We start from the raw sequence: 57,671 nt of genomic DNA, 5'->3' as shown, positions 1-57,671 counted from the left end.
CAGCGATTGGGCGTCAAGTTCAACTTCAACACCGCCGTGACCCAAGTCACCCCCGGGCCGGGTGTTCGGATTGGATTGGCCGGCGATCCTGTGCAGCATCAATTTGACGCTGCAGTTATTTGTGCGGGGCTTGACTCGGCTCGTTTGCTCGCCCCCTTAAACCTCAATATCCCCATGATGGCCGTGAGCGGTTACTCGGTAAGTGCCAGTATTCTCGAATCACTCAATGCGCCTCAAAGCGCGGTGATGGACGAACACTATAAGGTCGCCATTTCTCGCTTGGGCAACCGGGTCCGAGTGGCTGGAAACGCTGAAATCGGGGGTCCACTCGGGAAAAAGCACCCTGGCTCCCTGCAAACACTATACAAAGTACTGCACGACTGGTTTCCGGGCGCCGCAAATTTATCCAGCGGCGTGCAGGAGTGGAAAGGTGCCCGCCCCATGCTGCCCGATGGCCCGCCCGTGCTCGGTCCCAGTGGCCAAACGGGACTTTGGTTAAATCTTGGTCACGGCGCCAGTGGGTGGACGCTGAGTTGTGGATCGGCCAGAGCCGTGGCTGACATAATTGGCGGGCAACCACCAGACATTGATATCAGCGGCTTTAGCTTCGTTCGACTCAATGAGTGATCTATCCCGCCATGCACGCCCTTGGTTGACACAATCAAGGGTTGACAGACAATTCACGCCATGAGCCCTGAACTCGCCCAAAAACTAGCCACTGCAGTGGATGGCATGCCTGCGTTTCCGAAAAGCGTGCAAAGAATTCTGGAACTCACCCGCGACGTTAACTGCGCCGCAAAAGACCTCGTGCAGGTGGTTGATAAAGACCCAGTTGTTACCGTCAAAATTTTGCGGGTAGTCAACTCGGCCTACTACAGCTTGCCCAAGCAAATCACGTCGATCAACCATGCGGTCGTTTACCTGGGCTTTAACACCATCAAAAACCTGGCCTTGAGCATTGCCGCAATTGGCATGCTGCCCAAGGACAACGCGGCCGGATTTGACGGCCAGCAGTACTTGCTTCACTCGCTGGCAACTGCGAGTATTGCCAAGCAACTGGCGATGCGTGTCGATGACGCAGACCCCATGGATTGCTTCATTGCCGGCCTGCTGCATGATTTTGGGAAAGTGGTTTTTGCCCAGTTCATGCCAACCGAGTTTCTGCTGGCCCTGGATATAAGCCGGGACACCAAAACTTCGTTGCACATGGCACTGCGCCGCCTGATTGGCGTGGACCACGCGCTGGTCGGCGCGATGTTGGTCGAGAAATGGCGCTTTGCACCCAACTTGATTGAAACCATTCGCCACCAGCGCCCAGACGATCTGAAAGACACTGACATGATTGCCTGTGTTTTCGCTGCCAACCAAATCAGCAAGAAACTTGAATTTGGTTTTGGAGGCAACCCGTGGGTCGACGAGTTACCGGCAACGATTCAGGCCCGACTAGGGGGCAACTTGGACGAGGTGATCGAGTCGCTTGGCGACCTCAAGCCATTGCTTGAAGAAGCCAAGGTGTTTTCAAAAATTTGAGGATTGCGAATGAAAGTCAGATTCTGGGGCGTACGCGGCTCCATCGCCTCGCCAGGACCCAAAACCGTCCGATATGGCGGAAACACGACCTGCATTGAAATTCGTACAGACAACAACGAACTGATCATTATTGACGCGGGCACGGGCATCTTCCCTTTGTCACAGACCTTGTTGGCCGAATTGCCTGTCACGGCCAATGTGCTGATTTCCCACTCTCACTGGGACCATATTCAGGGTCTTCCCTTCTTTATTCCCAACTTCATTCCCGGCAACACCCTGCGACTGCACGGCGCCTTCGATCCAGTCTCAGGCAAAGGCATTGAGCAGGTCATGGCCGTTCAACTTCAGTACAGCTACTTTCCCGTTAGAGAAGCAGAAATGAAGGCCAACATCGAATACGTCACGCTCGCCCCCGAGCAAAGCATTCAAATTGGCTCTGCCACCGTCACCCCTTACCTGATGAATCACCCGGTAATTGACTTCGGTTACCGTATCGAAGCCAATGGCAAATCAGTATTTTTTACCGGCGACCACGAACCCCCACAGAACATCTATGAACCCGGTGACGACGACTTCGCCCAATACCAGAGTTTTGTGCAAGAGAAAGCAGAAGGCATACGAAGAGCCATGCTGGGCGTCGACGTTTTGATCGCAGACTGCTCCTACACCGAGAATGAATACCTTGCCAAAAAAGGTTGGGGGCACGGCACGTTTCATACCAGCATTCAATATGCCAAAGAGGCGGGGGCCAAGGTTCTTTTCTGCACCCACCATGAGCCCACCCGAAGTGATGACGCGCTGGACGAGGTCTTCCGGGAGGTACTACTTGACAACCCTCGACAGCCCGGCGACCCAGAATATCGACTGGCGATAGAAGGTGAAACCTACGAGTTCTAATACTCGCCCACTAATTAGGAGACGCCATGCTTCGCATCACGGCCAGCGCCGAGCATGCCCTCTACGACACCGCGGCAACCCGCCGGATGGAGCAGGCGCTGCAGGCAAATCTGCCTTCCCACACATTGATGCAGCGAGCCGGACTGGCAGTGGCCCGACTAGCGATGGCCGTTGCGCCCCACAGTCAACGCATCTGGCTGGCCTGCGGCCCAGGCAACAATGGTGGCGACGGCCTGGAGGCCGCCGTTCACTTACAACAATGGGGGAAAAAACCAATCGTTACCTGGCTGGGTAATGCCGACACAGCGTCCAGCGATGCCGCCAAGTCATACCACCGCGCCCGCCAAGCCGGCGTTGAGTTCAGCGAGAAAATGCCCCAGCACTTTGAACTGAGTGTCGACGGCATGTTGGGCCTCGGCGGGAATCTCCGCCCATTGGCCGGTCAAATGTTGAACTGGGCGACCGCCATGAACGTCAACACGTCGCCAGTATTGGCTATTGATATCCCCACAGGCCTGTGTGCTGACACCGGCGTGGTCACCCCAAATCATGTTCATGCCACGCACACGTTGAGCTTGTTGACACTTAAACCAGGCCTATTCACCGCACACGGTCGTGATGCGTCGGGCACTCATTGGCTTGATGATTTGAGTACTTTTTTGGACGAGCAGGACGTCTCGAGAATCGGGCCCACAGCGCGGCTTATTGGTGCGCCACCTCAACGTCCGCGCCGTCATGCGTCACACAAAGGAAGCTACGGTGATGTCGCCGTCATCGGTGGCGCCAGAGGTATGACTGGAGCTGCCCTGCTGGCCGGTTCGGCCGCTTTGAGCGCAGGCGCCGGAAGAGTTTTTGTGGGCCTTCTTGACGAACAGGCCATCACTGCAGATACCAACCATCCGGAATTGATGATCCGACCGGTTGATCAACTGGCACTTGAATCAATGACCATCGTCTGTGGCTGTGGTGGCGGAGACGCAATTGAGGACTGGCTAAAAGACATGTTGAGGACTTCGTCGCCTGTTGTTGTTGACGCAGACGCTCTCAACTCAATCGCAAAAAATCGTCAGCTTCAGTCGCACCTAATGTCACGGATGAACTCTGCCTTAACCACCGTCCTGACACCGCACCCGCTGGAGGCGGCACGACTACTGGGGGGGACAGCGGCCGAAGTGCAATCCCATCGCCTAAAGGCGGCCACAACATTGGCGGAGCAATTTGGTTGCATCGTCGTTCTCAAAGGCTCCGGAACCGTCGTGGCTGCACCCGGCCAGACTCCACTGATCAACCCGACTGGCAACGCGAGGTTGGCGGCGCCGGGCACCGGTGACGTACTCGCAGGGATGATCGGGGCAGGCCTCGCCATGGGTTTGACAGGCATTGAAGCCGCTGCCAGCGCGGTCTTTCAGCACGGCCGACTGGCAGACCAATGGCCCGCCGATTTGCCATTGACCGCAGGCGCCCTCGCCACCGGCCGGATGCACTCGAACGATGCATTGAAAACGCTCGACCGCCACTGAGATAACGCGAATACCACGGCGAATCGCCCACTCAAATCAAGGGGTACCCATCCAATCAGGATTCGCACGCGAAAGTCGCAATTCATCGTCTCAAAACGGATTTCTATCCTCTATTGCTGGCGCATAACTTGCACTGTTGCGCTGGCAAGGCGGCCAAGAAGTCGCTCAATGATGTACAAGGCACCCCGCGTGGGGCATCATGTCTCAGTTGGTCAATGATCCATGTGTTGAATTGACGACTTATTCAGAATGCCGCAGCGGCCCAAGTTGAACTTGATATAGGGTTACATCATGCGATATCCCACAGGTAAACCCTGCTCTGCGCTCACGCAAAATGAAAGCGACGCCCAACTCAAAGTCGCCGACGTCATCTTTAAGCAAAGCAGGGAAGGCGTATTGGTGGCCGACGCGGAACACAATATTGTTCGAGTCAACAAGCCATTCACCGACATAAGCGGCTATGACGAAGCAGAAGTTCTTGGCAAGAATCCCCGTTTTTTGTCGTCTGGGCGGCACTCCCTCGCGTTCTACCAAGCCATATGGCGCACTATCGAAAGCGAAGGTAATTGGTCTGGAGAAATCTGGAGGCGCCACAAAAATGGCGATGACTACCCTGAGTGGACAACCATCGCGGCGCTTCGAGACCAGGATGGCCGCATCACCCATTATGTTGGCAGCTTTAGTGACCTGACCGATGCCAAAGCCGCTGAAAACAAAATTGAAAGACTTTTAAATTTCGATGCCCTAACCGGCCTCGCCAACGGAACACAGTTAAGAGCCCGGACCGACCAAAGCATTGCCATCATGCAACGTGCTGGAGAGCCGCTTTCAATGTTGTTGATTGGCATCGATCACTTCAAATCGATCAACGACACTTTCGGCCATCAAATCGGCGACGAAATGCTGATCGAAGTGGCCCATCGACTGAATGCATCGATCAGAGAACAAGATATCGTCGCAAGAATTGGCGGCAAAGAGTTTTTTTTAGTACTGCTTAACACACCGGCCAATGGAGCCGAACACATGGCGAGAAAAATTCTTTCAACACTGGCTGAGACGTGCAGACTGTCCAGCCATGATCTCTCGCCAACAGCCACCATTGGCGTAGCTTGTTTTCCTGCCAATGGGCGGGACTTCGAAACGCTGTTCAAATCGGCGGAAATCGCCTTGCATAGTGCGCAGATCAATGGACGTGGCTCGTTTCAGTTTTACTCCGACGACATTTACCAGGAGATGCTCAAGCAAGAGCAACTTGTCAATGCCTTGCGACGCGCGGCGACTCTGAACCAACTCAACTTGGTCTACCAACCCTTGGTCGACTTGCGAACGGGACAAGTCAGCGGGATGGAGGCGTTGCTGCGTTAGACTCATGCTGAACTTGGCGCCATTCCTCCTTCTGAATTCATTCCCTTGGCTGAGGCATCAGGCCTGATCAAAGGGATTGGCGAATGGGTCATTCGGCAGGCCTGCAGAGACATTCAGAACTGGCAATCAAAGGGGTTGCAGATTCCCCACGTGGCGGTCAACATCTCCGCCCTTCAATTCGATGGCAATGAGCTGGTGCAACAGGTCAAAGCTGCCCTTTCAGATTTTGATGTAGCCCCAGACATGCTCTACTTGGAGGTGACTGAAAGCGCACTCATGGGTGATGTTCAACGCAGCGAGTCACTCCTCAGAGAATTGAAAGGCATTGGCGTCAGCCTGTCTCTGGACGACTTTGGTACAGGGTACTCTTCGTTAAGTCACCTCAAACGTTTTCCGTTTGACAAAGTCAAGATCGACCAGTCCTTTTTGAAGGAAATCACCATCAGCCACAGCGACCATGTGATCGTCAAGGTGATTATTGGGATGGCCCAGGGTCTCGGGCTCAAGGTGATTGCTGAAGGGGTTGAAAGCGAAGCGCAATGCGAAATCATGCGCGCCAATGCATGTGACGAGATTCAAGGCTATTTTTTCTCAAAGCCCATCTCCGCTGCAGAGATCGAAGAACTCTTCGCGCAAGGCCGGCAACTACCATCCCATTTACTGACTTTGCATAGGCCACAGCGAACCATTTTGGTGGTCGATGATGAGCCCAATATTGTTTCCTCGCTCAAGCGCTTATTTCGCAAAGATGGGCATCAAATTCTGACGGCCGGTAGTGGACCAGAAGGTCTGGATGTCCTCTCTAAACATAAAGTGGACATCATCATCTCCGATCAACGAATGCCAGGTATGACGGGTGTTGAATTTCTCCGAGCTGCGAAAGTCAATTACCCCGACACCATACGCATAGTGCTCTCCGGGTATACCGAACTTTAATCTGTCACGGACGCTATCAACGAAGGGGCTGTGTACCGGTTTCTTACCAAGCCCTGGGACGATCAACAGCTTCGGGACCAAGTTCAAAAGGCTATTGAATTGACGGGGCTGCAAGAGGAGAACCGAAAGCTGGACATCAAAATTCGTGCGGTCAACCAGGAGCTGGTTGCCGCCAACCGCCAACTCAATGACCTCCTCAACTCGGCCCGCGCTCAGGCCGAGCGCGAAAAGACAAGTCTGGAGATTGTCAGAGAAGTGCTGGAGCATATTCTATCCCCTGTGATTGGCGTTGACGACGAGGGCCTCATCGCCTTGGTCAACGCCGCGGCACAACGTTTGTTTAGCAATGAAGGCCCGCTGCTGGGCAGCGAACTCAGTTATGCACTGCCATCAATCGACGCCGCCATTGACCGAGTAGACGAGGGCCACGCAAGTGACATCTGCATTGACGGGGCTTCACTCACCGTGACCTGGGCTTGCATGGGTTCAAGTTCCCAATCGCGCGGCAAACTCATTACCTTTGACCAGAAAGCACCAACACCATGACGAGCCCTGAGCGCCTGTTGAATTTGGATCAGGTAGAAGCCGGCATGCGCCTCGCCAGGCCGGTCAACACCCAGCATGGTCAGCTGATTCTCCCCGAAGGCGCGCCACTCGATATGGCAGGGATTTACGTGCTGAATCAAAGAGGTGTCACTTCAATTTGGGTTGAGGAAATAGAGCCAACTCCGTCAAATTCGCCCATCGAAATCAGCGCTTCAAATCAATCCATCCAGGACCGTCTAACTCAGCTCTTTCGTCAGTCTTCAAACTCTGGGGATGGAAGAGAGCTGCTGGAACTCGTGCAACGCTACCGAAGGAGGGAGTTCACGTGAACCCGATTACTGTCGACGAAATACACCGGACAGACCACAAGCTTCCTTCACTTCCTGCTGTGGTGATTGAACTGCTGGCCACAATGGAAAAAGAGGATGTTGATATCAGTGACCTGTGCAGCAAGATTGCCAAGGACCAAACCTTGACTGCAAAAACACTGAGGCTGGCAAATTCGTCTTTTTATGGCATGACGCAGCAGATCAGCACGATTCACGATGCCATAACATTGCTTGGCTTTAGAACCGTACGCAATCTCGCGACCACAGCCGCGCTGATTGGTGTTTTCAGTTCAAGTAGCGACAACGGGTTCAGCGTTGCCCCCTTTTGGCGACATGCGTTGGCATGTGCCATTTGTGCCAAGGAATTGGCACCGCATTGCAAAGTCAATCCAGAACAGGCTTACACGGGCGGGCTTCTGCATGACATTGGCAGATTGGTTCTGGCGACGCAGTTTCAAACCCACTATGAGTCGGCCATGGCGTATCGGGTGTCCCATGACTGCAGCTTGTTAGAGGCCGAACAAACAGTGCTTGGGATGACCCATGCAAAGGTTGGGGAACTAATTGCTAGCCAATGGCGGCTCCCTCTCGTCATTCAATCGGCCATTGCTGGCCACCATAGCGCAACACTTGCAGACATGTCGCCAACGTCGTTCGTCATCATGGCGGCGGATGCCATTGCCCACGCACTTGATTTTTCAAACGACCCGTGTGACCTGGTTCCAAGCATTCCGTCCGGCTTCATGGAAAGACTAGGCGTCGATGAAGCAACCTTGTTTCAAGTGTTTAAAAACGCAGAGCGGCAATTTGTTCCAGCAAGCCTTGTACTCAATCCATGAGGGCATCCACATGACAGAAATGAACCCATTTGATGCCACTAGAACAAATGGGCGTGGCTCAGACCATCAAGCGATTTTTTTTGAAAGCAGTCCGGTCCCCACATTTGTCATCAATGTGGATCATGTCGTCACCCATTTGAACCGGGCCTGTTCTCCGACCTTGTGCGTGCGTGCTGAGGAAGTGATTGGGTCAAATGCCATTGGGCGCCATTTCTATGGGGAGGTACGACTCACTTTGGCTGACCGGATTGTTGACGGCTCCATCGTCGACATTGTGGAAGATTTTTTTCAAGACCAGTACCGCAGTTCATTGGTCATTCCCGATGCATATGAGGCAGAAGAATTGTTCCCCCATTTGGGCACATCGGGTAGATGGCTGTTTTTGACTGCAACCCCACTACGTGATTCGAAAAACCACATCGTCGGCGCTATTGGCACACTGCAGGACATCACTGAGCGGAAAATTACCGAATCGGCCTTCATGAAGTCACAGGTTGAGGTCGAGGAGCTGGTTGAACAACGAACGGCTGAATTGGCAGACATCAATAAAGCGCTGCAGGATGACGTAGCCAGGCGTGAGCAAGCCGAGCGTGAACTGTTGGACAAGAACGCGGAGTTAAATGGGCTAAACGCCGAGTTATCGGCCGCCCATGAACATTTGGTTCAGTCGGAGAAGCTGGCGTCAATTGGGCAGTTGGCGGCCGGCGTAGCGCATGAGATCAATAATCTGATTGGGTATATTTTTTCGAGGGTGTAAGAAGTTTTGTGTAAACGGTTATTTGGCAGGAAACTGCTGTCTTGCATGGAGCCGAGATGACCGTAGAGATGAAACCCTTACCCGCCGAGCTGATTGACGCCCTGTTGGCCGACTACAAAAAGCCCGAAGACCTGATTGGCCAGAATGGCCTCTTGACGCAGCTCACCAAAGCCTTGGTCGAGCGAGCTTTGCAAGCCGAATTGACCGGCCACCTGGGTCACGGCAAGAACCAGTTGGTTGCCAATGAAGCGGGCAACACCCGCAACGGGTGCAGCAAGAAAACGCTCAAAGGCGATTTTGGCCAGCTACCCATAGAAATCCCCCGTGACCGCGCCGGCACCTTCGAGCCCCAACTGATTGGCAAACACCAGACCCGCTGGAGCGGCTTTGACGACAAGATACTGTCGCTGTATGCCCGAGGCATGACGGTACGCGAGATTCAAGGCCATCTGCAGGAGATGTACGGCGCCGAAGTGTCTCCTACCCTGATTTCATCCGTGACCGACGCCGTCATGGACGAGGTCAAAGCCTGGCAGTCGCGCCCCTTGGAGGCGCTGTACCCCATCGTCTACATGGACTGCATTCACGTCAAGGTGCGCGACAACGGTACTGTGCGGGTCAAGGCCCTGTACTTGGCCATTGGCGTCAACCTGGACGGCCTCAAAGAGGTACTGGGCCTGTGGATGGCCCAAACCGAAGGGGCCAAGTTCTGGCTGCAGGTGGTGACTGAACTGAAGAATCGGGGCGTGGCTGACATCTTTATCGCCTGCGTAGATGGGCTCAAAGGTTTCCCTGACGCCATTGAGGCAGTCTTCCCCAAGGCGACGGTGCAGCTTTGCATTGTTCACATGGTGCGTCACAGCCTGAACTTCGTGGGGTGGAAACAGCGCAAGGAAGTCGCCGCGGATTTGCGGCTGATTTACGCTGCGCCCACTGAATCCGAAGCTGAGCGACAACTCACGGCATTCGAGGTCAAATGGGACGATTCCTTCGCTCCGATTGGGCGCTCCTGGCGGCGCAACTGGACACGCTTGATACCGTTCTTTGAATACCCGCCAGACATCCGAAAAGTGATTTACACGACCAACGCCATTGAGTCCGTGAACATGAGCCTGCGCAAAATAACCAAGACCCGCGGCTCGTTCCCAACTGAGGACGCAGTGTTCAAGCTGTTCTATCTGGCACTGAACAACATCAGCCAGAAATGGACGATGCCGATTCGGGATTGGAAGGCTGCTCTGAACCGCTTTACCATTCAGTTTGACGAGCGCATGCCGCGCGTCTAACTTAACCGCCGTTTACACAAAATTCGGGACACCCTCTGCCCGTTGGAACCATGAAGCCACCGCAACTAGACACCTATCGACGCCATGCCGTTCAAGCGGAACACCTGCTACTGCCATTGCAAGAACTTCGGGGAGCCTCCGAAATCATTAGCGCTCAGTTTGAACGGTTTGATGGGACTGGCACGCCCGGCAACCTTTCGGGTAATGGCATCCCGATTGGAGCCAGAATTTTGACCCTTGCCAGTGACTATGACAATATGCAAATTGGTGCGTTGACAGCCAGGCAATTGACGGCAGGGGGTGCGCAGATATTTATCGTGCACGGACGCGGGAATCGCTACGATCCCGAGGTCGTGGACGCGTTTACCGAAGTAACCTCTGGGCCTGCTCAATCGGATGCCAGTAAGAATTCAGTCCGTGAAGTGGCGATACCCGTTCGTGACCTGCAAGCAGGGATGATTCTCTCCCGAGACTTATTGGCGCCCAGTGGCATGCTGATGCTATCTGCTGACCATGTCCTTGATGCCCGGATCATCGGCCGCATTCTGAGTTTTGAGCGATCAGCTGGTGCGGAGCTAATGGCCTATGTTCGTCAGGCAGCGTAACAATATGTAGCGTTAACTAGGAACAGCCAAGCTCATCTGTGAGCTTGGCTGTTCCACTTGAAGTGCACGACAAAGTACATCCCAAACCACTTCAGGTTCGGCGTCTCGGCTTTCGACCCTTTTCTTTGCTTTTGACACCTTCAGGTTTAGCCACCGTATTCCCGGCATGTCGCTTGCCGGCAGGCGGCATACTCGCCAATGGTTCGGACACTTTTCTGGAACGGCGGGGCGAAGATGAATCCTTTTCTGGAGCAAGACGCTCCGTCGGAACGCCTCCAATGCGCGCCATTGCCCCGTCCTTCCCGCCGCGACGCGTCAACCCGTCGTCCTCGTGCAGGAGCCGAAAATCAATGCGACGCCCATCCAAGTCAACTCGACTGACTTGCACTTGAACCTTTGATCCAATTGCATAACGCATCCCAGAGCGCTCACCGCGAAGTTCTTGGCGTGCCTCGTCGAACCTGTAGTACTCGCCACCTAGTTCCGTGATGTGTACCAACCCCTCCACATACATCGCATCCAAGGTCACAAAAACCCCGAAACTGGTCACAGAGCTCACCACACCACTGAATTCCTCACCAAGATGCTCGTGCATGTACTTGCACTTCAACCATGCCTCGACGTCGCGACTGGCTTCATCGGCTCGGCGCTCATTGGCACTACAGTGCAAGCCCGCCGCTTGCCACGCCTGAGTTTCTGGACTGAGTTTCTTCGGCTTTTCACCGTCCTTTTCTTTCGCGACAGCCCCTTTTTCTAGTCGACGTGACAACTTGGCATGGGCCTCACCGGGAGTCGGCAGACCTGGCAGTTTGTACTTGGTTTTACCCAAAATAGATTTGATGACCCGGTGAACCAACAAGTCAGGGTAGCGCCGAATCGGGCTGGTGAAGTGGGTATAGGCATCAAACGCTAATCCAAAATGTCCCCCGTTCACCGGGGTATAAATCGCCTGCTGCATTGAGCGCAAAAGCATCGAATGAATTTGCGCCGAATCAGGTCGATCCTTGGTCGCATTCGCAATGGCCTGAAATTCACCTGGCGATGGATCGTCAGAAATGGTCATCCCCACCCCGGTGACCTTGAGGTAGTTCCGAAGTATCTCTTTCTTCTCAGGTGTGGGGCCTTCATGGACGCGGAATAAGCCAGCATGTTTGCTTTGGGCAATGAAGTCGGCACTGCAGACGTTGGCCGCGAGCATGGCCTCTTCAATTAGCTTGTGTGCATCGTTGCGAGTGCGAGGAACAATCCGCTCAATATGTCCAACCTCATCACACACAATTTGAGTTTCAACTGTCTCAAAATCAACTGCGCCGCGACGTGCCCGTGACTTTAATAGGGCGTTGTACACGTCGTGCAGGTTGATTAAATCAACCACCCGCTCTTTTCGCTTGAGCGCTTCTGGACCTCTCGTATTCGCCAAAATCGCCGCGACCTCGGTATAGGTAAAGCGAGCATGACTCCACATCACGGCCGGATAGAACTGATAGGCAGAAACCTCACCATCCTCAGTGACCACCATGTCACAGACCATGCACAAACGTTCGACCTCAGGATTGAGGGAGCAAAGCCCATTGGAGAGTTTTTCCGGCAACATGGGAATGACCCGTCGCGGAAAGTAAACGCTCGTGGCCCTGTCATAGGCATCAACATCAATCGCTGAGCCGGTTTGCACATAGTGGCTGACATCAGCGATGGCCACGAGGAGCCGCCAACCCTTCAGGGCTGATTTTCCGCGCCCAACCCTTGTCGGTTCGCAATAAACAGCATCATCGAAATCTCGTGCATCCTCACCATCGATAGTGACGAGTGGGATGTCATTAAGGTCAACACGATGCCGCTTGTCTTGTGGTTGTACTTTATCGGGAAGCGTCCTCGCCAATGCGATGCAAGCCTCTGAAAATTGATGTGGAACACTGTATTTGCGAACGGCAATTTCGATTTCCATGCCGGGGTCGTCAATTTCGCCAAGGACTTCCTTCACCCGACCCACGGGTTGACCAAACAACGATGGAGGCTCTGTCAACTCAACTACGACAACCTGGCCAGGCTTTGCTGGACCAGTTGCGGACTTGGGAATCATCACGTCCTGCCCGTACCGTTTGTCTTCCGGCGCAACAATCCAAATACCACTCTCAAACAGCAACCGGCCAATAATGGGTTGATTGGATCGCTCCGTGATCTCCAACACCCGCCCCTCGGGGCGCCCTTTGCGGTCACTTCTAACGATCCGAACCTTGACTCGATCTTTGTGCAGGACCGCCCGCATTTCGTTCGGCGGCAAATAGACATCTGACTCGCCGTCGTCACGGGCAACAAATCCATGTCCATCCCGGTGCCCCTGAACAACTCCAGAAATTTCGTCCAGAGCTTGATTGGTTTGGCTGCTATGTTTGATAAATCACCCTCTTTCCTGCATAGTTGAGCGGCGATGAGAGCACAAGCTCAATTTTCGCCATGGGAAATCAACGTTAATAAAAATTCAATTGAAATCAATGGCTTATGCCACAAACAGGCATCGCCCATCCTAAAGCATAAAGCTTTGCGACAAACCTTTTCGACAGTGAATTCACGGCGATTTTGCCTCATACGCCATGCTATAATTCTTGCATGCCCGGATGGCGGAATTGGTAGACGCGCACGGTTCAGGTCCGTGTGCCGCAAGGTGTGGAGGTTCGAGTCCTCTTCCGGGCACCAGAAAATTGAGAGCCCCTTGTGAAAACAAGGGGCTTTTTCTTTGCCCTCAATTCATGGATCAACAGCTATTATCCTGGCAGGCGATGTGTCATGACAATAAGTCCGGTAGCAATATCAACGTCCAAGCTGCCTTTTCGACGAATCGTTCAGACTTTGAACAGCCGGGGTCATGACAGCCTCCCAACTCAACCTACATCTCAATAATTGAGCAATGAAAATAAACCGCCGAGATGTCGACGGTTTATTTGTCGAACTGCCAACGCGGACTAGAACGGCTGAGCAACCAGATCGTGTCCTTGCGCTCCAACGATACGGGCTTTTGTGAACTCTCCCACCTTCAAGGTCTTGCTGATCTTTTCTGGCGGCAACAATCGAACGACGCCGTCAATCTCGGGCGCATCGGCATAAGACCTGCCAACGCCGCCTTTTTTACCCATCCCCGGCGCGGAATCAACCAATATTTGCATCGTCGCACCAATGCGCTGGTGCAATTTGGCCGCGGACACGGCTTCAGCCACTGCCATAAAACGCGCTCGTCGTTCTTCCCTAACCTCGATTGGCAGCATGCCGGGAAGGTCGTTGGCCGTGGCGCCATCAACGGGGCTATATGCGAAACAGCCAGCTCTGTCAATTTTGGCCTCTTTCATGAAATCAAGCAGATGTGAAAACTCTTCCTCAGTCTCGCCCGGGAATCCAGCAATGAACGTGCTTCGGACCACAATTTCCGGACATACCTCTCTCCATTTTTGAATTCTCTCCAGGTTTCTTTCGCCACTTGCCGGGCGCTTCATGCGCTTCAATACATCTGGATGGCTATGCTGGAGCGGCACATCCAAATAGGGCAACACTTTGCCCGTCGCCATCAAGGGAATCACCTCATCCACACTGGGATAAGGATAAACATAGTGCAAGCGAACCCAAGCACCGTAGCCCTCAGCAATCTCGCCAAGTGCTTTCACCAAGTCCAGCATACGCGTCTTGATCGGCTTGCCTTCCCAGAAACCAGTTCTGTACTTGATGTCAACGCCATAGGCGGATGTATCTTGACTAATGACCAGCAACTCCTTGACGCCGCCCTCAAACAAGGCCTTCGCCTCTTGAAGCACATCGCCAATCGGCCGGGAGACCAAATCACCTCGCATCGAAGGGATGATGCAAAAAGTGCAACGATGATTGCACCCTTCGCTAATTTTGACGTAAGCGTAATGCCTTGGCGTCAATTTGATGCCCGCCACACCGAAGGTATTCGGTACCAGATCAATGAACGGGTCATGTGGCTTCGGCAAATTGGCATGGACGGCGTCCATCACCTCCTGCGTCGCCTGCGGGCCTGTTACGGCCAACACGCTCGGGTGCATTTTGCGAACCAAGTTGCCACCGCCTTCCGCTGACTTGGCGCCCAAGCATCCGGTCACGATCACCTTGCCGTTTTCTGCAAGGGCTTCCCCAATTGTGTCCAAGCTTTCCTTGACTGCATCGTCAATGAATCCGCATGTGTTCACAATCACAAGGTCAGCGCCCTGGAAGGTTTTGGAGGTTTGATAGCCTTCCGCATTGAGCTGGGTCAGAATTAACTCGGAGTCCGTTAGCGCTTTGGCGCAGCCCAAACTGACGAAACCCACTTTGGGCGAATTTTTGACGCTTGTATTGATATTTGTACTCATTGCTTCACTCACATGCCCACGGATTTGACGGTCAATCCAACTACCGCTTGATACCAAATGCGTCCAGCATTTGATCGGTCTGCTTTTGCATTTGATCTTGCATTTGTTGCAGCATATTTTTGGATTGATCCAGATTGCCCCCCATCATGGCCTGCAGAGCAGGTGACTGCATCGCCACGAATTTCGCCCACATCTCAGGCGACAAGTTTTTTGATTGCTCTGAAAACTTGCTTTGAACATCCAATAGAGACTGGATATTATTTTCCAAATACCCGCCCATGAGTCCCTGCATGGCATTGCCATAGAACCGAATCACACTGGCCAAAACCGGCGCGGTAAACATCGGGGACTCATTGGACTCCTCCTCCAAAATGATCTGCAGCAGTATGCTGCGCGTCAGGTCTTCAGAGGTCTTTGCGTCAAGAACAACGAACGGTTCACTGTCCATCACCAGTTGCTTGACCTCAGACAAAGTGATGTAGCTCGATGTATCGGTATCGTACAGACGGCGATTTGGATACTTTTTGATGACCCGTTGATCGGTCACGCCAGTGGTGCTTTTTTTGTTTTGCATGCGTTCTCCTGCGGCTCAGGTTGAGCTCGCTTTGATTCTGTTGCAGTGCAACACATTCTAAAGAGTCATCGATCCACAGGGATCAAGGCCACGTCTGTTAGCACATGAATGGGATGGGATTGAATTCATTGCTGAGTCCCAACCACCGAGAACATCAATCATGCACCGATAAATCCAGAGCGGAAAACAAAAAAATCCGAATAGGATTCAAGCCTGATTCGGATTTCAATTTGTCAGCATTTCTTAAAACACCTGAGTCTGGTTAACCTCAGATAGAAATACTGGTAGGCGCGATTGGACTCGAACCAATATATAATCAGGCTATCTTAAGCTTTTACTGAATTTCTTCAAGCTATAGACCCCCGTAAACACCCTTGAATCCCACCAACTGCCCCATTGTACTGCCCCAAATGTCACACCAATTTGAAAAACACTTTGTGCTCTGGCAAAAGATCATCGACGCACTTGCCCCAGGAATCCAATCCAATAACCGAGATCATGAGTTGGCTTGTTGCCGCCGACCGAAAACTGAGCCCTTTCCAGCGTCTGGCCATCTTTGGGAGTGATGTCGGCAAAGGTGGGGTTGGCGGCCTTGAGTTTGATGCGCCCGCCGCGCTGGTACAGGGTCTTGCACACAAAGTCGCCATCGACCACGGCCACCACCACCTGCCCGGAGCGCGGCGTGATGGCACGGTCCACCATCACCACATCGTTGTCAAAGATGCCCGCCTCAATCATGGATTCACCGCGCACTCGGAGCAAGTAGGTGGCCTGAGGATGGCGCATCAACTGCGCCATCAAGTCAACCCGCTGCACGACATGGTCCTCGGCAGGCGAGGGAAAGCCAGCCGTGATCCGGCATGGCAGTGCATTTACCCAGAGTGGGGCCTGGGAAATTGGGACAGGCGTGTTGAGGTCTAGGATGGCGTGCGACATATGACTGTTTTTTTATACAGCATAGTATCCCACCCCGTGTCATCACCCACTGCCTTCTTTTTAGGCGCAACCCGCTAGCCCAGCACTGGCGGCACATCGGGCAGTTGTTCAATGACTTATCAACAGCTTAGACCACAGGTCGTGGGGGTAACTTGGTAAGAAGAGCAGGAACTCGGCACCCTTGTCTGAAGTGAAGCGCGGCAGGCGATTTCGAAACCCCAGTCGTGGCTGTGATGGCTGCCTGACCGTTGTGCGGCTGTTTGGTGCCCCTTCCGGTCAGCCAACTTGCCGAAATGACTCATCCAAACCGGCTGTTCATGTCACCTTTGAAGGTCAGCTATGTGGCGTTGATTTCGATGGCAGCCACATCCACGATTGACCAGTGGCGGGGATTGGGAGCCACCGCACCAACAATTTGTTGACTCAGTGGTAATCATCTTCCCGTTGGTGACGGATTGCACCAATGATGACGGTGCTGTCATCAACTATTTCATAAAGAGCCACATAGCCTGAGCGTCCAAAAGTGATCACGAGTTCTCGGATGAAAGGATTTTCCCCAACCTTGCGACAGGCAAATGGAGATGACCGCAAAAGGCCTATGCCCTCTTTGATGGCCTTTAGCGCTCTCTCGGGAATGTCAAGATCACCAGTTGCACTTTCCAGTTCACGTTGGAGAATGAAATCAAAAAGCCTCTCCAAGTCTTCGTCGGCAGCAGCACTGAATTGAACGGTATAAATCATCAACTGTGCTGAGACTGGGTTCGACGTGCAGCCGCCAGCTTGGCTTCAAGCTTGGCAACCACGACCTCCGCAGCAATGCCTCCGCCTGTTCGCTTTGTTTCCTCGATTGCAGTGATGCCCCGACGCAGGAATTCAGCTTGATGCTTGCGCTTCAAAACTGTTTGACGTACGGCGTTTTCGACGAATTCTGAAAGCGTTTCACCTTGCTCAAGGACGTCCTCAACTTCGATCCTAAACTCAGGCGCGACGCGGATCGGGGGTATGGTTGCAGTTTTCATTATTGAATTGTATTGCAATTGCAATTCACATTAAGAAAGATAGGTTTTCGTGGCCGGTTCCGTGTGGCATCAATGTCAGCTGGGGCACCTTGCCGAGGCCTTTGAACGGCGGTTGACCAGCCTCCAAATCGATGAAATTGGCTGACCCGGAAGCTGGCGTTGGCGGCCGACAGCAGCCGCTGCAGTCCTGTCCCAGACTATTCCGTCGCCAGCGTCAGCAATGCGGACGAGATGCCGCCGATTGAGCGGCAGCTTTATAGAACCTCAACGGTAAAGATCTTTTCATTGCCCGGAAGCTGACACCCGTGAGCACCCGCTGTTGGTCGTCAAGAGCCATACGCAGTCACCAAAGCGCAGAATCTCGCATATCAGTCAGTCGTCTTCGCTGTCGATTTCGCGACGCGACGATGGCAACCGCCGTTGCCACGATTAGAACGAGCCCAGCGCCAACCATGATCTCGAGCGACGCCCAGTTGTTGGGCGCCCAGAATTTCAGAATCACTAAAGAAGTGGCAATCGCAATGGCAAAAAGTAAGAACTTCACGGTTTCAAGACGTCATTGTGAACACGAGATTCGAGGGGCTCGTCCGTTAACGGCAGGAACACCTCGGAAAAGGATGAAAGGGTACTTTAGTAAACAGAATACCGCAGGCGATGTGATTAGAAAATTTGATTCAATCAGCCGCGATGCAAAAGAGGTCTTTGAAGTCTTTTGCTTCTGTAGGAGTGGCGCGGGACGTAAGTAGTGTTCCCTTGGGATGTTCCTCAGCGATTCACCCAGTGGGTTGCCGGGTTTAGGCGCACCGCAAAGCCGCTAAAAACCCTCTTTCGACACATGCTCTGCATAAAAGTCGTGCGTGCGTATTCCGGCGATCGTGACCGCTGATTCCGGTCGATCGTGACCGGTGGCGCAGCGTGCGGTATTGCGCATCTAAATTGTAGGGGTGTCGGTCACGATGGGTCTGGATTGACCTCCTTTTTGCTTGCTTTTGGCTTCTGACGAAGAGACTCGCCCGTGAGGGTGAAACGGTGATTTCGTTGCATCACTCGGTCCAGAATAGCGTCAGCAATCGTGGCGTCGCCCACCCAGGCATGCCAATGCTCAATCGGTAATTGGCTGGTGATGATGGTGGCTTTGTTGGCTGCCCGCTCATCAATGATCTCCAGCAAGTCAGCGCGAGTCTGGCTGTCAATCCCGGCCATTCCCCAATCCTCCAGCAGCAGCACATCCGTCTTGGCCATTTGAAGCAGCCACTTGCCAAACGTGCCGTTGCCGTGGCGGATGCGCAGTTCTTCACCCAATCGGGGCACCCGTTGGTAATACGCAGAGTGCCCCCGGCGGCAGGCGTACTGCGCCAATGCGCAGGCCAGCCAGGACTTGCCCGCCCCAGTGGGGCCAGTGATCAGCACACTGTGACCGCTCTCAATCCAGTCACCCAATGCCAGACTCATGACAGCCTTGCGCTCCTGTCCCCGCCCGGCGTGGGTATCCAGATCCTCAATGCTGGCCTGGCGGTGCTTCAACTTGGCATCCTTGAGTAGTCGAGTCTGGCGTTTATCGTTGCGCCAGTGGACTTCGCGGTCCACCAACAGTACGAGGCGCTCCTCAAAGCTGATTCCCGTCATCCCGGCCTGGGTGAGCTGTTCCTGCAAACCGGTGGCCATGCCAGTCAGGCGCAGGCCGCGGAGTTGTTCAATCGTGGTGTTCATCCTCATGGGAATGCCTGTTGTCGGGTAGGTGGTTGTGAGCGAGATGCTGGGTGTCATGGGTCATTGGTAATAGCCCGCGCCACGCACATGGGCATGCTGCGGGCTGGTCCACTCTGGCGTAGTGCTGGCCTGCACCTGATCACGCCCATTGACCAGAATGTCACGCACGTGGGTGCTGTTGGTGGTGCCCAATTCCAGCGCCACCACACAGGCGGCCTCCAGTCGTGGCTTGGTAAAGCGCTTGGCCAATGCCAACAAGCCCAGACAGGCCCGGTAGCCATGCTCGGGGTGACGTCGTGTTTCCAGCAAGCGCGTCACCAAGGCACCAGTGGCCACGCCAATGCTGTTGCCCCAGTGGATGAGTCGCTCAGGCGTCCACTGCAGGTGAGCCCGGTGGGCAGCCGACAGGTGTTCAGGCACGGTGGTAAATCCACCCTTGTGCGCACAGCGCAGGTGAGACGCCACGCGCTGGCCCCGGTGCAGCAACTCCACCGTGCGCGCCGTCACGCGGGCCTCCAGCACTTGCCCAACCAGTGACTGCGGCACGCTGTAACGGTGGCCCTCGAACTCAACGTGCTGGTCAATGTGAACTCGCACGGTCTTGTAGACGGCCAACTCCCAGGTTTGTAGGGGCAGCGGTTGCAGGGCCGGGGCGTCAAGTTGTGCAAACGCACTGGCGCGGCTGCCGAGCAGCTTCTGAAACGCCTTGGCATTTAGCTGTTCCAAGAGCGGTGCGATGGCCTCGTTGACGTCATCGACCGTGGCAAACCGCTGGTGGCGCAATCGCATCAGAATCCAGCGCTCCACCACCTGCACGGCGGACTCGACCTTGCCTTTGTCTTGCGGGTGGTAGGGCCGTGCGGGCAGGAACGAGGTGCCGTAGTGGCGCGCAAAGTCGTGCACCGTCTCGTTGGCTCGTGGTTCATACCGATCAGCATTGGCTATCAAGGCTTTGGGGTTGTCAGGCACGATGAGCTGGGGCACACCGCCAAAGAAGCACAGCGCCTGGGCCGTCGCACCCAGCCAGTCGGCCATCGTCTCGCGGGGTGTAGCGCAGGCGAAGGTGTAGCTCGACGCGCCCAGGGCAGCGACAAAGATGTGGGCGCGGCTGGCGTCGCTGAGCGCGACTGTGGGGCCGGCGTAGTCGATGAACAGCTTCTCGCCAGCCCGGTGAACCTGGCGCATGGAGCGCTTGAGGGTCTTGGCGTAGCTGCGGTAGTTGACGCAGAACTGGGCGTAGCGGTGGGTGGATTCACCGGGGTGCCGGGCCGCGTGCTCTTCCCACAGCAGCATCAAGGTCATGCCTTTGCGGCGCAACTCTTGATGGATGCGGGCATAGTCGGGCACCACAAAAGCACTGGTGCGCTGAGGCGTGCCCAGCAGGCACTTGTGCAGTGCCGTGTCATCCAGGGCTTGAACTTGGGCCCAATCCAGGCCAGCGGCGCTTGCCAAACTGACGTACTTGCTGACCACTCCCTTGGACAGGCTCAGGGCGGCGGCGATTCGCTCATGGGAGAGTCGGGATTCAAGTTTGAGACGTAGGACGTCCCGTATCTTGCGCATATTGATCCTTCGGGTATCGGGCATGCCCACTCCAGCAAAGCCGAAGAGGCCACCCGAGGTTTATGGAAATATGCGCAACATCACACGCTGCGGTATCTGATTGCGGCCTCGTGACCGACGATTGCGGTGGCGTGACCGGTCATTCCGGTCAAACCCTGAAATCGGTCACGTTCGACCGGAATGACCGGTCACGATGGTCTGGAATACCCACGTGCGCGTTATTTTTGTGCGAATCAGCAGACGAAAAACCGATACAGCGTTCGTAAGTCATTGATTTCCCTAAACCAGTTGTGCGCGCACAATTATTACTGTGCGAGATCAATTGTTAGTCACACCCCAGTCCAGGAAGGATTGGAAAAACCGCAATTTTGAGCTGGTCAGCCAGACCAGCTCAAACTGAGTTTTCGCGAGCGGAGGATTGTCGACATCGTGCATCATGCCATCACGAAGCCGCTTAAAACCCCTTACACGCTGCCGTTTCAAGCAGTCACACGGTCCCATGCATACCCGCAGCCGATGACTGCGCCAGCGTGAAACTGACAGCTGGTCAGACAGACCAGCTCGAAATTTTTTAAACACGCTTGTTCGCTTGAAACACCAAAATGTCTTTCACAATTTGGTGTTTCCGCTAATCGATCTTGCTTAGCTTACGCCATGAACCCAATCCCGCGGCGCTGATGAGAGGCAGCCGTCGGAATTTCTGGCCAGCCCGAGACCTTCCCCGACCCCGCATCGCACAGCTCAGAAACCTGCTGAGTGACCGTACATCGACATTGCACAGTTTTCGGGCTCGCTCGCCAGAGCCGTCCACGGTACACCAAAGGCCCCCCCCAAACCATGTCAAAAGCGAACACCACCCCAAAACAACCCAACAACCCAAAACTCAGCCAAGACACCAACCCCGCCTGTCCGACAAGCACACCCATGCATCTCGGTAAATTTTTTTAGGTCACTGATCCCTGCGGACTCCAAGATCGATCACGATGCACTCGCCGAAGAGTTGATTGCCGTGTGCACGGATCAGGGTTGAACTCCACTTTGTGGGCTGATGCACAAAGTGGCGGCGTTTCGATCTCCACCACGCACGAAATCGCTGATCTCGCGCGCGATCTCGTCAAGGCTCAAAACTACTGCCGCCATCCTGAAGAGATTGAGGGCCTTGTAATAACGAAGCCGGGATTGGCGACCCGTTTTTTTTCCGGGTCGTGTGTGCCAGACTATTTGATGCATTCTTGCGCCAAGTGATTTGCAACAAGCAACCACCATACCCATGTTATTGGAGAGGTGCCGAGGCGTTTATGCTTCACAAAAATAAACGCACTACGCAAAAAGGCCGCATCTGGTTTAGATCCCCAACTGGTGTCGATAAGTCACGCCAGAGCGCCAGATGACACGCTGGGGGGCGCCAGATTTCACGCCATGGCGTCCATCCAGCGTAAATCGTTGCTGGAGCCTCTTTTACTAATGCATCAACGTTCTGCCCGAGCAAGTAGTAGACAGATTGAGGGGGCACAGGAATGCGATCAGACTACGCCACGACGAGGGCAACGGACCTAGCCGGTAAAGCCGATACTTCGACGCCCGTGACTTGCAGCCGTTGGGAAGTCCGGCCAGTCAGAAAGCCGCACACAGTCACGGCCTGCTGACACCGCCTTTGCAATGGCGCATTCCATGCGCATCTTGGCTTCGCGAGGATTGAGTCCCTTGGCTGCGTCAATCAACACATCAGGCAGCTCACGCTTGAGCGGCAGCCGGGTGCGATCAATCAAGTCCGCATAAATCGCGCGCACAACGCCGCGCAACTGCTCGGCTGTTGGATGGGCGATGTGAAAAACCACCATGCGTCCCAGGAGGGGCTCGGGGATCAGGGATGCATCGTTGGCGGTTGCCACAAACCGCACGCTGCTGGCGTCAAGGACCACATCCGGGACACCCTGATCCACGAAGCGACTGGCAGTATCGCCTTCGAGCAGTGTGTACAACGATGCAACTGGGTTGTACTGCGTGGCCGTTGGCTTATCAAGCTCATCGAGGATCACCAGAGGATTTGCCACAGGCGAATTGCCCCCATCCCCCCAGGCCAGCAGTTCGAAAAGTTTGCCCGGCGCTGAATTGGCCCAGAAAACCGAACTGCCACCCAAGCTGGCAGCGTTAGTTTCTTCTGCAATGTTGATGAAAAGCGCGCCATGCAGCCCCATGGTCGAAGCCAGCGCGTTTGCAAAATGGGTCTTGCCTATTCCGGGCGGGCCCACCAGCAGCATGGGCGATTGGCGGTGGTAGCCACCCTTTGCCAGGATTCCCATGTGCGGCGCGACAACCAGATCGATCACACTCGCGAAATTTGGAAACGACTCCCGCAGCATTTCCAACTTTCTGACCCAATCCCTGGGCGGCGCTTTCAGTGGCCTGAATTCGCCGGTCTGCTTGATTTTTTCAACGGTTGCTTTGATTCGCTCTGCTGTTTCTGGGTGCCGCGCTACGTTTGCGCCCTGGCCTGTCGCCACCTTAAAAACACGCACTTTTTGACCGATGTCGTCGCTCATGCCTAGACATGCATGTGCATGAATCGACATTTGGCTAAAAACTTGGCGAATCACATCAACGGCCGATTTCTTTGCGCAGAAGTGGCTGGGATAGTCCACCTCGAACAAGAGCCGATCTCCCCTGTTGTACATGTGCACGAGTACAGTTTCTCGTCCCCGCACAACAAACATGGAGGCGATAACCTGCAAGAAATCGTTAATGACGTCCACCCAGTAGGTGGGCACTGAGTGTGATGTTTTGACCAACAGCCAGTCGGGCAGGCTTTCGAATTCGAGTTCCATTTTCTATCCTTTTGACCAAAACGGCGCACCCATGCCCAGTGCATGCGCGTCGCGCTTTGGAAAAAAGTGGCAACTCACGGGCCACCAAGAAAATAAAAATTTGAGATGGGAGTTTACCGAGATCCTTCAAAAAAAGGTGGGCTTTTGAGCTAGTCAGATAGACCAGCTCTAAAAAATGTTGTGTGACCGAGTGCACACCAGCGGCCCGAGCTTGGCTTTCAACTACCTGCCGAAATTTGATGTTTTAAACAAGCGGGCTAAAAACGAAGAAAACCACCCGATCCGAAAACTGAGTGGCTTCTTCGAGGTGAGTCGTGACAGCTCTTCTACCCAAAAGGGAAATAGGAGCAGGGTTTAGGCCCATATTACAGAATCCTGACCTGGTGTTGTGGCACGTAAAGACCTCACCCACATCTAAAAAACTAACCAGGTGCGTTCCAACAAAGGAACACTATCGCGAAGCAGTCACTTCAATCTTCGTGATGGGCGACATGTTGAGGAAGACAGTTTCGCCCATGCGTGACGGCTTCTCCACCCCAACATCCAACAAAATCAGGTTATCACACACAGCAAAAAAAATGTTGCTAAAAACCATATTTCAGGATTTTCATATTGGTCCGTATCGCAGGTAGTTGACATGATGCCCTTAAAACACCTATTTCATCTCTGGAGAAGGTGTCTGAAGAGGCTGCTAAAACGTTCAGTTTTCCAAGCGTTTTGCCAGACGATATTGGAGCCCTCCAAGCGCTCCTGGTGACACAGCAAAAGGTCGTACAAACTCTGCATCAAGAAGCGCAAACAATGCGCGCAGAAATGCAGGCCGTTCGCGACGAGGCCCACGCTTACATCATCCGCATGCTCGAGCAGGCCACACTGGCTCGCCAACGCATGTTCGGCGCAAGCTCCGAACAGATGTCCGCCCAGAGCCGCTTGTTTGACGAAGCCGAAGTGCTCGCCCAAACCAGCACAGACGCACACGATACGGCCCCCATTGCCGCCGAAGAAACCCAGGATGCATCTGGCGCTGCCGACGCCACCAAGGCAGCCTCTAAGCCCGCACGCGGCAAACGCGCCCCATTGGCTGCAGGTCTGCCACGGATGGATGTCGTGCACGATGTGCCTGAATCTGATCGCACTTGCCCTTGTGGCTCCCCTATGGTGTTAATCGGCCAGGACATCAGCGAGCAACTCGACATCGTGCCCATGCAGGTGCGCGTGATTCGCAACATCCGCAACCGCTATGGTTGCCCCGGCAGCCAGCACGCGCCCGTTACGGCGCCCTTGCCAGCGCAGCCTCTGCCCAAGAGCAATGCCAGTGCGGACTTCTTGGCCATGCTGTACACGGTCAAGTTTGTCGATGGCATGCCGCTTACGCGCTTTGGCCGTGTGCTTGAGCGCCACAATGCGCCGGTACCCAGTCAGACCCTGGCGCGCTGGGTTATTGGCGGTGGCAAATTGCTGCAGCCGTTGCACAACCTGATGCGCGACATCCTGCTCGACTGCTCCCTGATCCATATGGATGAGACGGTGGTGCAGGTGCTCAAAGAGAGCGCCAAGGCGCCCACCTCCAACAGCTACATGTGGGTGCAATCGGGCGGGCCGCCGGACAAACCGGTGGTTCTGTTTGACTACGATCCAAGTCGCAGCGCCACGGTGCCCACGCGGGTGCTGGAGGGATTCAAAGGTTATTTGATGACCGATGGGTACGCGGGCTACGGTGACATCGGGTGCACCGCCGGAATTGAGCGTTTGGCCTGCTGGGCACATGTGCGCAGACGCTTTGTGGAGGCCGTGCGGGTGCAGCCCAAGGGCAAACGCGGCAAGGCTGATGAGGCGGTTGCGCTTATTGGCAGGCTGTACCGTATTGAGCGGGAGTTCAAAGACGCCAAACCAGAGGTGCGCCATGCGGCGCGGCAGGACCAGAGCGTGGCGACACTCGCAGAGATACATGCATGGATGACCAAAACCGTGCCATTGGTCACGCCCAAGAGTGCTCTGGGCACCGCTCTGGCGTATATGAAAAACCTGTGGCCCATGCTCTCGCGGTACACCGAGCGCGCCGATCTGCCGATTGACAACAACCGTTGCGAGAACAGCATCCGTCCCTTCGTGGTGGGAAGAAAAGCCTGGCTATTCAGCGACACAAGCGCTGGTGCGCACGCCAGCGCCGTCATCTATTCCTTGGTGGAAACGGCCAAGGCAAATGGTGTGGAGCCCTATGCCTGGCTGCGCCGGGTGCTACGTGAATTGCCAGCTGCACAGACGGTCGAAGAAGTTGAAGCGCTTCTGCCGTGGAACCTGCGCCTACCAGAAATATCGCCGATTCCATTGCCTTGACTACCTGGGGTTAATGGCGCGCTTACGATCAACGCGCCACAGAGAGGCCAGCGTGCGTTGCTTGGGGCGACCGGCGTCGTCGCGGTAAACCACTACGAGTTGGACGTATTCGTTGGGGCCACAGCGGGTAAGTTTTATAAACACGCCATTACTTTAACCAGTGGATTTATACGTAAATTTAAATATTTTTACGACAATCGCGCCAATACAGTAATTTGCCAATCAAGCGACTAAGTCCTTGATTTCATTGGAATTCAGGTGAATCTTGAGCTTGGAACTGTCGAACCCGGGTGGGCTACCAAGCTCTGGCACAAGCCCTTGCGCCTGTTGTGCCGTAAAGGCATAACTTTGCATCAACCAGAGCATGCTGTATTTCTTCTGAAGCCACATGCCAAATTGAACCCAGGCAGCCAAAACACAAGGGAGGAGTTCACTGGCTTGATTGCAAACACTCCGATTTCAAAGCAGGGGGTTTGACCGCAGGCGTGGGCCGCCAGGGTGCCCAACAAGACGATTGTCGCGAGAGTTGACTAGATAGAAGGCTTCACCAGTTGCCCCAAGGGGGTGAGCTGAATAGTTAACTGCGCCTCAGTGAAAAAAGGGGGCTGCCAGCCAACTACGCGGTTTTTCGCGCCGGATTAGGGAAACGGGCTGCCAGACTATTTGCCGACTTCGAGCGTCAACGTTTCCCGCTTTCTCAGGCTTCAGTCGTCCACGACGTCATTGAAGATGAAACTCAAGTTGGTATTCTCTTTTAGCGACAAAAGAAAAGGCTGCTCCACCATTCCCATGAGGTCCGTCATGCTCAGACTCCAGTCGGGGCCAGAAAATCCAATGTTTTCAAGTGGGCTTTGCTGCTTCACTCGGCGCAACATCACTAAAGACGCAGGTCCCAACGCATTGGTCTCCGTTGGGGGTGAAGACAAGCGCACCTGTTGTGCTGCAGTCGCTCTTGGCTCCTTCACGATCAATGAAATTATTGTCTTACAGACATAAAATATCGAATTCTATTCTCGCCTCTCCCCCAAATGGGGGGTAGCTGCTGCTGAACCTAGGCAATACAATTTCAGGTTGTCCGTTTGCGTCGAGATCTGGTCGATCGAAATAAAAAATATTTTCTATTGAGAACGGGTTATCCAAATTCAGCGTGTATGTAAATCCCTGAAGGCGTAAGTTTATGTAAGCGTTGGATTCTTGTGAAAAAAGTAGCAGTAATTTCTTGTTCGTTTAGGTTGCCCGGTACCACAACAGACCTTTTTTGGTCTGATCTGATCAATGGCAAGAACTTGGTCACCCGAGTTGATCCCAGCCGCTGGGCCATGGACACCTTCCAGCACCCCAGCAAAAAGCATGGCGGCACGAGCTACACCTTCGCCTCGGGCACCTTGGGTGACGTGTCGGGTTTTGACGCTACTTTTTTCGGCATCTCCCCGCGTGAGGCGGCGCAGATGGATCCCCAGCAGCGCCTGCTGCTCGAAATGACCTGGGAAGCTTTTGAAAACGCTGGCATCAAACCAAGCGCAGTTAAAGGCAGCAAGTGTGGCGTGTTTATTGGCGTCTCGTCCGTTGACTACTCCATGCGCTTTACGGACGATCTTGGTGCAATAGATTCAACGGTGGCTACAGGCAACACATCCAGCATAGCTGCCAACCGAATTTCTTACCTGTTTGACCTTAAAGGGCCGAGCATGTCAATTGACACGGCTTGCTCGTCGTCATTGGTGGCTTTCCACCAGGCATGCCAATCCATTGCATCGGGTGAAACCTCCATGGCCATTTCGGGTGGTGTGGGTCTGTTACTGCATCCTTATGGATTTATCGCCTTTTCAAAAGCCTCCATGTTGTCCCGCAAAGGGGTTTGCAGCGTTTTTGACGCTGCAGCCGATGGCTACGTCCGCTCTGAAGGCGGTGGCATCTTTGTCCTGAAGGAATACGAACAGGCGCTGGCCGACGGTGACCCCATATTGGCCGTCGTGGCTGGCACCAACGTCAACAGCGATGGAAAAAAATCGGGGCTCACCGTGCCCAGCGCAGTGGCACAGTCTGCCCTGCTCACCGAAGCCTATGCCAAAGCAGGCATTTCACCATCTGACATTTCTTACCTGGAAGCACACGGTACCGGCACGCCGGTTGGTGATCCGATTGAAGCCAAGGCCCTGGCCAATGCATTGGGCCAATTGCGGCCCAAAGATAAGCCGCTGTTGATTGGCTCCATCAAAAGCAATTTGGGCCATATGGAAGCCGCCAGTGGGGTCGCAGGCTTGGTCAAAGCCCTGTATTGCATCAAGCATCGCATGGTCCCGGCCTCAATCAACTTCAACACGCCCAACCCAAACATCCCTTTCCAGGACTGGAACCTGTTGGTGGCCAGTCAAAACACTGCGTTGCCCGCCAGTGGTCGCATCGTGGTGGGTGTCAATGGGTTTGGCTTTGGTGGCACCAATGCACATGTCATTTTGGAAAGCCAAGTTGCCAAAGTCACTGCCATTCGGCCCAAGCGCGTCAAAGACCTCACGCCCATCAGAACTCCTTTGTTTATTTCAGGCAAATCAGAAGCTGCGTTGAAGGATGTCGCCAAACAGTACGCGGCACTTTTAGGCAAAGGGGATGTTGTTGATCTGTATGACGTGGCCTACAACGCAGCAATCAACCGTGAGTGGCACGAACACCGCGCGGTAGTTTTTGGAGGCACACCGCACTCAGTTGCTTCAGCGTTGACCTCTTTTTCAGAAGACAAACCCACCAACCTCCCAGTCGTTACCGCTATCGGTATGAGCCCGACACCCAAAGTTGCGTTTATTTATTCCGGCAATGGATCGCAGTGGGAAGGCATGGGTCGCCAACTTCTGATCGAAAACCCTACTTTCAAGGCAGCAGTTCAGGCCGTAGAACGATTTTTTGAGAAATACGAAGATTTCTCACTTGAGAAAGAGCTCAACGGCGACAACGGGGCAGGTCGTTACGAGCGTACGGAAATCGCACAACCCGCCCTGTTTGCGATTCAGGTTGGTGTGACTGAAATGTTGCGTTCCCAAGGCCTGATGCCTGCCGCCGTAGCTGGGCACAGTGTGGGTGAAGTTGCTGCAGCTTGGGCGGCTGGTGCCTTGACGCTGGAACAAGCTGTCAAAGTCATTTATTACCGCAGCCATTTCCAGGGCCTCACTAAGGGTCAGGGGCAAATGACGGCCGTCGCCTTAAGCGAATTGCAAATGCGGACCGTGCTCGAAGAGCTTGGACTGGCCGACCACATTGCCATTGCTGGCATCAACAGTGGCCGAGGCGTCACCTTGGCAGGGCCGGCAGCGGCTTTGACCCAACTGGAATCTGTTCTGTTTGATCGTCAAGCCATCTTCAAGCGGCTTGACCTTGACTACGCTTTTCACAGCGTGGCGATGGACCCAATTCAAACCGGGCTTGAGCAGGCGCTTGATACGTTGGCACCGCAAGCAACGCTGATTGACTTCTTCTCTACCGTCACGGGTGAAGTTACCCCCGGCACCCAACTTGATGCCAGCTACTGGTGGAAAAACATTCGCCAACCGGTACTTTTTGAAAAGGCCATCGGCACGATTCGACAAATGGGCATCGACGTTTTCATTGAAGTGGGGCCTCATGCCGTATTGCGTGGTTACCTCAATGAATGCCTGAAAACGGATGGCAAACCGGGCCGCGTCATATCCACTCTGAAGCGCGGCGATGACTCGTCAGAACAGGTGTGGCGGGCTGCTTCTGAAGCCATACTGGCTGGAGTTGATGCTGATCTCGCACATTTTTTCCCGCATCCAGCGCGCTTCACTGCATTGCCAAACTACCCTTGGCAACGCGAACGGCACTGGCAAACCGTCACCTCCGAGTCCTATCACCTCCTGGAACGACGCAAAGTACATCCGCTCCTGGGTTATCCCTTGGGGCAGCAGGAGCTGACTTGGGAAAACCAGATTGACCCGTTGAAATATCCAGAGCTGGCTGACCATGCCGTCAGCGGCTCAATCGTTTTTCCGGGTGCGGGGTACGCCGAACTGGGTCTTGCCGCAGCCGCTCAATGGGTTGGCCAAAATGGGTTACCGGCTCAACTTGAAATCGAAGAACTTGAAATCAAAATGTTTTTGGTGCTCAGCACTGAAAACACCAAGCTGCTCAAGGTATCCCTGGAGCCCAGCGACGGCAGCTTTGCCATTTCCAGTCGTGACCAGTTCAGCCATGACGCATGGACTCTGCACGCCATTGGCCGAGTACGCACCGAGCCAATCGACACTTTATTTGCCCATGAAAGGCCGCAAACACCAGATCGTCGGCCAGACTTTGATACCCAATCGCATGCCGTCCTAACCGAGCAGGTTGACCTTCATTACGGCCCGGCGTTTCAGGCCATTGACATCGGGTGGGTAGAGGAAGACACCGCTTGGGCCAGACTCAAAATACCTGCCACTATTTCGGACTCCATGGCCGAGTCGTTGTTGCACCCGGCCTTACTCGACTGCGGCTTTCAGCTTGTTTTCCATTTGCTGCAGGATCAAATTGATCTGCCCTCAGGTGTTGCCTATTTACCCACCAAAATCGGCCGTTTGAGTTTGCGCACTGGCATGGGGGCCCCGGCCACCGCGAAAGCACAGTTGGTGCATCAATCTCCGCACAGCCTCACCGCTCATTTCACACTGTTTGATGACCAGGGTGAGGTCGTTGCCTGGTTGCGCGACGTGCGTTTTCGCGCCGTCCCTATGGGCAAAAAAACCACCGACCCCTTGTGCCTTTTGGCATACACAGCAGTCCCCAAAGCGCACCCCTGCGCCGAGACGCCGGTGCCCAATGCCCTCGCGACCAGCATGCAGCAAGAATTGCTGGTAGCAACCCGTGCACTGAACAGCGATCCATCCAGCCTGGTTTATGCGCATGAGGTTGAGCCCCTGCTGGCGGCCCTGTGCACGAGTTTTTCAGTCGAAGCTTTTCGCCAATTGGCCGACCAAGACCTTGTCTTATCCGAACAGCCGCTTGAGCTCCTGTTAAACAAAGGTTCCGAAGCGTCAGTCATGCTGCATCGTGTGATTGCCATATTGGAAGAAGACCAACTGCTTGACCGCGTGGACACCGGCTGGAAGCTGCGCGACGCCACAGACATTCTTAAATCTGTCGACATCTGGAACGCCCTAGTCGCTGATCATTCTGACTACTTTGCAGCGATCAACGCAGTCAGTCGAGTTGGCTTGAACCTCTCGGCCTTGATCCAAGGGGAAACCACCCTCACCCAATTGCTGCCCCTGGACTGCACATTTGCCTCCATGGTGGCGACCAGCTTTGGCGTCTCTCAACGCAGCCACACTGCACAGGCTTTGTCTGCTACAGCTCAGACCTGCCTGGCGCAGCTCACTGAAGGACAGCGCCTGCACGTTTTGGAAATCAGCAACGGCCCGCCCAACTTCTGTACTGGCCTGTTGCGAGGCCTTCCCGCTGACCGCTGTCAGTTCACGTTCGCCACAACCAATGCGGAAACACTTGATGCCTGCCAGCGTCACACGGAACGCTGGCCTACCTTGGCGCTGACGGGTCTAGGCCAGACCGCCAACACTCCAGGCACCGAAAAAACAGCCCAACTGGTCATTCTTCATAACGATTTCCTGACTGGGCAAGATGCCGAAATCGCGCTCGATTTTGCAATCAAGGTGCTCGCAAGCCGCGGCACGCTGCTCTGGCTGAGCGCACCCGCCGCACGCTGGCTAGGCCTGCTTTTTGGCACCCAAACCGCATTGCAAGTGGCACCACAGCAATGGCAACAACAACTTGAGCAACGCGGTATTGTTGAGAGCAACATCAACTCTTTCTCCCCCGGCAGCCCCAGCTCGCCATATGCCCTGTTGGGCCAGGGACCGGCACGCGCTGCGGCCTTAGCCAAGCAAACCTCAGCGTCATCGGTGTGGCTCGTCCTGGCAGGTGAGTCTGAACAATCTCAGCACTTGGCAAGCCAACTGTTGCAAGGTTTGCCATTGCAGGGCGGCGAGGTGATTGTTGCGGCACCTGAACTTGATTTTTGCGACGCGGCGGCTGTGAGCACCCTGCTGACTACTCTCAAAACCCAACATGGCAAGCTCAGTGGCGTGGTTCACCTGCATGGCCTGGCGGCAGCTACCACAGAACTCAACCCAAGTGAGTTGCTGGCGCATCAACTGCAGCGCTCAGCCATCGCCACCACCCTGGCGCAGGCCTGTGAGGCAACCCAGACCAGCACCACTTGCTGGCTTGTCACCTCTGGCGCTGCCACACGGTTATTGCCAGGCAGAACCACTTTGTTCGGTCACACTGTTGACGCCCCCCTGTATGGGCTGGGCCGCACCCTGATCAACGAGCCCTCCTACCTCAGCGTTCGCATGCTTGACCTGGAGCCCACACTACAGGACACCCCATACAACCCAGCCGTTTCTGAGGCACTGCTTAACGAACTGATGGCACCAGACGCTGAGCGAGAAGTGATTCTCACCGCGACCGGCGAGCGTTTCGCACCCCGGCTACGGGTGCTGCCGCGCAACGCTCCCGTGCCAGCTGCCACGGGCAAACACGACACCGTGCGCCTGTCCTTTGCCACGCCCGGACAATTGCGCCATTTGCGGTGGATTTCAACCCCCAGCCAGTCACCGCAAGCAGATCAAGTTGTAATTCAGGTTGAAGCCACGGGCCTGAACTTTCGCGATGTCATGTACTCGCTGGGCATGCTGTCAGATGAAGCCGTCGAATCCGGCTTTGCCGGCCCCACGCTCGGCCTTGAGTGCGCCGGGTTCATTACGGCACTCGGCGCGTCAGTGACCAACTTTGCTATCGGAGACCGCGTGCTGGCCTTCGGAGCCTCTTGCTTTGGCAATCAGGTCACCACCCGAGCCTCGGCAGTCGCCATCCTGCCCCCCTCGATCTCGTTTGAGGCCGCTGCCACCATTCCAACCCCGTTTTTCACAGCCTACTACGCCATGCACCATCTGGCACGGCTCCAGCGAGGCGAGCGCATCTTGATTCATGGTGCGGCCGGTGGCGTAGGCATCGCGGCCATTCAGCTTGCCAAGCACTTGGGTGCAGTGGTCTTTGCCACCGCCGGGTCTGACGAAAAACGTGAATTTTTGCACCTCATGGGTGCAGATTACATATTTGACTCCCGCTCACTTGCGTTTGCTGACCAAATCATGGCGGTCACGCAGGGCCAGGGCATTGATGTGGTGCTGAACTCATTGGCGGGCGAAGCCATCAACCGTAATCTGGGCATACTGAAGCCCTTCGGACGCTTTCTTGAACTTGGCAAGCGGGACTTTTACGAAAACACCAAAGTCGGTTTGCGTCCGTTTCGCAACAACATTTCCTATTTTGGTATCGATGCAGACCAACTGCTCCAGGCGCAGCCAGCGCTCACCGAGTCGCTCTTCATTGAGGTAATGACTTTGTTTGCGCAAGGCGTGCTGCACCCGCTGCCCTTCCATGCATTTGAAGCCGATGACGTGGTCGATGCATTTCGGCACATGCAACAATCTCGTCATATCGGCAAGATCGTGGTCACCTACCGCAACGGTATCAACCACGTTCAGACCCCCAAACTCGTGCCGACACCATTGCGGCTCAATGCCAATGGCAGCTACCTGGTCACCGGCGGCTTGGGCGGTTTTGGTCTCAAAACAGCACAGTGGCTGGCCAGCAAAGGGGCGCGCTACCTCGTCCTGATCAGCCGCAGCGGCCCAGTGGCTGCCGAGGCACTCAGCGCCATCGCCATCCTTGAAGCCCAAGGCGTCAAGGTATTGGCCCAGGCCTGTGACGTCACCAACCTGCCGGCACTCACCGCGCTGTTTAGCCAAATAGCCATCACCATGCCGCCCTTGCGCGGCTTGGTCCATGCAGCAACGGTGATCGACGACGCACTGGCACGCAATACCACCCCGGAACAACTGGCAACAGTTTTCGCCCCCAAAATACTGGGTGCACGCCATTTGCATGAGTTGACCAGCCAGCTCCCGCTGGATTTTTTCGTGCTCTATTCCTCAGCCACCACCCTGTTTGGCAACCCAGGGCAAGGTGCTTACGTGGCGGCCAATGCCTACCTCGAATCCCTGGCAGAGGCGCGACGCAGCGCGGGCCTGGCCGCCCTGTGTGTGCGTTGGGGCGCCATTGACGACGTGGGCTTTCTCGCCCGCAACGAAAAAATAAAAGAGGCCTTACAAAGCCGCATGGGTGGCAAAACCATCCTGTCCAGTGATGCCCTCGACATCATGGAAGGCCTGCTGGCATCTAACCGCTCGGACCTGGGCGTGATGGAACTTGACTGGAGCGCCCTTGGCCGCTTTTTACCCTCCGCGGCAGAGCCCAAATTTAGTGAGCTCGCTACCCACGGCCATAGCGCTCAGTCGGACTCAACCAACACCAACGACATCCAGCACCTCATCGAGGATCTCAGCCCAGAAGAGCTCACCGCCGCCATTAAAGACCTGCTCAAGGCCGAGATTGGCGAGATCTTGCGCATGGCCCCGGAAAAAATCGACCCCGATCGCTCCGTGTATGACATGGGGCTGGATTCATTGATGGGCGTTGAACTGGTCTTGGCCATTGAAAGCCGCTTTGGCATACAACTGTCAGTCATGGCTCTGAGCGAAAGCCCCACCATCAGCAAACTCACGGACAAGCTCATCAGTCAACTCAAAAAAACTGAGGAAGTCAGCGAAGAAGCCACGCCTGAAGCGTTGATCGCGGCACAAGTGCAGCAGGCGGTGTCGCAGCACGCTGCCGATCTCAATGCGCAGGCCGTCAACCTGTTTGCCAGCGACATTCACACGGGTGTTGCCATTCAGCCCCAACGGATCATCCAATAATGACGCCAAGAAGCATCAAAGGTCTTAGCGCCCAAATCAAAGACAAACTGATCCAAAAAACCCTGGAGCGGCGCTTGCAACAAGCACAAGATGGCCTACCAGATCATCTTTATAAACGGCAGACTGATCCCAAGCAACCGGTGCCTGAGGCGCACTACCGGTTCAGCCTACATCCGGGCTACCAGCAAATCCGCATCATCAACGACGGCGCTAAACGCCTGGGTCTCAAGAGTCCGTTTTTCAAGCAGCACGAAGGTGTGGCCGGTGCCACCACCCATATTGATGGGCGCGAATTCATTAACTTCGGCAGCTACAACTACCTGGGTTTTTCTGGCGACGCTGATGTGTCCAAGGCAGCCAAAGCCGCCATTGACCAATACGGCACCACGGTGTCGGCCAGCCGCATTGTCTCGGGTGAGCGCCCTTTGCACCGTCAGTTGGAGCGAGCCCTGGCCGACCTGTATGAAGTAGACGATGCCATTGTGTTTGTCAGCGGCCACGCCACCAACGTCACAGCCATCGGGCACCTGTTTGGCCCCAAAGACCTGGTACTGCACGACGCGCTCATTCATAACTGCACGCTGCAAGGTGCGAAACTGTCAGGTGCCAAACGCCTGTCCTTCCCGCACAACGACTGGGCGGCCCTTGATGCGCTTCTGACTGAACAGCGCCATCACTTTGAGCGCGTGCTCATCGTCATTGAAGGCATCTACAGCATGGACGGCGACTGCCCCGACCTGCCCAAGTTCATCGACATCAAACGCCGTCACCATGCTTTTCTGATGGTGGACGAAGCGCACTCTCTTGGGGTCATGGGCCAAACCGGGCGTGGTATTCGCGAGCATTTTGGTGTCGCTGGCAATGAGGTTGACATCTGGATGGGCACCTTAAGCAAAGCGCTGGCAAGCTGCGGCGGCTACATCGCCGGTGAAACTGCACTGGTGGAGCACCTCAAGTTCATGGCCCCCGGCTTTTTGTACAGCGTGGGCATAGCGCCGCCGCTGGCGGCGGCCAGCCTTGCGTCACTGCAAAAAATGCAGCAAGCAAGCCACCTTGTTCAGACTCTACAGGCCCGTGGTGCGTATTTTTTGGCCCTTGCCAAGGCGCATGGCATTGACACCGGCTTAAGCACCGGTCTGGCCGTCATCCCGGTGATCATCGGCAGCTCCATTCGGGCCGCCCGATTGTCTGAAGCGCTGTTTCAGCGCGGCATCAGCGTGCAACCCATTCTGTTCCCTGCGGTGCCCGAAAAATCTGCCCGCTTGCGCTTCTTCATGTCATGCCAGCACACCGAAGCGCAAATCAAACTCACAGTGGATGCCGTGGCCGAAGAACTGGCCCACCACTAACCCAACAACTACAACGCAAAATTTTCGCGCAATTCACACAATGATTCAAAAACTGAAAAAACGGGCACGCAGCTTCAACGGCTTGTTCTGGCTCACGGTTGCCGGGCCCACCTTGCTCGCCTTGGTTTACTTCGGCCTCATGGCATCAGATGTTTACATCAGCGAAAGCCGCTTTGTCGTACGTAGCCCAGAAAAACAAGCCGCTTCACCATTGGGACTGGTGTTGAAAGGCGCGGGGTTCTCCAGCAACCAGGGCGATACCTATACCGTGCAAGACTACGTGCTTTCGCGCGATGCGCTCAAAGCCTTGAACGATGAACTCGGCCTTGGCAAGGCTTTTGGCAGCCCAAGCGTTGACCTGTTCAGCCGCTTTGGCGCAATCGATGGTGACAACAGCTTTGAGGCACTGCACCGCTACTACCAGAAGAAGGTATTAGTACAAACCGACAGCACCTCATCCATCTCCACCCTGACCACCCGCGCCTTCAGCGCAGAAGCAGCAGTTAACGCCAACAGAAAGTTGCTGGAGCTCAGTGAAACCCTGGTCAACCAAATCAACGAACGTGGCCGCCAGGACATGATCAAGTTTGCAACCGCCGAAGTCGCCCAGACCGCAGCCAAAGCCAAGGCGGCCGGGCTACAGCTCACCGCCTTCCGCAACAGCAACGGCGTGATCGACCCCGAGCGACAAGCCACCGCCCAGCTGCTGCAAATCACCAAACTGCAAGACGACCTGCTGGCCACCACCACCCAGTTGGCTCAGCTCAACGCGTTTACTCCTGCCAACCCGCAAATTCCCGCCATGCAAAACCGCGCCAAGGTACTGCGCGCAGAAATTCAAAAAGAAAACGCCAACATCAACGGCAACCAAAAATCACTGGTCAACAAAGCCACCGACTACCAGCGCCTGGCCATTGACCGTGACCTCGCGGAAAAGCAACTTGCCAGTGCCATGGTGTCGCTGGAAAGCGCCCGCAATGAAGCCTTGCGCCAACAGGTGTACCTTGAGCGCATCGTGCAGCCCAGCACGCCAGACATTGCCACCGAGCCACGGAGGTTGCGCAGCATCTTTGCCACCTTCATGTTTGGCCTTCTGGCCTGGGGCGTGTTGGGCATGCTGGTAGCCGGTGTGCGTGAGCACCAGGACTGACACCAGAGCCACTCACTATGCGAGGCACACACCGTTCCACACTGCTGCACTCCTGGGCTATTCAGCGCCGGGTGATTGGCGCGCTATTAATTCGCGAGAGTTTGACCCGCTATGGCCGCCACAACATCGGGTTCTTGTGGTTGTTTATTGAACCCATGATTTTCACGGTCGGTGTGACTGCGCTGTGGACTTTTTCTGGCGCGGGGCACGGATCCAACTTGCCTATTGCGGCGTTTGCTGTCACAGGTTACTCGTCGGTCTTGCTCTGGCGCAATATGCCTGGCCGCACCATTGGTGGCCTTGGGCCCAACATGCAGTTGATGTACCACCGCAATGTACGCGCCATTGATGTCTTTTTGGCACGCCTGACACTTGAGGTGTTGGGCGCCACCATGTCATTCATTGTGCTGTCGTCACTCTTCACGTTTCTTGGCTGGATGTCGCTGCCAGAAGATATTTTGAAAGTGCTGTTTGGCTGGTTCATGCTGGCTTGGTTTGGCACTGCCTTGGCGATTTTTCTGGGTGCCATGAGCGAGCGCACAGAGGTGATTGAAAAAACCTGGCACCCGGCCTCCTATCTGCTGTTTCCGTTGTCTGGTGCGGGGTTCCTGGTGGACGCGTTGCCAAAAAACGCGCAAGACATCATCTTGTTGCTGCCTATGGTGCATGGTGTTGAGATTCTGCGCGAGGGTTACTTTGGCTCGGCCATTCATGCCCACTACGACATGGTTTACATGGCCATTGTCAACGCCATACTCACGTTGCTTGGCCTTGCCAACACCCGCATCATCAGTCAGACAGCGACTCCCAAGTGATTGAAATTACCAACGTCAGCAAACACTACCCTACTCGCCATGGCGAGGTGGCCGTACTGCAAGACATCAACATGACCGTTGCACCCGGGGAAAAAGTAGGCATCTTGGGCTGCAACGGTGCCGGAAAATCAACGCTTATCCGCTTGATTGGTGGCGTTGAACAGCCTACTCATGGCTACATCAAACGCGGCATGAGCGTATCGTGGCCCTTGGCCTTTGGTGGTGGTTTTCAGGGGCGGCTGACCGGGCTGGACAACCTGAAATTCATTTGCCGGGTCTATGGCACACCCATAGAAAACAAAATTGCCTTTGTTGAAGACTTTGCAGAGCTGGGTCGTTATTTTCGCGAACCTATTGAAACCTATTCTTCTGGCATGAACGCACGCCTGGCGTTTGCCATTTCCATGGTGATTGACTTTGATTGCTTCTTGATCGACGAAGTGGTGGCCGTGGGCGACAGCCGTTTCCAACAAAAATGCCACGACGAGTTGTTTGTAAAGCGCAAAGACCGCGCCATGATCTTTGTCTCCCACAACGACAACTACATCAAAGAACACTGCCAGCGTGCCGCTGTACTACAGCAAGGCAAATTACACCAGTTCAATGACGTAGATTCTGCTCTGCAGTTCTACCACCAGTAGCCCCATCGACCCCATCACACAGCACACACGCCATGAAAGTCATTCTCACCATTGGTAGCCCATATTCTGGCTATCAGGCAGTTGCAAGCCTGCTCACCCAGGCCGGGGTTGCCAGCACCCAAGCCAGCAACAAGTCCGGCCTAACCCCGCAAACCCTGCAAGCGCAGTTGTTGCGCAGCCATGAAGTAGACCTGCACGCCAATACACCACTGGCGCAAGTGCAGCCCGGCAAGTTATGGAGCGAACTGGCCACAGACCTGTTTCTAACCAATATGCAACACCCCAATTGGGGCTGGGCCGACTCCCAAAGCGCGGTGTTGATGGACTTTTGGCACGACTTTGACTCCCAAGTCAGACTGCTGCTGGTTTACAACTCGCCTGCCAACTGCCTGGCGCAGGTGCTAAGCCAAACTACCCAGCCCACTGCTCAAACAGTCAACGCCGCGCTCGATGAGTGGGCGCGCTGGAACACCGCCCTGCTGCGCTACCTGCACCGTCACCCAGACTACTGCCTGCTGGTTAACAGCCAACAAGCCACTGAGCAAGCGCAACTTTTCTTACCTGCGGTGGCAGCGCACTGGCAACTCAGCGGGCTGCATGCCTCTGCCATGAGCCCATCCAGCCAGCCAGACTATCAGCACCTGCAAGCCCACCTGATCAACCAACTCATTGACCCGCTGCACCCTGCTTGGGCACTGCAGCAGGAACTTGAAGGGGCTGCACTGCTGACCGGCGAATCCGACACAGACATCAAAACACAAGCTACCCCAAGCGCCAGTGATGCTTGGGCAGACTGGTCGCGGGTTCGCTCCAATTTAGTCCAGCTTGCCGACGAAAATGTAAAACTGATAGCTACCAGCGCTGATGCTGTAAGCGCCCAGAAACAATTAGGTACTCAACTCATAATTGAAGCGAAGGCAAAGACCGAGCTGCTGGCACAGCGCGACCAACTGGTCAAAGAAAATGCGCTGCTCACCCAGGCACGCGATGCATTGTTGGCCGAAAAGCCCCAACTTGATCAACTAGCCCAGGCCAGCGCGGAAGCCGCCGGGCTCAAACAAGAAAATGAACTCTTGCTACTGCAACTGCACCAGGTGCAAGAAGAGCTCGAGTCACATTTCCTCCAAAATCAAGCCCTCAGCCCTTTGGTCGGAGAGGTAGATCAGCTCAAAAAAGACCTGGCAAACACCCAGGTGCAGCGCGATGCGCTTTCAAAAGCCAAGGTCGACCTTGTGAGTACCCGCGACACCCAGGTCAAGTTGCTTCAGGATCGCCAACACCAACTGGAATCAGCCCAAAAAATCCAAGACACCGCCCAAAAAACCCAGGCGCAGAACATCAAACTCATCACAGAGCTACAAACCAGCATTGCTGCGCTGCAAACCCAAAAAGACCAACTCAGCAAAGAAAAGTCTGCGCTCAGTCATGCTCAAGTCGCCCTGCAAGCTGAAAAGGCGCAACTGGCCCAACAACTCGACCAGCAAAAAGTGCAGCTATCTCAGGCCGCGCCAGTCGGCACTGAGGTCACCGAGTTCAAACAAGAAAACGAACTCTTGCTGCTGCAACTGCACCAGGTACAAGAAGAGCTGGAGCACTACTTCTTGAGCTACCAAGAGCTTGAGAAAAACCACAATACCAAAGCCACCAGCTTTGTCACCGACTTCTGGCGCATGCACCAGCCACAAGAACTGCTGATCAGCATGCAGCATGACATAGCAGGCGGCAATTGGTACCCGGCTGAATCTGATGGCCGTTGGGCCGGCCCGGCGACCTTGTCCACCCTGCAAATGCCGCCAGTGCAGCCCGGCAACTACACGCTGGAGCTTCACATTGTGGATGCCATGAACCTTGGCATCGTCACAGAACTGGTGGTTGAAACCTTGGGCCAGACCCTGCCGGCTGAGGTTTTTTACCCGCTCTACAAGGGCGAATACCCGCTGATTTGCAAGGTTTCACTCAACATCTCCCAGGCGGCAGCCCAACAAGCCTGGCAAGTCAACTTGCGGTTTCCCCAGACGGTATGCCCAGGGGATCGCGGCTCTGACGACCATCGCCACTTGGCCTTGCGCCTGCGCGCCGTGAAACTGGTCAAACAATCATGAGCAGCTACCCGTACCTCAACGTTTGGCTGCAATGCCTTTTGCAGCTTGCCCCCCCCCGTGGCCTGGTGCACATTGGCGCTGGCGGCGATGCACGGCAATACCCTTTTGCCAGCATGCCACGCTTGCTGGCGGTAGAGGCAGATGCCCAGCAACACGCCCGCCTCAATGCCCAATTGCACAACCATGCCTGTTGCCAAGTCATGCAGGCAGTGGTAGCTGGCCAGCCTGGCACCGCAGACTTTTACACGCTGAGCCAGTCGCTTGAGAGCGGCCTGTGCGCGCCTGCGGCACTGCAGGCGTTGTGGCCCAACATCAAAGCGCTGCGTGCTGAAACCTTGCCAGCCATCACACTGCAAACCCTGCTTGAGCAAACGCCAGACGGCGCAGCAGCCTACAACTGGGCTGTGATTGACTGCCTGCCCGCAGATGAGTTGCTGAAAGGTGCAGGCGAACTCATCCATAGGTGGGACGTATTGGTGGTGCGCGCACTCAAAGACGCCCCTATACCCACCAACACAGCCGTCCAAGGCACGAGCCTGCCGGCATTGCGTGAGCAGTTGGCAGCCTTCGGCCTGGAGTTTGTCGCCATGGAAGAAGAAAACCACCCCAAAATGGTGCGAGCCCTCTTTGTCCGCAACCCCACGCAACAAATTGCCAAAGACAAAGCGGAGCTGACCGCCGCCCGCGACGCACAAACCAAACGCGCAACAGAAAGCCAGTCGGCACTGACGGCCCTGCAAACCCAGCACGACAGCCTGGCACAAGAAAAATCAAAACTGATAGCTGACAGCGCAGATTTGGCAAAGGCTAGAGACCAATTAGGCATACAAAAAGAGTCAGAAGCCAAAGCAAAAGCAGAAGCACTGGCGCAGCGTGATGCCGAGACCAAAGCTAAAACCGAAGCCATCGCCCAGCGCGACGCAGAAGCCAAGGCAAAGTCGGAGGCCATTGCGCAGCGTGATGCCCTGGCCAAAGACAAAGCGGCTCTGACCACCGCCCGCGACGAACAAGCCAAACTCGCAACCGAGCGCCAAACAGGGCTCACAGCCCTACAAACCCAGCAAGACAGACTGCACCAAGAGAAAGTAAAACTGATAGCTGACAGCGAAGAGCTGGAAAGGGCTAGAGACCAATTAGGCATGCAAAAAGAGGCTGAAGTTAAAGCCCGGGTCGAAGCCATCTCCCAGCGGGACGCCGAGGCCAAGGCCAAAGCCGAAGCACTGGCGCAGCGTGACGTAGAGGTGAAAGCCCGAGCTGAAGTGAACGCCCAACGCGATGCAGAGACCAAGGCCAAAACTGATGCGATTAACCAGCGTGACGCTGAAGCCAAGGCAAAGATTGATGCCATCGCCCAACGAGACGCGCTTGCCAACGACAAAGCCGCGTTAACGGCTGCCCGCGATGAACAAGCCAAACTGGCCGCAGAGCGCCAAACCGCCTTGGCAACCCAGCAAAAAGATTCAGGCAGCAATCTGCAACGCCTACAACAACTGGAAGCCGACAACCAAGAATACGCTGCCCGCCAGCACATGTTGCAAGAAGAACTCATCAAAGCAGAAGCCCAGATCGACCTGATCAAAGACCTGCTGTTGCGCGAACCGGGGTTGTAAGCCATGCCAAAAATCCGCAAATGGCTCAAAAAGCGCCGCTACCAACCCACCTTTGCACTAGAAAAGATAGCTGCTAGCGCACAGCCCATAAGGGCTAGAGCCCATTTTGATGCTACAGATGTGACCAGCCACCTGGTGCCCTATGACGAAAACCTGCTGGAGCGCAGCCGCACCCAATGGCAGTTTGGCGACTGGGAAAGTCTGACCCAGCTAGAGCGCGACACCCTACAACACCACCCCGACCGCGCCAAGCTAGCTCTGCTAGCCGCCGCGGGCCACAGCGCCCAAGGCAACGCCGCAGAGGCACGCCAATACACCCGCCTGGCCATGGACTGGGGCTGCAGCAAACGGCTGGTCAGCCAGATACTTATAGCGGGTGTGCACAACACCCTTGGGCGGGCTGCTGCCGTGAGCGGGCAAGCGCAAAGAGCGATTAAGCACTTTCAGGCGTCGATTGCCACGGGTTCTTCTGGTAGCGATGGGCGATTACTCACCCAAGCTAGGGTAAGCGCGCAATTGGCTCAGTTAGGGCTGCCTGCAACGAGCATTCAAGGGCAAATAAAATCAATAGCAGACGCCCCTCTGTACTGACCTAACCCGTCGGCAAGAGTCGATTCTCGATAAACACACAGTACAGCGTAAAACTGAGAACGTTATCGGTATTAACTCCGAAAATTACAAGCATCAAAATGAAATCTGTCACACAAACCCGTAACGCTGACTCCCCTCTCAAACTGGGCAATAACGCCATGCGCCAAGGCGATTTTGTTAACGCCGTGCGCTACTACACTCGCTCACTAAAAGAATTCCCGGGTCTGAGTAAAAGTATCGCCGCCAACTTAGCCTTCGCGCGACAAAAATACTGTAACCATCGCGTAGATAGTAAACCACAGCGCGCTGCCGTCTGTGGGTGGATTAATATTCCTAATACTACCGACCGCGTCAATACCCTAGTTAAGTTGTACGAAACATTCGTTGATGTTGAAATAATTGTCGGGATTAATTCTAGAGATGGAATTGAAATGCGAGATCCTAGTTTCACAATAAATAACAATTACCATTTGCTATTGATTGGGAACGGAGCCAATTTCATAGAGGAAGCAATAGATTTTGTGATTGATCGTCCATATGACATCATTCACTTGATAAAACCACTTGCTACCAATTTATTACTTGGTATATTATACAAGCTAATTTGGAATACAAAGGTATTAGTCGACTTTGGCAAAAATGATATCAATTTGCTAAAAAATGAATCATTAATTAATAATAATAATATTATCAATACTGATTTCCTAGAACTAAAGGACCTACTTGAAGAAAAATGGGTTGGTTTGGCTGCAAGACTATCCTTGGGTTTTGATTGTTGTACTTTTTCTGAAGAAATTTCAAAAATAAATTACGCAGGTAAAGACCTATTATCCTCGACACAATACAAGAAAGAGCTTTTCATTTCAAATGAAGATTATTTACTTGAAATTAGTTCTAACAAATTAAAGTTAAACGTAGCTTCAATTGATTTCGGGTTGGAATTCAGCATTAGTATTTCCAACATGATTAAGACACAAACAGGATTGCTGCCCGCCATATATCAAAATCAAGTTGATTACAATCTTCTTATCAAGAAAAAAAATGATTTTAATTCCCTAGAAAAAAATTATTTTTTTACTGCAAATAATAGCGGCTTAGTTGAAGAAAAAGAGTCTGGCTGGAATTCACTATTTTCCAATTTGGTAAATTTTCGCCCATCTAAAAGCCACTATACACCTAGTCTAGTTGATGAAAATGCATCACTTCGAAACTTTGGTGCTTCATTTTTAGGGCCCGTATTAGCTTCATTTTTTTCAAAATTTGGGAATGAACTAAAAGATATAGATAGTTCAATGAACTTAAATTTCTTGGCTAGAGAAGGCTATTTTCTTGAGTCAGTTTACAAAAAACTTGTTGAGAAAAAATTAATTAAAAAATTCAATAGTAATTATTTGCTATGTTCAAGAACTTTTCTTTTTAAAATTTCATTAGCCAAGCCCGAATTGTGGCCCAGGGTGCTAGGTCATCACTATGCTGGAAATATTATTGAGTTTTTCAAGAATAGATTTGCATTTACAGATAAAGAGATAGTAAATATTGTTAACTCCTCTTTGCTGTTAAAGAATAATGCAGAAAAGCGCATCGAGTTGCCTCTCGAAAAAGATTTTGTTTTATCAATATTTAAAGAGGCTAACTCTGCAATTTTAAATATAGTAAAACCTAAATTACGTTTGTATTTGATTTATTTGGAAAAAATAAATTTTGGAAAATCAAAGGAAGAGCATGTTGTAGATTTAGGATACGCTGGTACGATTCAAACACTTCTTTCTTATATTTCAGGCGTGCGTACTACAGGCCACTATTTTATAACAACAAAAAAAGCTACTAATGAAAATTTAACATCCTTTAAAGGCTATATCTACAATAATATTAGTTTTGGTGATGAAGAACCACTACTTGATCGCTCTTTATATTTGGAGTCTCTCTTAACCGCTCCACATGGTTCTGTTGTTGACATTGATTTTATAGATAACAAAATTTCTTTTTTGTTTGGCATGGAGACAACAGCTCAGAATAAGTTTAATTTAATAGAGCTGATAGTAGATGGTGCAGTTGAGTATGTTGAGACAGCGATGATGAAAAATATTGTTATGAATAGTGGTGACTTAAGTAAATATTATGGCAAATTTGTTTCAAATGCGGGCAATTTCCCAACGAAAACATGGGATTTATTTGAAATGGACGATGCAATATCTGGCTTTGGGGTAATTAACCCATTTTATTTCTTTAATAAAGTTTGAATTATGAATAAGTTAATGGACGCAGCGATTGAGCTTGGTTTATTCGACCGGATTTGGTATGAGTCGCAGCATAAACTCCAATTTACATCTGACATAGAAGCGTTTGATGATTATTTGAGGAAGTCACCATATTCAGATATTTCGCCAGCATCAACATTCGATACGATTTCATACTATGAAAATTATCCAGATGTTTATGAATCAGGTATGTCGGCACTTGAACACTATATTAGCCATGGTCGGTTAGAAGGGCGGAGTTGCTTCCCATTGCGCCCATTATGGGTGCCAAAAAATGATCTTACTGCGATAAGCCATTCTGTTCTGCGTAAGGGGAGATATGCTGTCGTTCTTCACATTTTTTACCCTGATTTTATTGGGAAATTTAATGATGCACTAATTGGTGTAGATTTTAAATTTGATCTATATATAACTACTACAAATCCAGACGTTCCTGGTTTAGCAAGAGAAGTTTTTTCTAAAAATATCTGTATTAATGAAATTAACATAAATATAGTACCAAATCATGGCAGAAATTTTGGTCCGCTCCTAGTTGAATTTGGAAAAAAATTGCTTAGTTATGATTATTTTTGTCATTTGCATTCAAAAAAATCATTATATTCTAGTAAGGAACAAGTACAATGGGCCAATTTTCTGATCGAGTATTTAGTTAAGGATAAGCAAGTTTTATCACGTGCCTTGAATATACTCGAATCTAATTCGAAATATGGGATTTACTATCCGACTTCATTTTGGAATCTGCCCACATGGGTTAATCATTGGTTAAAAAATAAATCTTTAGGTCGTAGTTATTTGAAAAGTGAATACGGTATAGATGATGTTGATAATTTTCTTGCATACCCAGTTGGTGGTATGTTTTGGGCTAGAACAAGCGCACTCAAGCCAATTTTAGAGAAAACTTGGAATTACGTAGATTTTCCTTGTGAGCCACTCCCTGCGGATGGAAGTTTATTGCATGTGATCGAAAGAATAATTCCCAAAGTTGCTAAAAATCAAGGTTATGACCAGTTTTTTTACAACCCATCTACTGGTCAATTTACGGATGATTCAAAGTATATATTTAGGCCTTATTTGGTAGGTAATTTTTTACGATTAAAGCAATCTTTATTAAGAAATGACATTATTTCTTTTGATATTTTTGATACGGTGGTTAAGCGTAGTTTTTATGAGCCTGATTACGCTAAATTTAATTTCCCAAGTCGACTGGGTTGGAATATTACAGGCGAAGAATTTGTAAAAATAAGAAATTCAATTGAGCTGGATATACGTATTAAAAAACAATATCTAGGTGATGTTGATATTGTTGAAATATACACGGAATTAGTAAATTCATTAAATCTCGATTATGATCCTGTTGACATGGCCGAATTAGAATTTCAAATAGATTTCGAATTTCTTGAAAGAAAGGATGTAATTGTTGATTTAATTAATTATTTGGCGAATGAGGGAAAATCAATAATTTTTATATCGGATACATACTACTTGGACCGACAAATCAAAAAATTATTATCTAAGATTGGCGTTAAATGTGACTATGAACTACTCTTATCTTCGTCTCTTGGTCTGAGGAAGGATAACGGTTCTATGTGGGAAATGCTTGACAAACGCTTAACTGAATCTGATAAAAAATCAAAGTTCATTCATGTCGGAGACAATGTGTGCGCGGATTGTCAAATTTCTGGAGATTATGGAATTTCATCATTCCACATTCTTGGCCCTATGGATAAGTGGGATGCTATGGATTTTCCATCCATTAAAGATAGTTTTTCTATGGAAAATCCGAGCATGGTTTTAAAGTGGGGGCAGATCGTTAGCCAAATAGGATCAAATCCTTTTATTTGATTGTGAATTTATCGTGACAAATAGAAAGTTATTATTACATTTTGGCGGTCCAAAAACTGGATCTAGTGCGCTTCAAAATTTTTTCAATGATAATTCTGAGTTGCTAAAGTTAGATTTAATTTATTATAATAACTCTAACTTTATGAAGGATGAAATAAACTCAGGGAATGGGTATCATTTGTTTTTATTATTGAAATCAAATGATTACTCAAATGAAGATCTTGATAAAATGCTAGATAGCTATATGGGTCTTAATCCTCAAGGGCTATCAATATGCTCGTCAGAATTATTTTCTTTTCTTGAGGAAACTGAACTTGAAAAATTATTTTCTTCTTGCAATAGAATTTGCATTGATTATAAAATATTATTTTTAGCTAGGTCTCCGATAGAGTATTGCATCTCTAATTATAGCCAATTGGTCAAGCGGCACGGGGAAGTTAGAACGTTGTTGGATTACTTGAATGATGCAAAGTATGATCATTTTAATATTTTAAAACTATTAGATAAATTAGTGGCAAGTGATAGATTAGTTGTTCGTCATTATGACGATTTAGCTAAGAAGAATATTGTTAAATTTTTATTTGATGCAGTTAATATTTCATACAGTTATGAATCGCTGGATGATGGAAAAATAATTAATAGAAGTTTTTCAGTAAAAGAGCTTGATTTAATGCTTCTGCTCAATAAAATTTTGGGCGCTAAGTATTCCAGAGAGATATCTGATTTAATTCTTAGTAGCAATGAAAACTCGAGTTGTGATTTATTTGATCTTGCTACGAATGAAGTTAAAGAAATTATTAAAATTAAGTTTTTAAATGAAGTTGAGTGGCTTAATTTTAAATTTAATTTAAACATTAAAATTAACATGAGTGAGGTGAGTCATGCTGATGTTTTTGGAATTAAGACGCACACACTCCCAAGCGAAGAAGATTCTATTGAGAGGAGAATACTTTTATGGATTGCTTCTGAGTTGGCAAATTCTGAAAAAGTTTTTTTTAACAAATTCAGAGATGAGATTAATTTTCTTGTTGCAGATCGGTCCTTAATGAGTGACATTGGGATACCATTAGATTTTAACCCGGTTGTATATTTAATACTAAATCCAGATTTGATTGAAAACCGGGTTAATCCATATTATCACTATATAAATTTTGCAAAAAATGAAATGCGTAAGTATAAATATTTTTAATGGTGTTTGCATACCCTGTTTTGAGAAATTAGTTAAGCGACACCTTCAAAGTTGTTTTTATTATTAATAATTTACCTCATGCATTCAGGTAAAATTGTTTTCATTTTTTAATATTGCAACAAATACTTAGATTTTATTGATGCTTACTAACTTAGGTTATTGAATATAATTCATTAAGTTCTATAATAAAAAACTTGCAATATGAAATTAATTTGTATTCTTGGCATTCACCGGAGCGGAACATCTGCCATGGCGGGTTTCCTCGCGAATGTGGGTTATAACGCCGGAATATCATTACTACCAGCAAATGAATTCAACAAAAAGGGCTACTTTGAAAGTAAGTTGATTGTTGGCGAACATGATCGTTTGCTGGAATCGCTGGGGTATACATGGCAGGATATTCGCCCGCTACCGCTGGACTGGCTGCAGCAAGCCGGTATCGCTGAGTCAAAAAATCGGCTGGCTCATATTTTTCAGTTTGAGTTTGCCGGTGACCATCCCCTGGTGCTCAAAGACCCCAGGCTTTGCCGCTTGCTTCCCCTTTGGCAGGGTCTTTTTGATGAGGTCGGCATAGCACCTTGTTATGTTTTGGTGCTACGCAGGCCCGAGGAGGTCGTGGCCTCTTTGCTGCACCGCGACGGTATGCCGGTTAACAAGGCCATGTTGCTTTATCTGGCATATTTGCTCGATGCCGAGCGCTACACTCGCAAATATCAGCGTGTAGTGGTCCGATATAACGCGTTGCTGCAGGATTGGATTCCCCTGCTGGCGGAACTGGATTCTGCTTTCGACCTGCAGCTAGGCGAACTGTCCCCCGCTGTGGTCGAGCAGGTATCGCAATTTTTGTCACCTTCCCTCAAACATTTCAACGCCGTGCCGGGCCAGCAAGCCGCCCCGGATGTTGCCGCCCGGTTGGCCGAGCGGCTTTACAGCGCTTTGGCTGCCCCAAGTGAGCAGACTGATCGCGAGATGGATGACATCCGGGCCTCGTTCGAGCAGCATCTGGCCTCACTTGAGCCATGGTTGAGTGAGGCGGCACAGTTGGAGCGGTTGAAACAAGAAGTTGTTCGCCCTGGACCGCTTTTTCATAAAATCGCGGGGCAGGGTGCAATGGCGCAGTTGTTCTGGCGTGACGTGGGCGGAGGTATTTCCGAAGCCCAATCTGTCCGCGCCCCCCTTGCCTTTGGCGACGGTATGCAGTGTTTGCGTTTCGCGCTGCCTGCCGCCGTAAGCAACGTTGGTGGTCTGCGCCTGGACATTTCTGATCGGCCCGCCTCATGCGAGATAGTCGGGCTGCGGGTAGTGGATGCGCAAGGCGGCCCGGTGTGGCAATGGCCTGCTGGCACGCAAATGTTTGAACACTGTTCAAAGGATATGCGGCTGATCGACCCACAAGACGCTTGTGTGTCGTTGCGCGTGGTTGTCACCGGCGGCGATCCGTATGCAACGCTTTGTATTCCTCAACCGGTAGTTGATCAACTGGCAGAAGGATGGTCTGTGCTTGTGGACGTTTCAGTTGCGCTATTGACGGCGAGCGTACCGCCCTTGCTCGATCTCGCGGCGCAACGGCGCCAATCACTGGCCGAAGCACACTCGGCCTTGCAAGACATGGCGCTAAAGATGGCTGCCACAGCCAAGTTGGCCGAAGCGCAGCAAGATCAATGTCGAACAGAACTATTGCGCGCTGAGGCTCAAATCGAATTGCTCAAAGACATTTGGTTGTCCGATGGTCGTGCCGAAATTCTTTAAGTAACCAAATTTAGTTATGCAAAACTCGCTTGAATCTGAATCCATAGAAATCATCCGCGAGGCCGTGGCCAACGCCCGCAAGCCGGTCATGATGTATTCCATCGGCAAAGATTCGTCTGTGATGCTGCATCTGGCGCGCAAGGCGTTTTACCCGGCACCGCCGCCGTTCCCGCTGCTCCATGTGGACACCGGCTGGAAGTTCAAAGCCATGTATGCGCACCGCACCCGCATGGTGGCCGAGAGCGGCATGACGCTCATCACCCATACCAACCCCGAAGGCCTGGCAGCAGGCGTGGGCCCGTTCACACACGGCAGCAATTACCACACCGATGTGATGAAAACCCAGGCGCTCAAGCAGGCGTTGGACGCACATGGGTTTGACGTGGTGTTTGGCGGTGCCCGGCGTGACGAAGAAAAGAGCCGGGCCAAAGAGCGCGTGTTTTCCTTCAGAGCCCCTGGCCATCGGTGGGACCCCAAAGCCCAGCGCCCGGAGCTATGGAACCTGTACAACACGCGCATTGCGCCCGATGAGTCCATCCGAGTGTTCCCCATCAGCAACTGGACCGAAGCCGACATTTGGCAGTACATCCAGGCCGAAGACATCCCCATCGTGCCGCTGTACCTGGCCGAAGTGCGCCCGGTGGTGCAGCGCGGTGGCCAATGGCTGATGGTGGACGACGAACGTTTCTCATTTGCTCCGGGTGAGGTGGCCCAAATGCGCAAGGTGCGCTTTCGCACCCTGGGCTGCTGGCCGTTGACCGCGGCCGTAGAGTCAGATGCCACCACGCTAAACGAAGTCATAGCCGAAACCCTGGGCGCCCGCGGCTCTGAGCGAGAGGGGCGCTTGATAGATTCAGACGTGCCAGGCTCCATGGAAAAGAAAAAACAAGAGGGCTACTTCTAATGGATACCTTACGCTTTATCACCTGCGGCAGTGTGGACGACGGCAAGAGCACACTCATTGGCCGCCTGCTGTTTGAGAGCAAGGCCATTTTTGACGACCAGTTGGCCGCACTGGTCAAAGACTCAGCGCAATACGGCACGCAGGGCACCCAGATCGACCTGGCGCTGCTGGTCGACGGTCTGCAAGCCGAGCGTGAGCAAGGCATCACCATCGACGTGGCCTACCGCTTTTTCACCACCGACGAGCGTCGCTTTGTGGTGGCCGACACCCCTGGCCACGAGCAGTACACCCGCAACATGGCCACCGGTGCATCTACTGCCAGCTTGGCAGTGATCTTGATTGACGCACGCAAGGGCGTGCTGGTACAAACCCGCCGCCACAGCCGCATTGTGGCCATGATGGGCATCAAGCATGTGGTGCTGGCGGTCAACAAGATGGATTTGGTCGCCTTTGATGAGGCCACTTTTAACGCCATCGTGGCGGATTACCGCAGCTTTGCCAGCAATTTTGGCTTTGCCAGCCTGCAGGTGATTCCCGTGTCTGGCCTGGAGGGCGACAACGTACTGCAGCCCAGCGCCCGCATGCCGTGGCATAGCGGCCCTACCCTGTTGCAGTATCTCAACACGGTGGATACCAGCAGCAGCCAACCGCAAGGGCCGTTTCGCATGCCGGTGCAGTGGGTTAACCGGCCCAATCTTGACTTTCGGGGCTTTTGTGGCCGAGTTGCCGCCGGCACGCTGCGCCCGGGTGACGCGGTGCGGGTGTTGCCCTCAGGTGTGCAAACGCACATCAAGGCGGTGCTTGTTGGCTTTGACGAGGTGGCGCTTGCCCAGGCGGGGGACGCGATTACCCTGACCCTGGCGGACGAGGTGGATGCGAGCCGGGGCGATGCGTTGGTTGCGGCAGATGCCCCGCCGCAGGTGGCAGACCAGTTTGAAGCCAAGCTGCTGTGGATGAGTGAGCACGCCTTGGCACCGGGTCGCCAATACCTGATGAAGCACGCGTGCAAAGAAGTTACCGCCACCATCACCGACATCAAGTACCGCGTGGATGTCAACAGCGGTGCGCACTTGGCCGCCAAAATGCTGGGCCTGAATGAAATTGCCGTAGTCAACCTGTCCACCAGCGCGCCGCTGGTGTTTGAGCCCTATGCCGTCAACCAAACTTTGGGCGGCTTCATTCTGATTGACAAGCTGACGTTTGAGACCGTGGGTGCCGGCATGATCTACTTTGCCTTGCGCCGCGCCAGCAACATTCATTGGCAATCGCTGGAGCTCAATCAAGCCATACGGGGTGAGCAAAAGCACCAGACACCACGCTGCATCTGGTTTACCGGCTTGTCGGGGTCGGGCAAATCCGCCATTGCAAACCTGCTGGACAAGCGCCTGTTTGCCGAGGGCCGCCACACTTACCTGCTGGACGGCGACAACGTGCGCCACGGCCTGAACCGAAACTTGGGCTTTACCGAGGCCGACCGGGTAGAAAACATTCGCCGTGTCGCCGAAGTCGCGCGGCTGATGGTGGATGCCGGGCTTATCGTGTTGGTGAGTTTTATCTCTCCGTTTGCGGCTGAGCGTGCCATGGCGCGCGGCTTGTTTGCCAAAGGCGAGTTTATTGAGGTGTTTGTTGACACCCCCATTGAAGAATGTGAACGTCGGGACGTGAAGGGGCTGTATGCCAAGGCCCGCAGGGGTGAGCTGAAAAACTTTACCGGCATTGATAGCCCGTATGAAGTGCCCAGCCAGGCCGACGTGCATTTGCAGACGGCCCAACTGTCGCTTGACCAGTGCGTTGACCAGTTGATGGCCAGCTTGGGTTAGGTCAGCATGGATTGGATGCTGGTAGTAGCCGGTGCCGCAACCGGATTCCTGGTGGGTTTGACGGGTGTGGGCGGTGGCGCGCTGATGACCCCGCTGTTGCTACTTATGTTTGGGGTGGCACCGCTGACGGCAGTTGGTACCGACTTGTGGTTTGCCGCCACTACCAAAATTTTTGCGACACGGGTGCATCACAACCACGGCCTGATTGACTGGCAGGTGGTGCGCCGCCTGTGGCTGGGCAGCCTGAGCGCATCAGTGTTGACCTTGGTTTGGATGAAGCTTCACCCAGTGGACCAAACCGCCGTCACGCTACTTAAGACGACCATTGCGGCAGCGGTGCTGCTGACGGCGGTGGGTATTTTGTTTCAAAAGCCCTTTCAAGCTTTTGGCCGACGACTGCGAACCACCGATGCTGAGCATTTCAAAGCTTGGCAGCCTGGCCTAACGGTGTTGGCCGGTGCGGTGCTGGGTGTGCTGGTAACCTTGACGTCAGTTGGCGCGGGCGCACTGGGCGCGGTGTTTTTAGCCTATTTGTACCCGCTGCGGTTGACGCCACCACGGCTCATTGCCACCGACATCGTGCACGCCATACCGCTAGCCCTATTTGCCGGTGCGGGGCATTTGCTGATGGGCAATGTGAACTTTGGCCTGCTGGGTAATTTGCTACTGGGCTCGGTGCCCGCAGTCATTGCAGGTGCCATGCTGTCGGCCCGCTTGCCCCACACGGTGCTGCGTATGGCATTGGCAGTGGTGCTGCTGGCGGTGGGTGCCAAATTGGCTTGGACAATTTAACGATGAAATTCAATCAAGAGCAGCTGCAAACCTTGTGCAACATTGCGCACGCCGCTGGCCAGGAAATCATGGCCGTGTATGACCAGGGTGGTGCCGTCTGGCAAAAGGAAGACGCCAGCCCGCTCACCGAGGCAGACCTGCGGGCTGATGCGACGATCCGGCAGGGGCTGGAGGCGGCTTTTCCGGGCATGTTCATCTTGTCTGAAGAGTCACGCAGCGCGGGTGGTGAAACGGCAGATGCGTTTTTTTTAGTGGACCCGCTCGATGGCACCAAAGAGTTTTTAAAACGCAATGGCGAATTCACCGTCAACATTGCGCTGGTGCAGCAGGGTGTTCCAGTAGCTGGCGTGGTATGTGCCCCGGCTTTGGGGCAGTTGTTTTACGCGGCCCTTGGGCTTGGCGCTTGGACACAAACAGCTGGTGGCGCGCCAAAAGCACTGCAAGTTGAGCCGTGGTTGCCCGCTGCGCCGCTGCGGGTCATCGGTAGCCGGTCCCATGGCGGCGACAAGCTGGCCGCATGGCTGGTGACGTTAAGCTGCCAGCACAGCTTTGTGGCAGCCGGTAGTTCACTCAAATTTTGTCGGATTGCACAGGGACAGGCAGATATTTATCCCCGCTTTGGCCCAACCAGCCAGTGGGACACCGCGGCTGCGCAATGCGTGTTGGCCGAAGCAGGCGGCGCTGTGATTGACTTGGCTGGCAGTCCGTTGCAATACGGTTTGCAGCGCTCGCTGCTGAACCCGGAGTTTGTGGCCGTAGGCGACAAAGCCACGTTTCACTGCGCCAAGCAATGATGGCTCCAAAAGTTTCTTTTATCGTGCCGCTGTTCAACCATGTTGCGCAGACCAAAGTCATGCTGACTTCTTTGCAGGCCAGCCTGCCGCCGGGTTTGGCGCACGAGATTATTTTGGTAGACGACGCCTCTACCGACGGCACCCGCGAGTGGCTGCACACGCTTGGCAACCCACATTTGCAGGTGGTGTTGAACGCAGTCAATATGGGTTTTGCCCGAGCCAATCATGCGGGTGTTGCGCTTGCTACTGGCGAAGTGTTGGCGCTGGTCAATAACGATTTGATTTTTAGCCCCGGCTGGCTGGAGCACATGTTGGCGGTGTTACAAAACCCGCAGTGTGGTGCGGGTGTGGTGGGCAATGTGCAAACGCGCGTGGCCGATGGTGCGCTTGACCATGCGGGGGTGCAGGTAGCTGCATCAGGCAAATTGGTGCATATGCGGGAGCTGCCCGCTGGACACGTTGAGCATGCGCGCGTGTTTGCCGTTACCGGGGCGTGTTGCCTGATCAGGCGCGACGTATTTGATGCGGCGGGCGGTTTTGACGAGGCTTTTGTCAATGGTGGTGAAGACATCGACCTGTGCCTGAAGGTAAAAGCCAGGGGTTTACACGTTTACATGGCTTATGGCAGTGTGGTGCAACACCATGTGAGCCTGAGTCGTGAAAAAGCTGGCCATCAGCATGAGATCAATAGCCGACTTCTATTCACCAAGTGGCGCAAAGAGTTCAAGGCCGAGCTGGCCATTGTGTGGCTGCGCCACCTGCAGCAGGGTATGCAAGCGCCCATCGATGGGCAATTTACCGCTGCCATTCTTGCCACCCCGCATGTGTTAGCGCGTGTTGTGGCCGACAGCATGCTGCAGCAAGAGGAGTGTTACTGGGCGCGCACACTTGACCGGAAGGACGTCAACATCAATGTTGCTGCGCATTGCCAGATGCAGGGGCTACGTTACAGCGCGGCACATGGTGGGTATGTGCTGGACAGCACGGCTGAACTGCAGGTAACCAGGGTGCGCGGTGCACGCAACTTTTATGTCTGCGGCCAAGCGCTGGGTGAACCGGGCTCGCCTGGCGTTGCAATCACCCTGGTTGCAAACGGTATTCAGGTAAAAGCGTTTGTGTTGGCGCCCGATGAGCCTATTAATGCAGGCATCATTGCCCCGGTGTGTTTGCCTGGTGTGACCAACCGGTTTGTGGTGTCGGTAAGCGCGCCGATTCTGGTGTCACATTTTTTTCTGGATGATCAGGTGGTGACGGTAGAGGAACTCAGGCAACCAGCATGACGCACTCAAACCGTTTCTCTTTGAATCGTACATGGCGCTCTTTGTGCAATTTGGTTCACGTTGCTTGGGCCCTGATGAACCTGAACAGTCCGCTTTTTATTACCTGGCGGTGCTGCAGCGCCCTTCAGTCACATTTTTGTCATGCAATTTTTTTACGACGTCTCTGAATTAGCCCAGCTAGATCATCAAACCGGTATCCAGCGGGTAGTGCGCAGTATATTGGCGCAACTCTTGGCCAATCCGCCTGAAGGCTTCACGGTTGAGCCGGTAGTTGCTCACCGCAATGAGGAGGGCTACTATTACGCGCGGCGATTTACCCAGGCATTTTTGGGTTTGACGGTTGGTGAGGGCAATTCAGCTATTGACGCACCTATTGATCCGCACGCTGGCGATATTTTTCTGCGGCTTGAGCTGCAGCCCGAGGTGGTGATGATGCAGTCTGACTACTACGCTGATTTGCGCAGCCTGGGTGTCAAGGTGTTTTTTGGCGTGCATGATTTGTTGCCGATCTGGATGCCGCAGTATTTTCCCGGAGGCACTGAGGAGAATCACACGCGCTGGTTGGGGCGGCTGGCGCGTGCTGACGGCGTGGTATGCGTGTCTCGCTCAGTGGCTGATGAGGTGGCTCAGTGGCTCAACCTTGAAGGCCCCAAGCGTCTGCGGCCGCTCAAGTTGGGCTGGTTCCATTTAGGGGCTGATTTGGCCGGTTCGGTGCCCACCAAAGGATTGCCAGAAGACGCGCTTCGGATGGTGGCTGCGCTGTCCAAATGCCCCAACTTCTTAATGGTAGGCACCATTGAGCCACGCAAAGGCCATATGCAAACGTTGGCGGCGTTTGAGCAGCTCTGGAATAGTGGCGTCAAGGTCAATCTGGTCGTAGTTGGGCGGCATGGCTGGCACATGGAGGCTTTTGTAACGCGCCTGAAAACTCACCCTGAGCAGGGCCGGCACCTGCATTGGCCAGAAAATGTGAGCGATGAATACCTGGACCAGATTTATGCGGCATCAACCTGCTTGCTGGCACCCTCGGAGGGAGAGGGGTTTGGCCTGCCACTGATAGAGGCTGCACGACACCAGTTGCCCATCATCGCCCGCAATTTGCCTGTGTTTCGTGAAGTGGCAGGCGATCATGCCTATTATTTCTCGGGGTTGGCCCCTTCTGCGCTGGCTTATGCGGTTGAGAACTGGCTGAGGTTGAACGCCTGGGGCCAGGCACCTCAATCCACCCACATGCCAAGGCAAACCTGGCAGCAAAGTACCGCGCAATTGCTGGACGTGTTGTTGGGCGGACAGTGGTACAAAGATTGGACGCCTGACGGTGTTATCCGTATGCACGGCAGCGACCCTCGGTTTTTGAGCAAGTTCGGGCGGCGCTCAGGGCGTCATATGCACAGCACCGGGCAGGCAGGCCATTTGGTTTATGGGCCGTACCTCTATCTCGCCCCTGGGCGGTACGAGGTTCGGATCAAAGGCAGCTTTGCAGGCAAACCGGGCCCGAATCCGAACATTGAGGTCGCAGCAGGTCGGGGCAATAGGGTCTTGGCCAGAGGTGATTTGTACAGCGACTGCCTTGGTGACTACTGTGAACGGACCCTTGTGTTTGATGCAGAGTCCGACTGTGCCGATGTTGAGGTGCGGGTTTGGGTGGAGGCGTGTAACGTGGTGACATTGACTTTGATAGAAGTCCACCGGATTGCCGCCACCCAGCCTGAGGAGCGTTGAACGCTGTTTGTCAGCGGGCTAGTTTGCGTTTTTTCTCAACGACAGACTGGTAGAGCGTCTGCAATCTTTGGGCGTAGGCATCTTCACTGAACAACTTGGCTTGTTCGCGGCCTTTGGCTTCAAGGCCTGAGCGCCATGCGTCGTTCGCATCCAGTGCGCGCATGGCCTCGGCCATGGCCTGGGTGTCGTAAGGGTCGATCAGGCAAGCTGCGTCACCGGCCACTTCTGGCAGGCTGCTGGTGTTGGACGTGAGTACGGCAGTGCCCAGGGCCATGGATTCAAGTACCGGCAAGCCAAAGCCTT

Annotated in this window: 44 protein-coding genes and 1 tRNA gene (2 of these 45 running past the window's edge); 32 read left to right on the top strand and 13 right to left on the bottom strand. The window is 53.3% G+C overall.

The features are described 5' to 3' along the window. The 12 genes from J8G15_RS01555 to J8G15_RS01500 all read left to right on the top strand — a co-directional run. A protein-coding gene (locus J8G15_RS01555) for a D-amino acid dehydrogenase (protein ID WP_210545544.1) crosses the window boundary here: on the top strand, positions 1-627 show its final stretch. The gene continues 627 nt to the left of window position 1, outside the view; the window shows 627 of its 1,254 coding nt (coding positions 628-1,254); the start codon falls outside the window, past its left edge; it ends in the stop codon at positions 625-627. Positions 628-687: 60 nt separating this feature from the next. Continuing rightward, positions 688-1,530, top strand: coding sequence for an HDOD domain-containing protein (locus J8G15_RS01550; RefSeq protein ID WP_210545542.1), 843 nt, complete (start codon positions 688-690; stop codon positions 1,528-1,530). Positions 1,531-1,539: 9 nt separating this feature from the next. After that, positions 1,540-2,427, top strand: coding sequence for an MBL fold metallo-hydrolase (locus J8G15_RS01545; RefSeq protein WP_210545540.1), 888 nt, complete (start codon positions 1,540-1,542; stop codon positions 2,425-2,427). Positions 2,428-2,453: 26 nt separating this feature from the next. Then, positions 2,454-3,947 carry an NAD(P)H-hydrate dehydratase gene (locus J8G15_RS01540; protein WP_210545538.1) on the top strand — a complete coding sequence of 498 codons (1,494 nt, stop codon included), beginning with the start codon at positions 2,454-2,456 and terminating at the stop codon, positions 3,945-3,947. A gap of 291 nt (positions 3,948-4,238) precedes the next feature. Continuing rightward, complete coding sequence (locus tag J8G15_RS01535) at positions 4,239-5,312, top strand: diguanylate cyclase domain-containing protein (RefSeq protein ID WP_210545535.1); 1,074 nt, start codon at positions 4,239-4,241, stop codon at positions 5,310-5,312. Between the two features lie 45 nt (positions 5,313-5,357). Further along, positions 5,358-6,248 carry an EAL domain-containing protein gene (locus J8G15_RS01530; protein ID WP_240538408.1) on the top strand — a complete coding sequence of 297 codons (891 nt, stop codon included), beginning with the start codon at positions 5,358-5,360 and terminating at the stop codon, positions 6,246-6,248. Between the two features lie 30 nt (positions 6,249-6,278). Beyond that, on the top strand, positions 6,279-6,794 hold the full coding sequence (locus tag J8G15_RS01525) for a PAS domain-containing protein (protein ID WP_210545533.1): 516 nt from the start codon (positions 6,279-6,281) through the stop codon (positions 6,792-6,794). After that, positions 6,791-7,123 carry a hypothetical protein gene (locus J8G15_RS01520; RefSeq protein WP_210545531.1) on the top strand — a complete coding sequence of 111 codons (333 nt, stop codon included), beginning with the start codon at positions 6,791-6,793 and terminating at the stop codon, positions 7,121-7,123. The genes J8G15_RS01525 and J8G15_RS01520 overlap by 4 nt, the downstream gene beginning before the upstream one ends. Beyond that, complete coding sequence (locus J8G15_RS01515) at positions 7,120-7,962, top strand: HDOD domain-containing protein (protein ID WP_210545530.1); 843 nt, start codon at positions 7,120-7,122, stop codon at positions 7,960-7,962. Before J8G15_RS01520 ends, J8G15_RS01515 begins: the two co-directional genes overlap by 4 nt. Before the next feature lie 10 nt (positions 7,963-7,972). Then, entirely contained in the window at positions 7,973-8,719 is a 747-nt protein-coding gene (locus tag J8G15_RS01510; RefSeq protein ID WP_210545528.1) for a PAS domain-containing protein, read from the top strand. A 56-nt stretch (positions 8,720-8,775) separates the two neighbouring features. Continuing rightward, positions 8,776-10,005: an IS256 family transposase gene (locus J8G15_RS01505; protein WP_210544748.1), complete on the top strand. Its 1,230-nt coding sequence runs from the start codon at positions 8,776-8,778 to the stop codon at positions 10,003-10,005. A gap of 50 nt (positions 10,006-10,055) precedes the next feature. Next, complete coding sequence (locus J8G15_RS01500; protein WP_210545526.1) at positions 10,056-10,610, top strand: HD domain-containing phosphohydrolase; 555 nt, start codon at positions 10,056-10,058, stop codon at positions 10,608-10,610. A gap of 91 nt (positions 10,611-10,701) precedes the next feature. Here J8G15_RS01500 and rnr read toward each other — a convergent pair whose 3' ends face one another. Continuing rightward, a complete protein-coding gene (gene rnr / locus J8G15_RS01495) occupies positions 10,702-13,005 on the bottom strand; it encodes a ribonuclease R (protein WP_210547415.1) in 2,304 nt (767 codons plus the stop codon). A 214-nt stretch (positions 13,006-13,219) separates the two neighbouring features. Between rnr and J8G15_RS01490 the strand changes: the two genes are divergently transcribed. After that, positions 13,220-13,304: transfer RNA gene (locus tag J8G15_RS01490), tRNA-Leu, on the top strand. A 266-nt stretch (positions 13,305-13,570) separates the two neighbouring features. Here the strand turns inward: J8G15_RS01490 and rimO are convergent. The 8 genes from rimO to J8G15_RS01450 all read right to left on the bottom strand — a co-directional run bounded on the left by rimO (position 13,571) and on the right by J8G15_RS01450 (position 23,595). Continuing rightward, positions 13,571-14,968: a 30S ribosomal protein S12 methylthiotransferase RimO gene (gene rimO, locus J8G15_RS01485; RefSeq protein WP_210545524.1), complete on the bottom strand. Its 1,398-nt coding sequence runs from the start codon at positions 14,966-14,968 to the stop codon at positions 13,571-13,573. 40 nt (positions 14,969-15,008) lie between these two features. Then, complete coding sequence (gene phaR / locus J8G15_RS01480) at positions 15,009-15,542, bottom strand: polyhydroxyalkanoate synthesis repressor PhaR (protein ID WP_210545522.1); 534 nt, start codon at positions 15,540-15,542, stop codon at positions 15,009-15,011. A 453-nt stretch (positions 15,543-15,995) separates the two neighbouring features. Beyond that, complete coding sequence (locus tag J8G15_RS01475; protein ID WP_210545520.1) at positions 15,996-16,478, bottom strand: LexA family transcriptional regulator; 483 nt, start codon at positions 16,476-16,478, stop codon at positions 15,996-15,998. Between the two features lie 423 nt (positions 16,479-16,901). After that, on the bottom strand, positions 16,902-17,219 hold the full coding sequence (locus tag J8G15_RS01470) for a type II toxin-antitoxin system RelE/ParE family toxin (RefSeq protein WP_210545517.1): 318 nt from the start codon (positions 17,217-17,219) through the stop codon (positions 16,902-16,904). Continuing rightward, positions 17,219-17,497, bottom strand: a complete 279-nt coding sequence (locus tag J8G15_RS01465; protein ID WP_210545515.1) for a YlcI/YnfO family protein — start codon at positions 17,495-17,497, stop codon at positions 17,219-17,221. The genes J8G15_RS01470 and J8G15_RS01465 overlap by 1 nt, the downstream gene beginning before the upstream one ends. 951 nt (positions 17,498-18,448) lie before the next feature. After that, the gene (istB, locus tag J8G15_RS01460) at positions 18,449-19,213 is read right to left on the bottom strand and encodes an IS21-like element helper ATPase IstB (protein ID WP_210547414.1); all 765 of its coding nucleotides are present in this window, start codon (positions 19,211-19,213) and stop codon (positions 18,449-18,451) included. 54 nt (positions 19,214-19,267) lie between these two features. Continuing rightward, positions 19,268-20,794 (bottom strand): IS21 family transposase, encoded by a 1,527-nt coding sequence (gene istA, locus J8G15_RS01455; RefSeq protein WP_210545513.1) that lies wholly within the window; start codon positions 20,792-20,794, stop codon positions 19,268-19,270. A 1,529-nt stretch (positions 20,795-22,323) separates the two neighbouring features. Next, on the bottom strand, positions 22,324-23,595 hold the full coding sequence (locus tag J8G15_RS01450) for an AAA family ATPase (RefSeq protein WP_210545511.1): 1,272 nt from the start codon (positions 23,593-23,595) through the stop codon (positions 22,324-22,326). Positions 23,596-24,396: 801 nt separating this feature from the next. Here J8G15_RS01450 and J8G15_RS01445 point away from each other — a divergent pair. After that, positions 24,397-25,932 carry an IS66 family transposase gene (locus J8G15_RS01445; RefSeq protein ID WP_210545510.1) on the top strand — a complete coding sequence of 512 codons (1,536 nt, stop codon included), beginning with the start codon at positions 24,397-24,399 and terminating at the stop codon, positions 25,930-25,932. On the opposite strand, the gene J8G15_RS01440 is transcribed toward J8G15_RS01445, so the two are convergent. The 3 genes from J8G15_RS01440 to J8G15_RS01430 form a co-directional block, all read right to left on the bottom strand. Next, positions 25,933-26,076 (bottom strand): hypothetical protein, encoded by a 144-nt coding sequence (locus J8G15_RS01440; RefSeq protein ID WP_210545507.1) that lies wholly within the window; start codon positions 26,074-26,076, stop codon positions 25,933-25,935. 78 nt (positions 26,077-26,154) lie between these two features. Continuing rightward, on the bottom strand, positions 26,155-26,298 hold the full coding sequence (locus tag J8G15_RS01435; protein WP_210545506.1) for a hypothetical protein: 144 nt from the start codon (positions 26,296-26,298) through the stop codon (positions 26,155-26,157). Between the two features lie 338 nt (positions 26,299-26,636). Next, a complete protein-coding gene (locus J8G15_RS01430; protein WP_210545504.1) occupies positions 26,637-26,858 on the bottom strand; it encodes a hypothetical protein in 222 nt (73 codons plus the stop codon). A 306-nt stretch (positions 26,859-27,164) separates the two neighbouring features. Here J8G15_RS01430 and J8G15_RS01425 point away from each other — a divergent pair, with 306 nt between their 5' ends. From J8G15_RS01425 to J8G15_RS01340, 18 genes are all read left to right on the top strand, one after another. Next, the gene (locus J8G15_RS01425; protein ID WP_240538407.1) at positions 27,165-34,760 is read left to right on the top strand and encodes a type I polyketide synthase; all 7,596 of its coding nucleotides are present in this window, start codon (positions 27,165-27,167) and stop codon (positions 34,758-34,760) included. Then, complete coding sequence (locus J8G15_RS01420) at positions 34,760-36,109, top strand: aminotransferase class I/II-fold pyridoxal phosphate-dependent enzyme (RefSeq protein WP_210545502.1); 1,350 nt, start codon at positions 34,760-34,762, stop codon at positions 36,107-36,109. Before J8G15_RS01425 ends, J8G15_RS01420 begins: the two co-directional genes overlap by 1 nt. A gap of 40 nt (positions 36,110-36,149) precedes the next feature. Next, positions 36,150-37,259 carry a hypothetical protein gene (locus J8G15_RS01415; protein WP_210545500.1) on the top strand — a complete coding sequence of 370 codons (1,110 nt, stop codon included), beginning with the start codon at positions 36,150-36,152 and terminating at the stop codon, positions 37,257-37,259. 17 nt (positions 37,260-37,276) lie between these two features. Next, on the top strand, positions 37,277-38,074 hold the full coding sequence (locus J8G15_RS01410) for an ABC transporter permease (RefSeq protein ID WP_210545497.1): 798 nt from the start codon (positions 37,277-37,279) through the stop codon (positions 38,072-38,074). Further along, entirely contained in the window at positions 38,071-38,715 is a 645-nt protein-coding gene (locus J8G15_RS01405; protein ID WP_240538406.1) for an ABC transporter ATP-binding protein, read from the top strand. Before J8G15_RS01410 ends, J8G15_RS01405 begins: the two co-directional genes overlap by 4 nt. Before the next feature lie 32 nt (positions 38,716-38,747). Continuing rightward, on the top strand, positions 38,748-40,817 hold the full coding sequence (locus J8G15_RS01400; protein ID WP_210545495.1) for a hypothetical protein: 2,070 nt from the start codon (positions 38,748-38,750) through the stop codon (positions 40,815-40,817). After that, positions 40,814-42,427 (top strand): hypothetical protein, encoded by a 1,614-nt coding sequence (locus J8G15_RS01395; protein WP_210545494.1) that lies wholly within the window; start codon positions 40,814-40,816, stop codon positions 42,425-42,427. The genes J8G15_RS01400 and J8G15_RS01395 overlap by 4 nt, the downstream gene beginning before the upstream one ends. 3 nt (positions 42,428-42,430) lie before the next feature. Beyond that, on the top strand, positions 42,431-43,018 hold the full coding sequence (locus J8G15_RS01390) for a hypothetical protein (protein ID WP_210545492.1): 588 nt from the start codon (positions 42,431-42,433) through the stop codon (positions 43,016-43,018). A gap of 98 nt (positions 43,019-43,116) precedes the next feature. Beyond that, positions 43,117-45,258, top strand: coding sequence for a hypothetical protein (locus J8G15_RS01385; protein WP_210545491.1), 2,142 nt, complete (start codon positions 43,117-43,119; stop codon positions 45,256-45,258). A 3-nt stretch (positions 45,259-45,261) separates the two neighbouring features. Next, complete coding sequence (locus tag J8G15_RS01380; RefSeq protein ID WP_210545489.1) at positions 45,262-47,118, top strand: rhamnan synthesis F family protein; 1,857 nt, start codon at positions 45,262-45,264, stop codon at positions 47,116-47,118. 13 nt (positions 47,119-47,131) lie between these two features. After that, positions 47,132-48,307, top strand: coding sequence for a hypothetical protein (locus J8G15_RS01375; protein ID WP_210545487.1), 1,176 nt, complete (start codon positions 47,132-47,134; stop codon positions 48,305-48,307). 249 nt (positions 48,308-48,556) lie between these two features. Then, entirely contained in the window at positions 48,557-50,056 is a 1,500-nt protein-coding gene (locus tag J8G15_RS01370; RefSeq protein ID WP_210545486.1) for a sulfotransferase family protein, read from the top strand. Positions 50,057-50,072: 16 nt separating this feature from the next. After that, complete coding sequence (cysD, locus tag J8G15_RS01365) at positions 50,073-50,960, top strand: sulfate adenylyltransferase subunit CysD (protein ID WP_210545484.1); 888 nt, start codon at positions 50,073-50,075, stop codon at positions 50,958-50,960. Further along, the gene (gene cysN / locus J8G15_RS01360) at positions 50,960-52,780 is read left to right on the top strand and encodes a sulfate adenylyltransferase subunit CysN (RefSeq protein ID WP_210545482.1); all 1,821 of its coding nucleotides are present in this window, start codon (positions 50,960-50,962) and stop codon (positions 52,778-52,780) included. Before cysD ends, cysN begins: the two co-directional genes overlap by 1 nt. A gap of 15 nt (positions 52,781-52,795) precedes the next feature. Further along, positions 52,796-53,572, top strand: a complete 777-nt coding sequence (locus J8G15_RS01355) for a sulfite exporter TauE/SafE family protein (RefSeq protein WP_210545480.1) — start codon at positions 52,796-52,798, stop codon at positions 53,570-53,572. Positions 53,573-53,574: 2 nt separating this feature from the next. Then, positions 53,575-54,366 carry a 3'(2'),5'-bisphosphate nucleotidase CysQ gene (gene cysQ / locus J8G15_RS01350; RefSeq protein WP_210545478.1) on the top strand — a complete coding sequence of 264 codons (792 nt, stop codon included), beginning with the start codon at positions 53,575-53,577 and terminating at the stop codon, positions 54,364-54,366. After that, complete coding sequence (locus J8G15_RS01345) at positions 54,363-55,646, top strand: glycosyltransferase family 2 protein (protein WP_210545477.1); 1,284 nt, start codon at positions 54,363-54,365, stop codon at positions 55,644-55,646. The genes cysQ and J8G15_RS01345 overlap by 4 nt, the downstream gene beginning before the upstream one ends. Positions 55,647-55,787: 141 nt before the next feature. Next, positions 55,788-57,368 (top strand): glycosyltransferase family 1 protein, encoded by a 1,581-nt coding sequence (locus tag J8G15_RS01340; protein WP_210545475.1) that lies wholly within the window; start codon positions 55,788-55,790, stop codon positions 57,366-57,368. Positions 57,369-57,378: 10 nt separating this feature from the next. Here J8G15_RS01340 and J8G15_RS01335 read toward each other — a convergent pair whose 3' ends face one another. Beyond that, a protein-coding gene (locus tag J8G15_RS01335; protein WP_210545473.1) for a glycosyltransferase crosses the window boundary here: on the bottom strand, positions 57,379-57,671 show its end. It continues 1,030 nt past the right edge of the window; the window shows 293 of its 1,323 coding nt (coding positions 1,031-1,323); its start codon lies off the right edge, out of view; it ends in the stop codon at positions 57,379-57,381.

It is taken from the genome of Rhodoferax sp. PAMC 29310 (genome assembly GCF_017948265.1).
Taxonomy (GTDB): Bacteria; Pseudomonadota; Gammaproteobacteria; order Burkholderiales; family Burkholderiaceae_C; genus Rhodoferax.
This window is presented reverse-complemented; position numbering and strand designations above follow the sequence as displayed.

Excerpts from the sequence above, each read along its gene's own strand:
- J8G15_RS01550 (WP_210545542.1), top strand. The coding sequence starts at position 688 with ATGAGCCCTGAACTCGCCCAAAAACTAGCCACTGCAGTGGATGGCATG.
- J8G15_RS01545 (WP_210545540.1), top strand. The coding sequence starts at position 1,540 with ATGAAAGTCAGATTCTGGGGCGTACGCGGCTCCATCGCCTCGCCAGGA.
- J8G15_RS01540 (WP_210545538.1), top strand. The coding sequence starts at position 2,454 with ATGCTTCGCATCACGGCCAGCGCCGAGCATGCCCTCTACGACACCGCG.
- J8G15_RS01535 (WP_210545535.1), top strand. The coding sequence starts at position 4,239 with ATGCGATATCCCACAGGTAAACCCTGCTCTGCGCTCACGCAAAATGAA.
- J8G15_RS01520 (WP_210545531.1), top strand. The coding sequence starts at position 6,791 with ATGACGAGCCCTGAGCGCCTGTTGAATTTGGATCAGGTAGAAGCCGGC.
- J8G15_RS01510 (WP_210545528.1), top strand. The coding sequence starts at position 7,973 with ATGACAGAAATGAACCCATTTGATGCCACTAGAACAAATGGGCGTGGC.
- J8G15_RS01505 (WP_210544748.1), top strand. The coding sequence starts at position 8,776 with ATGACCGTAGAGATGAAACCCTTACCCGCCGAGCTGATTGACGCCCTG.
- J8G15_RS01500 (WP_210545526.1), top strand. The coding sequence starts at position 10,056 with ATGAAGCCACCGCAACTAGACACCTATCGACGCCATGCCGTTCAAGCG.
- rimO (WP_210545524.1), bottom strand. The coding sequence starts at position 14,968 with ATGAGTACAAATATCAATACAAGCGTCAAAAATTCGCCCAAAGTGGGT.
- phaR (WP_210545522.1), bottom strand. The coding sequence starts at position 15,542 with ATGCAAAACAAAAAAAGCACCACTGGCGTGACCGATCAACGGGTCATC.
- J8G15_RS01475 (WP_210545520.1), bottom strand. The coding sequence starts at position 16,478 with ATGTCGCACGCCATCCTAGACCTCAACACGCCTGTCCCAATTTCCCAG.
- J8G15_RS01470 (WP_210545517.1), bottom strand. The coding sequence starts at position 17,219 with ATGATTTATACCGTTCAATTCAGTGCTGCTGCCGACGAAGACTTGGAG.
- J8G15_RS01465 (WP_210545515.1), bottom strand. The coding sequence starts at position 17,497 with ATGAAAACTGCAACCATACCCCCGATCCGCGTCGCGCCTGAGTTTAGG.
- istB (WP_210547414.1), bottom strand. The coding sequence starts at position 19,213 with ATGAGGATGAACACCACGATTGAACAACTCCGCGGCCTGCGCCTGACT.
- istA (WP_210545513.1), bottom strand. The coding sequence starts at position 20,794 with ATGCCCGATACCCGAAGGATCAATATGCGCAAGATACGGGACGTCCTA.
- J8G15_RS01450 (WP_210545511.1), bottom strand. The coding sequence starts at position 23,595 with ATGGAACTCGAATTCGAAAGCCTGCCCGACTGGCTGTTGGTCAAAACA.
- J8G15_RS01445 (WP_210545510.1), top strand. The coding sequence starts at position 24,397 with ATGCGCGCAGAAATGCAGGCCGTTCGCGACGAGGCCCACGCTTACATC.
- J8G15_RS01435 (WP_210545506.1), bottom strand. The coding sequence starts at position 26,298 with ATGCTCTGGTTGATGCAAAGTTATGCCTTTACGGCACAACAGGCGCAA.
- J8G15_RS01420 (WP_210545502.1), top strand. The coding sequence starts at position 34,760 with ATGACGCCAAGAAGCATCAAAGGTCTTAGCGCCCAAATCAAAGACAAA.
- J8G15_RS01415 (WP_210545500.1), top strand. The coding sequence starts at position 36,150 with ATGATTCAAAAACTGAAAAAACGGGCACGCAGCTTCAACGGCTTGTTC.
- J8G15_RS01410 (WP_210545497.1), top strand. The coding sequence starts at position 37,277 with ATGCGAGGCACACACCGTTCCACACTGCTGCACTCCTGGGCTATTCAG.
- J8G15_RS01400 (WP_210545495.1), top strand. The coding sequence starts at position 38,748 with ATGAAAGTCATTCTCACCATTGGTAGCCCATATTCTGGCTATCAGGCA.
- J8G15_RS01395 (WP_210545494.1), top strand. The coding sequence starts at position 40,814 with ATGAGCAGCTACCCGTACCTCAACGTTTGGCTGCAATGCCTTTTGCAG.
- J8G15_RS01390 (WP_210545492.1), top strand. The coding sequence starts at position 42,431 with ATGCCAAAAATCCGCAAATGGCTCAAAAAGCGCCGCTACCAACCCACC.
- J8G15_RS01385 (WP_210545491.1), top strand. The coding sequence starts at position 43,117 with ATGAAATCTGTCACACAAACCCGTAACGCTGACTCCCCTCTCAAACTG.
- J8G15_RS01380 (WP_210545489.1), top strand. The coding sequence starts at position 45,262 with ATGAATAAGTTAATGGACGCAGCGATTGAGCTTGGTTTATTCGACCGG.
- J8G15_RS01370 (WP_210545486.1), top strand. The coding sequence starts at position 48,557 with ATGGCGGGTTTCCTCGCGAATGTGGGTTATAACGCCGGAATATCATTA.
- cysD (WP_210545484.1), top strand. The coding sequence starts at position 50,073 with ATGCAAAACTCGCTTGAATCTGAATCCATAGAAATCATCCGCGAGGCC.
- cysN (WP_210545482.1), top strand. The coding sequence starts at position 50,960 with ATGGATACCTTACGCTTTATCACCTGCGGCAGTGTGGACGACGGCAAG.
- J8G15_RS01355 (WP_210545480.1), top strand. The coding sequence starts at position 52,796 with ATGCTGGTAGTAGCCGGTGCCGCAACCGGATTCCTGGTGGGTTTGACG.
- cysQ (WP_210545478.1), top strand. The coding sequence starts at position 53,575 with ATGAAATTCAATCAAGAGCAGCTGCAAACCTTGTGCAACATTGCGCAC.
- J8G15_RS01345 (WP_210545477.1), top strand. The coding sequence starts at position 54,363 with ATGATGGCTCCAAAAGTTTCTTTTATCGTGCCGCTGTTCAACCATGTT.
- J8G15_RS01340 (WP_210545475.1), top strand. The coding sequence starts at position 55,788 with ATGCAATTTTTTTACGACGTCTCTGAATTAGCCCAGCTAGATCATCAA.